Annotated in this window: 47 protein-coding genes and 1 riboswitch (1 of these 48 running past the window's edge); of the genes, 18 read left to right on the top strand and 29 right to left on the bottom strand. The window is 69.5% G+C overall.

The window, feature by feature from the left end:
• On the bottom strand, positions 1-349 hold a 349-nt coding region (locus VIM26_RS04210), incomplete at its 3' end, for a copper resistance CopC family protein (RefSeq protein WP_331949096.1).
• Between the two features lie 246 nt (positions 350-595).
• Positions 596-1,270: a hypothetical protein gene (locus tag VIM26_RS04215; RefSeq protein WP_331949097.1), complete on the bottom strand. Its 675-nt coding sequence runs from the start codon at positions 1,268-1,270 to the stop codon at positions 596-598.
• Between the two features lie 82 nt (positions 1,271-1,352).
• Here VIM26_RS04215 and VIM26_RS04220 point away from each other — a divergent pair, with 82 nt between their 5' ends.
• Together VIM26_RS04220 and VIM26_RS04225 are read left to right on the top strand one after the other, a co-directional pair.
• Positions 1,353-1,535 (top strand): hypothetical protein, encoded by a 183-nt coding sequence (locus VIM26_RS04220; protein WP_331949098.1) that lies wholly within the window; start codon positions 1,353-1,355, stop codon positions 1,533-1,535.
• A gap of 36 nt (positions 1,536-1,571) precedes the next feature.
• Positions 1,572-1,721, top strand: coding sequence for a hypothetical protein (locus VIM26_RS04225; RefSeq protein ID WP_331949099.1), 150 nt, complete (start codon positions 1,572-1,574; stop codon positions 1,719-1,721).
• 6 nt (positions 1,722-1,727) lie between these two features.
• On the opposite strand, the gene VIM26_RS04230 is transcribed toward VIM26_RS04225, so the two are convergent.
• From VIM26_RS04230 to VIM26_RS04245, 4 genes are all read right to left on the bottom strand, one after another.
• Positions 1,728-2,831: an ABC transporter ATP-binding protein gene (locus tag VIM26_RS04230; protein WP_331949100.1), complete on the bottom strand. Its 1,104-nt coding sequence runs from the start codon at positions 2,829-2,831 to the stop codon at positions 1,728-1,730.
• Positions 2,828-4,384: an iron ABC transporter permease gene (locus tag VIM26_RS04235; protein WP_331949101.1), complete on the bottom strand. Its 1,557-nt coding sequence runs from the start codon at positions 4,382-4,384 to the stop codon at positions 2,828-2,830. Before VIM26_RS04235 ends, VIM26_RS04230 begins: the two co-directional genes overlap by 4 nt.
• On the bottom strand, positions 4,385-5,377 hold the full coding sequence (locus tag VIM26_RS04240) for an iron ABC transporter substrate-binding protein (protein WP_331949150.1): 993 nt from the start codon (positions 5,375-5,377) through the stop codon (positions 4,385-4,387).
• Positions 5,378-5,522: 145 nt separating this feature from the next.
• Positions 5,523-6,686 carry an ROK family transcriptional regulator gene (locus VIM26_RS04245; RefSeq protein ID WP_331949102.1) on the bottom strand — a complete coding sequence of 388 codons (1,164 nt, stop codon included), beginning with the start codon at positions 6,684-6,686 and terminating at the stop codon, positions 5,523-5,525.
• A gap of 205 nt (positions 6,687-6,891) precedes the next feature.
• Here VIM26_RS04245 and VIM26_RS04250 point away from each other — a divergent pair, with 205 nt between their 5' ends.
• The 5 genes from VIM26_RS04250 to VIM26_RS04270 all read left to right on the top strand — a co-directional run bounded on the left by VIM26_RS04250 (position 6,892) and on the right by VIM26_RS04270 (position 13,453).
• Complete coding sequence (locus VIM26_RS04250) at positions 6,892-9,057, top strand: alpha-galactosidase (RefSeq protein WP_331949103.1); 2,166 nt, start codon at positions 6,892-6,894, stop codon at positions 9,055-9,057.
• A 51-nt stretch (positions 9,058-9,108) separates the two neighbouring features.
• Positions 9,109-10,062: a sugar ABC transporter permease gene (locus VIM26_RS04255; protein WP_331949104.1), complete on the top strand. Its 954-nt coding sequence runs from the start codon at positions 9,109-9,111 to the stop codon at positions 10,060-10,062.
• Between the two features lie 11 nt (positions 10,063-10,073).
• A complete protein-coding gene (locus VIM26_RS04260) occupies positions 10,074-11,009 on the top strand; it encodes a carbohydrate ABC transporter permease (protein ID WP_331949105.1) in 936 nt (311 codons plus the stop codon).
• Positions 11,010-11,095: 86 nt separating this feature from the next.
• Entirely contained in the window at positions 11,096-12,475 is a 1,380-nt protein-coding gene (locus VIM26_RS04265; protein WP_331949106.1) for a sugar ABC transporter substrate-binding protein, read from the top strand.
• Between the two features lie 429 nt (positions 12,476-12,904).
• Positions 12,905-13,453, top strand: a complete 549-nt coding sequence (locus VIM26_RS04270) for a VanZ family protein (RefSeq protein ID WP_331949107.1) — start codon at positions 12,905-12,907, stop codon at positions 13,451-13,453.
• Positions 13,454-13,607: 154 nt separating this feature from the next.
• Here VIM26_RS04270 and gtfA read toward each other — a convergent pair whose 3' ends face one another.
• The 10 genes from gtfA to VIM26_RS04320 all read right to left on the bottom strand — a co-directional run bounded on the left by gtfA (position 13,608) and on the right by VIM26_RS04320 (position 24,706).
• Positions 13,608-15,107: a sucrose phosphorylase gene (gtfA, locus tag VIM26_RS04275; protein ID WP_331949108.1), complete on the bottom strand. Its 1,500-nt coding sequence runs from the start codon at positions 15,105-15,107 to the stop codon at positions 13,608-13,610.
• Positions 15,108-15,189: 82 nt separating this feature from the next.
• A complete protein-coding gene (locus tag VIM26_RS04280) occupies positions 15,190-15,579 on the bottom strand; it encodes a universal stress protein (protein WP_331949109.1) in 390 nt (129 codons plus the stop codon).
• Between the two features lie 81 nt (positions 15,580-15,660).
• Positions 15,661-16,572 carry a Cgl0159 family (beta/alpha)8-fold protein gene (locus VIM26_RS04285; protein ID WP_331949110.1) on the bottom strand — a complete coding sequence of 304 codons (912 nt, stop codon included), beginning with the start codon at positions 16,570-16,572 and terminating at the stop codon, positions 15,661-15,663.
• A 30-nt stretch (positions 16,573-16,602) separates the two neighbouring features.
• Positions 16,603-17,418: an ATP-binding cassette domain-containing protein gene (locus VIM26_RS04290; RefSeq protein WP_331949111.1), complete on the bottom strand. Its 816-nt coding sequence runs from the start codon at positions 17,416-17,418 to the stop codon at positions 16,603-16,605.
• A 10-nt stretch (positions 17,419-17,428) separates the two neighbouring features.
• A complete protein-coding gene (locus VIM26_RS04295) occupies positions 17,429-18,490 on the bottom strand; it encodes an ABC transporter permease (RefSeq protein ID WP_331949112.1) in 1,062 nt (353 codons plus the stop codon).
• A gap of 76 nt (positions 18,491-18,566) precedes the next feature.
• A complete protein-coding gene (locus tag VIM26_RS04300; protein ID WP_331949113.1) occupies positions 18,567-19,586 on the bottom strand; it encodes a sugar ABC transporter substrate-binding protein in 1,020 nt (339 codons plus the stop codon).
• Positions 19,587-19,608: 22 nt separating this feature from the next.
• A complete protein-coding gene (locus tag VIM26_RS04305; RefSeq protein ID WP_331949114.1) occupies positions 19,609-21,105 on the bottom strand; it encodes a CoA-acylating methylmalonate-semialdehyde dehydrogenase in 1,497 nt (498 codons plus the stop codon).
• A 226-nt stretch (positions 21,106-21,331) separates the two neighbouring features.
• A complete protein-coding gene (locus VIM26_RS04310; protein ID WP_331949115.1) occupies positions 21,332-22,060 on the bottom strand; it encodes an HAD family hydrolase in 729 nt (242 codons plus the stop codon).
• A gap of 497 nt (positions 22,061-22,557) precedes the next feature.
• Complete coding sequence (locus VIM26_RS04315) at positions 22,558-23,370, bottom strand: GntR family transcriptional regulator (RefSeq protein ID WP_331949116.1); 813 nt, start codon at positions 23,368-23,370, stop codon at positions 22,558-22,560.
• Entirely contained in the window at positions 23,363-24,706 is a 1,344-nt protein-coding gene (locus tag VIM26_RS04320; RefSeq protein WP_331949117.1) for an aspartate aminotransferase family protein, read from the bottom strand. Before VIM26_RS04320 ends, VIM26_RS04315 begins: the two co-directional genes overlap by 8 nt.
• A gap of 255 nt (positions 24,707-24,961) precedes the next feature.
• Here VIM26_RS04320 and VIM26_RS04325 point away from each other — a divergent pair, with 255 nt between their 5' ends.
• Positions 24,962-26,020: a phosphotransferase enzyme family protein gene (locus VIM26_RS04325; protein ID WP_331949118.1), complete on the top strand. Its 1,059-nt coding sequence runs from the start codon at positions 24,962-24,964 to the stop codon at positions 26,018-26,020.
• Positions 26,017-27,453, top strand: coding sequence for an ethanolamine permease (eat, locus tag VIM26_RS04330; protein WP_414696441.1), 1,437 nt, complete (start codon positions 26,017-26,019; stop codon positions 27,451-27,453). Before VIM26_RS04325 ends, eat begins: the two co-directional genes overlap by 4 nt.
• Before the next feature lie 49 nt (positions 27,454-27,502).
• On the opposite strand, the gene VIM26_RS04335 is transcribed toward eat, so the two are convergent.
• The gene (locus VIM26_RS04335; protein WP_331949119.1) at positions 27,503-28,051 is read right to left on the bottom strand and encodes a DinB family protein; all 549 of its coding nucleotides are present in this window, start codon (positions 28,049-28,051) and stop codon (positions 27,503-27,505) included.
• 66 nt (positions 28,052-28,117) lie between these two features.
• Here VIM26_RS04335 and VIM26_RS04340 point away from each other — a divergent pair, with 66 nt between their 5' ends.
• Both VIM26_RS04340 and VIM26_RS04345 read left to right on the top strand, forming a co-directional pair.
• Entirely contained in the window at positions 28,118-28,747 is a 630-nt protein-coding gene (locus VIM26_RS04340) for a uridine kinase (protein WP_331949120.1), read from the top strand.
• A 12-nt stretch (positions 28,748-28,759) separates the two neighbouring features.
• Positions 28,760-29,371, top strand: a complete 612-nt coding sequence (locus VIM26_RS04345; protein WP_331949121.1) for a hypothetical protein — start codon at positions 28,760-28,762, stop codon at positions 29,369-29,371.
• 78 nt (positions 29,372-29,449) lie between these two features.
• Here the strand turns inward: VIM26_RS04345 and VIM26_RS04350 are convergent, their stop codons facing one another.
• The 8 genes from VIM26_RS04350 to VIM26_RS04385 all read right to left on the bottom strand — a co-directional run bounded on the left by VIM26_RS04350 (position 29,450) and on the right by VIM26_RS04385 (position 44,156).
• On the bottom strand, positions 29,450-33,346 hold the full coding sequence (locus tag VIM26_RS04350) for a LamG-like jellyroll fold domain-containing protein (RefSeq protein WP_331949122.1): 3,897 nt from the start codon (positions 33,344-33,346) through the stop codon (positions 29,450-29,452).
• An 87-nt stretch (positions 33,347-33,433) separates the two neighbouring features.
• Complete coding sequence (locus tag VIM26_RS04355) at positions 33,434-37,444, bottom strand: family 43 glycosylhydrolase (RefSeq protein ID WP_331949123.1); 4,011 nt, start codon at positions 37,442-37,444, stop codon at positions 33,434-33,436.
• Positions 37,445-37,580: 136 nt separating this feature from the next.
• Positions 37,581-38,639: a galactofuranose ABC transporter, permease protein YjfF gene (gene yjfF, locus VIM26_RS04360; protein WP_331949124.1), complete on the bottom strand. Its 1,059-nt coding sequence runs from the start codon at positions 38,637-38,639 to the stop codon at positions 37,581-37,583.
• Complete coding sequence (locus tag VIM26_RS04365; protein WP_331949125.1) at positions 38,639-39,673, bottom strand: ABC transporter permease; 1,035 nt, start codon at positions 39,671-39,673, stop codon at positions 38,639-38,641. Before VIM26_RS04365 ends, yjfF begins: the two co-directional genes overlap by 1 nt.
• Positions 39,673-41,172, bottom strand: a complete 1,500-nt coding sequence (locus VIM26_RS04370; RefSeq protein ID WP_331949126.1) for a sugar ABC transporter ATP-binding protein — start codon at positions 41,170-41,172, stop codon at positions 39,673-39,675. The genes VIM26_RS04365 and VIM26_RS04370 overlap by 1 nt, the downstream gene beginning before the upstream one ends.
• 145 nt (positions 41,173-41,317) lie before the next feature.
• Complete coding sequence (locus tag VIM26_RS04375; RefSeq protein ID WP_331949127.1) at positions 41,318-42,316, bottom strand: ABC transporter substrate-binding protein; 999 nt, start codon at positions 42,314-42,316, stop codon at positions 41,318-41,320.
• 632 nt (positions 42,317-42,948) lie between these two features.
• Entirely contained in the window at positions 42,949-43,203 is a 255-nt protein-coding gene (locus VIM26_RS04380; protein WP_331949128.1) for a hypothetical protein, read from the bottom strand.
• On the bottom strand, positions 43,197-44,156 hold the full coding sequence (locus tag VIM26_RS04385) for an EAL domain-containing protein (RefSeq protein WP_331949129.1): 960 nt from the start codon (positions 44,154-44,156) through the stop codon (positions 43,197-43,199). Before VIM26_RS04385 ends, VIM26_RS04380 begins: the two co-directional genes overlap by 7 nt.
• 535 nt (positions 44,157-44,691) lie before the next feature.
• A riboswitch (cyclic di-GMP riboswitch) is annotated at positions 44,692-44,766 on the top strand.
• Between the two features lie 17 nt (positions 44,767-44,783).
• Here VIM26_RS04385 and VIM26_RS04390 point away from each other — a divergent pair.
• Positions 44,784-45,176 (top strand): hypothetical protein, encoded by a 393-nt coding sequence (locus tag VIM26_RS04390; RefSeq protein ID WP_331949130.1) that lies wholly within the window; start codon positions 44,784-44,786, stop codon positions 45,174-45,176.
• A gap of 66 nt (positions 45,177-45,242) precedes the next feature.
• A complete protein-coding gene (locus VIM26_RS04395; RefSeq protein ID WP_331949131.1) occupies positions 45,243-46,847 on the top strand; it encodes a signal peptidase I in 1,605 nt (534 codons plus the stop codon).
• A 33-nt stretch (positions 46,848-46,880) separates the two neighbouring features.
• Here VIM26_RS04395 and VIM26_RS04400 read toward each other — a convergent pair whose 3' ends face one another.
• On the bottom strand, positions 46,881-47,612 hold the full coding sequence (locus tag VIM26_RS04400) for an RDD family protein (protein ID WP_331949132.1): 732 nt from the start codon (positions 47,610-47,612) through the stop codon (positions 46,881-46,883).
• A gap of 356 nt (positions 47,613-47,968) precedes the next feature.
• Between VIM26_RS04400 and VIM26_RS04405 the strand changes: the two genes are divergently transcribed.
• From VIM26_RS04405 to VIM26_RS04425, 5 genes are all read left to right on the top strand, one after another.
• Complete coding sequence (locus VIM26_RS04405) at positions 47,969-49,486, top strand: putative bifunctional diguanylate cyclase/phosphodiesterase (protein WP_331949133.1); 1,518 nt, start codon at positions 47,969-47,971, stop codon at positions 49,484-49,486.
• A 324-nt stretch (positions 49,487-49,810) separates the two neighbouring features.
• Entirely contained in the window at positions 49,811-52,096 is a 2,286-nt protein-coding gene (locus VIM26_RS04410; RefSeq protein WP_331949134.1) for a nitric-oxide reductase large subunit, read from the top strand.
• On the top strand, positions 52,093-52,686 hold the full coding sequence (locus VIM26_RS04415; RefSeq protein ID WP_331949135.1) for a hypothetical protein: 594 nt from the start codon (positions 52,093-52,095) through the stop codon (positions 52,684-52,686). Before VIM26_RS04410 ends, VIM26_RS04415 begins: the two co-directional genes overlap by 4 nt.
• Positions 52,686-53,573: a slipin family protein gene (locus tag VIM26_RS04420; RefSeq protein WP_331949136.1), complete on the top strand. Its 888-nt coding sequence runs from the start codon at positions 52,686-52,688 to the stop codon at positions 53,571-53,573. The genes VIM26_RS04415 and VIM26_RS04420 overlap by 1 nt, the downstream gene beginning before the upstream one ends.
• 76 nt (positions 53,574-53,649) lie before the next feature.
• On the top strand, positions 53,650-54,156 hold the full coding sequence (locus VIM26_RS04425) for a DUF488 domain-containing protein (protein WP_331949137.1): 507 nt from the start codon (positions 53,650-53,652) through the stop codon (positions 54,154-54,156).
• 723 nt (positions 54,157-54,879) lie between these two features.
• On the opposite strand, the gene VIM26_RS04430 is transcribed toward VIM26_RS04425, so the two are convergent.
• The 3 genes from VIM26_RS04430 to VIM26_RS04440 all read right to left on the bottom strand — a co-directional run.
• Entirely contained in the window at positions 54,880-56,415 is a 1,536-nt protein-coding gene (locus tag VIM26_RS04430; protein ID WP_331949138.1) for a molybdopterin-dependent oxidoreductase, read from the bottom strand.
• Positions 56,416-56,505: 90 nt separating this feature from the next.
• Complete coding sequence (locus tag VIM26_RS04435) at positions 56,506-57,075, bottom strand: flavodoxin domain-containing protein (protein WP_331949139.1); 570 nt, start codon at positions 57,073-57,075, stop codon at positions 56,506-56,508.
• Between the two features lie 16 nt (positions 57,076-57,091).
• Positions 57,092-57,671 carry the 3' portion of a methyltransferase domain-containing protein gene (locus VIM26_RS04440; protein WP_331949140.1) on the bottom strand. 497 nt of this gene lie beyond the right edge of the window, so only the last 580 of its 1,077 coding nucleotides appear in the window; the start codon falls outside the window, past its right edge; the stop codon is at positions 57,092-57,094.

Consider the following 57,671-nt stretch of genomic DNA (forward strand, 5'->3'; position numbering starts at 1 on the left):
TGGCATGGCCGTCGGCCGAGGTCACCCGCCACTCGACCGTGTACGCGCCGGCCGGGCGGACCGCGGTGAGCGGCTGGCTGACGGTGGCGTTCACCAGGACCGGCGCGCCCTTGCTCACGCTCTTGCCGTCCGGCCCCAGGACCTGGATCTCCGTGCCGAGCGCCATCGCGGGCTCGTCGAACACCAGGTCGACCGACCCGGGGACGACCGCGACCGTCGATCCGTCGGCCGGCGTGACCGACACCAGCGTGTCGTGCGCGGACGCCGGCCCGGCAAGACCCACGAGGAGAACGCCCGCGGCAACCAGTGCGAGAACCGGTGTGCGGCCCCGCATGCGGACCCCGCTCACGACCGGGTCCGAGCGGCGGCGCGGCGCGTCAATGCGACGTCGTCCCACGCGACGACCTCCCCGTCGGAGTAGGTACGGACGGAACTGGTTCGGGTCGGCAGAGCAGTCATGGGGAGGTCCTTCGGTCGGGGCGCGTTCGCGCCCTCCAGCGGAGTCGACTGCGGCAGGCCCCCGCACCGTCGACGCTCCGCGGGCGACCGCGCGCGACCGACCGGTGGGTCGGGCACGTCGCGGGGGTCCATGACGTCAGGCGAAGGCTGCCGCGGGGGCAGGGGTGCGGGGTGGACCACGACGCGGGGACGTGCGCAGGTAGACCGCGCGCCGCGCGCGCACCACGGCGGGCAGCCGAACCAGCCCCCGCCGGACGACGACCCGCACCTCCGGCCGCGCGGGCGCCTGGACCAGCGGCCGCAGCCAGGTCAGCAACCACCACAGGGTCCGCTCCCCCGAGGCGATCACCAGCACGGTCGCCAACGTCGCCAGGACGTGCGCGAGCAGCATCGCGGGCGAGCCGGCGGCGTGCGCCTGCAGGACCTCGCTCGACTGCGGCACCGCCGGACCGCGTTGCATCCCGCCGCACGTCAGCATGGTTCCGGCGGCGTGCCCGAGGTGCGCGAGAGCTGGCGGTGCGGGACCTGCCGCGGCGACCGGTGCGCACCCCATCGGCGCCAGAGCGTCGAAGATCCAGTGCAGCGCGAACTGCCCGCCGCCGAGCACGAGCGCGAGCACCACCGTGGTGAGCCGCCGGCCCGCGAGCGCCGTCGTCAGCGCGAGGAGGACCGCGCCGAGCGCGAGGATCGCGAGGGGCCCCGGGAGCGAGCCGCCGCCCATCCGGTGCGCCCCCGCCGCGAGGCCGAGGACGGCGCCGGCGACGATGCCCGCGCGCGCGAGGCGCAGCGGGCCAGCCGTCGTCGGGGTCACACCCGTGAGCCTAACGTCCTACGTTTGACGTCCCGTGGGACCTCGACGTAGGACCTCGACGTAGGACGTTCAGCCGGGGAAGGTGGCTGCGAGTCTCAACCTCAACCGGGAGAAGGTGGAGGCTAGCGGGGAGAGGATCGTCGTCGCCATCAGTAGCGGCGTGTCCGTCCCGTTCACCGACTGGACGCAGTCCCTGTTGAAGATCGCCGACGAGAATCCGGCGAGCGCCAGCGGGAGCGTCTTCCAGCGGTCGCTGTTGATGTAGATCGCCGGCCCGAGGAACGACGTCGGCTACGCGTCGATGCTCGACGTTCCGCTGACCACCGTGCGCATTCCGCTCGCGGCGATCGCGAAAGCGGTGTTCGGGCGTGCGATGCGAGAGCTGTCGCACGGCGATGATGAGCCGGGAACCCTGGTCCCCGCGCCCGTCATCGCTCGCGACAGCGCCTGACAGGCGTCAGCTCGGCACGCCGGCGAACGAACGTTCCGGCGCACGCGACCCGTAGTGCAGTCCCTCGCCGACCAGCTCGAGCCGAACGGTCCCGCCGAGGGGCGGCGCGCCGTCGCCCAGGATCCTTGCGGAGATGGGCTCGCCGGTGGCGAGCACGGTCAGCCAGACCATCGAGTCGTGCCCGTAGTACTCGATCCGCTCGACGCGCGCGAGCCCGCCGAGCCCGCCGAGCCCGCCGAGATCGCCGAGATCGCCGTCCTGCGGAGCGCAGATGCGAATCTGCTCGGGCCTGACCAGCACCCGCAGCGGCCCGTCCGAGGTGGCGTTCTTCAGCTGGACCTGCCCGACGCTGGTCTCCGCGAGACCGTCCCGCACGTGCGCCGCCAGCACGACGGCGTCCCCGACACACCTCGCGGTCTCGGCATCGACCGGCTGCTCGTACACCGCGGCGGGCGAGCCGGCCTGGATGATCCGGCCCTCGCGCATGATGGCGATCCGGTCCGCCATCGACATCGCCTCACCCTGGTCGTGCGTCACCAGCAGGGCCGAGGCGCCCGAGGCCCGCAGCGCGACCACGACTGCCTCGCGGGTCTCCGCACGCAGGGACGCGTCGAGGGAGGAGAACGGCTCGTCGAGCAGCAGCAGGGACGGGCGCGGTGCGAGCGCGCGGGCCAGGGCCACCCGCTGCTGCTGCCCGCCGGAGAGCTCGCGCGGCGGGCGGTGCCGGACCCGCGGATCGAGCCCGACGAGCTCGAGCAGCTCCTCGACGCGATCCTGCTTGCGCCGCGCCGTCCGAGGCAGGCCGAAGACGATGTTCGCCGACACGTCGAGGTGCGGGAACAGCGCGCCCTCCTGCGGCACGTACCCCACGCGGCGCCGCTGCGGGGAGACGAACACCTCGTCGCCGCACACGGTCCCCTCCCCCAGCGCGATCGTGCCGGAATCGGGGCGATCGAAGCCGGCGACGAGGCGCAGCAGGGTGGTCTTGCCGCAGCCCGAGGCGCCGAGCACGGCCGTCAGCTGGCCGTCCTCGACGCTCAGGTCGACGCCGTCGAGCACCGTCTCGGCTCCGAAGGACTTGCGCAGGTCGCGCACGCTGAGGGCTGTCATCTGCTGGTCTGCTCCCGTGCTGGTCGGGTGAGGAGGTAGGTCGCGGGAAGGGACAACAGCACCATCAGGCACGCGTACGGCGCGGCGGCACCGTAGGACAGGCTGCTGCTGTAGCTCCAGAACTTGGTGGCGAGCGTCTCGGTGCCGATCGGTGCGAGGAGCAGCGTCGAGGTCAGCTCGGTGATCACGGCGAGGAAGACGAGCGCCGCGCCCGCACCGACGCCCGGCGCGATGAGCGGCAGGATGACCCGCGTCACGCGGGACACCGGGCCGGCGCCGAGCGACCCGGCGACCTCGTCCAGAACGGGTGGGACCTGCCGGATCGCCGCCTGGCAGCTGACCATGGCCCGCGGCATGAACAGGATCACGTAGGCCGCCAGCAGGACCGCGGTCGTCTGGTAGAGCGGCTGCGCGAAGCGGATCGTCAGGGTCACCAGCGCCAGCGCGACGACGATTCCCGGCAGCGCGCTGCTGACATAGGTGCTGCGCTCGAGCAGCACGGCGAACCTGCCGCCGTGCCGGACGCTGAACCAGGCCACCGGCAGCGCGAGCGCCGTGGTGAGGACGGCCGCGGCGAGGCCGAGCGCGAACGACTGCCCCAGGGTCGCCGCCAGGATGCCCATCGGGAACGCCGTCGAGGTGCCGACCCACAGCCAGTGGAACAGGCTGACCACCGGCACGCCCACCGCGAGCGCCGCCACGACGGCGACGAAGGACAGGCTGGGCGCGGACCAGCCCCCGAGCGGCACGCGCACCGACGCCCTGGCCGTTCCGTGGCCGATCCTCGCCAGGCGCCCGTGGCCCCGCAGCCGCAGCTCGGCGAGCAGCAGGAACAGGCAGGCCACCACCAGGACGCTCGCGAGGGAGTTCGCGGCCGGGCCGGCGAACGACGAGCGGTACTGGTCGTAGATCGCCGTCGTGAAGGTGGGGAACTGGAGCATCTGCAGCGCGCCGAACTCCGCGAGCAGGTGCAGACCTACCAGCAGGCAGCCGCCGAGCAGGGCGGGCCGCAGCTGCGGCAGGACCACGCGTGCGAACGTCCGCGCGGCGCCGAACCCCAGCGATCGGGAGACCTCTTCCAGCCCTGGGTCCAGCCCGCGCAGGGTCGCGGACACGGGCAGGTAGACGAGCGGGAAGTAGGACGTCGTGACGATGAGCAGCGCCGCGCCGAAGCCGTGCAGGGCAGGAGCCAGCGAGATCCACGCGAAGCTGTTCACGAACGCGGGGATCGCGAGCGGCGCGACCATCAGCACGTGCCAGGCGCGTCGACCACGCAGTGCCGTCCGCTCGATCAGCCACGCCGCGCCGACCCCGAGCAGCGCGCAGGTCGCGATCGCGGCGAGCGTGAGGCGCAGGGTGTTCCAGGCCAGCTCACCGACCCGCGCCCGGAACACCAGGTGCGAGACCTGCGTCCAGCCGGCGTCGACGGTGTACCAGGCCACGTAGAGCAGGGGCAGGACGGCTAGCACCGCGACCACCAGGCAGGCGCCGCGAAGCACCCACAGGCCCGTCGAGGGCCGGTGGGTGCTGCAGGTGCGCACGAGGTCAGACACTCAGAGCAGACCCGCCTGCTGCATGAGCTTGATGACGTGGGGTCCGTTGAGCGAGGTCGGGTCGACCGTCGGGGGCTGCAGGTCCGTCATCGGGGTCAGCACCGGGTTGGCCGGGACGCCGCTCGCGATGGTGTACTCCAGCGCCTTGCTCTTGGCGATGGCCTGCTGGCCGGCCGCGCTGGTGAGGAACTCGACGAACTGCTGTGCCTGCTTGGGGTGCTTGCTCGATTTGAGCACGCCCGCACCGGAGACGCTCAGGAACGCGCCCGGGTCTTGGTTCTTGAAGAAGTTCAGGGCCACGTTCGCGCTGTTGGCGCCGCCCTCGGCCTGATCCTCGTACCAGTAGTAGTGGTAGATGACCCCGCCGTCGATCTCCCCGTCGTTGACGGCCTTCATCACCGTGGCGTTGCCGTCATAGATCTTGGCGTTCGTCTTGAGGCCCGCGAGCCAGTGCGCGGCCACCTTCTCGCCCTTGAGCTGCACGACGGCGCTCACGATGGCCTGGAAGTCGGCGCCGGCGGGCGAGATCCCGATGCGCCCCTTCCACTTCGGATCGGCGAGGTCCATCAGCGAGGCGGGCGCCGCCGAGGCGGGCATCGCCTTCTTGTTGTACGCGAAGACGGTCGACCGGGCCGCGAACCCGACCCACGACTTGTCCGTGGACTCGTACTGCTTCGGGGTCTGCGCGAGGGTCTTCGCGGGGAGGTCGGCGAACAGCCCGGCCTTGGCGACCAGGCTCATGCCCGGGGAGTTCTCGGTCACGAACAGGTCCGCGGGCGAGGCGTCGCCCTCCTGGACCAGCAGGTTCGACAGCTCCGAGTCGTCGCCGCTGCGCATCTTGACCTGGACGCCGGTCTTGGCCTCGAAGGCCGCGACGACGGGCTTCATCATCTCTTCGTGCTGGGCGTTGTACAGCGTGAGGGTGGGCTTCGCGGCGTCGTCGCCGGCGGCGGATCCACCGCATGCCGCGACAGTGAGCACGGCGGCAACCATGGCCACGACGGCCGGTCCTTTGAGCGAGCGCATGAGAGGCAAGCCGTTCTGTTCGCGGTAAGGGCAGGCTCACCTTAGGGCGCGAACGAGGCCAGAACCAACTAACGTGACGAACGGCACGGCCACAGCGCGGGGCGCCAGCGCGTCAGCCGGCGCCCAGCACGTACGTCTGGATGGCGATGACCGCCGCGCCACGGGCCCACTGCGTGAAGCTGCCGGGCAGCACCACGATCGGCATCCGGGAGGCCTGCGGGTCGCGGTCCTCGGCGAGCGCCTCGTCGATCTCGGCCCGGGCGACATCGACCAGGCGCACGCCCTCACCGCCGATGACGACGCGCTCCGGCATCGTGAAGTTCGCAGCCAGCGCGATGAGCCGGCCGAGCGCGCGACCCGAATCGGCCACGATCCGCGTCGCCGCGGGGTCACCGGCGACCGCCAGGTCCAGCACCTCGTCGTAGCCGACCCGCCGTCGCAGCGCGACGGATGCCGCCGCCGCGATGCTCGGCATCGTGAGCATCGCGGTCGAGCAGCCTCGGTGGCCGGCGAAGCACGTCGGCCCGGCCGGGTCGAGCGGGACGTGCCCGATGAGACCCAGCCCGGCGTCGGGGCTCGCGATCTGATGGCCCCGGACCACGAGCCCGTAGCCGACCCCCGCGCCAACCGTGAGCACCGCGAACCGGTCCAGACCGCGCCCCGCGCCGAACCAGTGCTCGGCCTCGGTCAGTGCGATGAGGTCGTTCTCGACGACGGTGGGCAGCCCGGTGAGCTCCTCGACCATCCTTCCGAACGGCACGTCGGCCCACTGGAGAAACGGTGCCGCGGTCACGATCGAGTGGTCGGCAGCAAGCCCGCCGAGGCTGATGCTCACCGCGGTGACGGCCGGCCCGTGCCGGCGCAGGTGCGTGACGAGGTCGGCCACGACCTGCACGACGGCGCGCGGGTCACGATCGGTCAACGGGAGGTGCTCGGAGGCGACCTCTTCGGCGCGCAGCGTCGTCAGGACGCCGTAGGCGGTGTCGGCGGTCAGCTTGATGCCGATGAAGTGGTGCGAGGTCGGCACGACGTCGAGCAGCCGCTCCGGGCGGCCGATGCGGGTGTCGCCGTTGCCGGAACCACCGTTGCGGGGACCGACCTCGACCAGCAGCCCGGCCTCGACGAGTGGACCGGCGAGGCGGGTGAGGCTCGCGGCCGACAGCTCGAGACGGCGGGCGAGCTCCGCGCGCGAGAGGGGTCCGTTGATCAGCACATCGAGCGCAACCGCGTGACTGGCACCGCTCAGCGGGGTCCAGCTCGGTGCCAGCGATGTCACGAGGATCCTCCGATTGCGGTTGCCTGCGATTGTGCCAGCCCCAGACTTTAGTTCTCCAACAGAACTATTGGCAGTGGGACAAATCGTGACCAGAGCGTGATCTTTCGTCACTCGTTCGTGTCTTGACAGCGCCATAGTTCCGTGGCGACACTAAGTCATCACTCGGGACGGCGTCGCCTCTGGTGAAGACAAAGGAGTCAGCTCCATGAAGCAGCCCGACACGATCTTGGGTGGTGTGGTCCACCTGCGAGCAGGCGGCGCAAGCCTCGTGCTCGACACCGCCGGGGTCCGACTTCCGCGGGTCCTGCACTGGGGTGCCGACCTGGGCGAGCTGTCCGACGCCGCGCTGAACTCGCTCCGCACGGCCTCGGTCCCGCAGATCGTGACGAACGCCGTGGACCACGTCGTCCCGCTGAGCCTGCTCCCCGAGCAGTCGGCCGGCTGGCTCGGCACCCCCGGCGTGTCCGGGCACCGCGCGGGCCACGACTTCTCCCCCGCGTTCTTCGTGGAGGACCTCACGCTGGACTCCCCGAAGAACAACATCGCGCACCGGCTCACCGTGAAGGCCACCGACCACGACGCCGGGCTGCGCGTCGACCTCGAGGTGGAGCTGACGGCGTCGGGCCTGGTCCGCACGCGCGCCACGGTGACCAACACCTCCCGGGCCGCCGACTACACGCTCGACGCCGTGCTGCTCGCCCTGCCGATCCCCACCCGCGCGCTGGAGGTCCTCGACTTCACCGGGCGGCACCTGCGCGAGCGCTCGCCGCAGCGCCACGCGCTGACCCTCGGTACCCACCTGCGCGAGAACCGGCGCGGCCGCACCGGGGCGGATGCCACGCTGCTGCTCATCGCCGGCGAGCCCGGGTTCTCCTTCGAGAGCGGCGAGGTCTGGGGCATGCACGTCGCGTGGAGCGGCAACCACCGCACCCTCGCCGAGCGCACCGCGGCCGGCTACGGGTTCCTCGGCGGCGGCGAGCTGCTGCTGCCGGGCGAGGGCACCCTCGCTCCCGGCGAGGCGCACGCCTCCCCGTGGATCTACGCCTCGTGGGGCCGGGGACTGGACGAGATGTCCGCGCGGTTCCACGAGTTCATGCGCGGGCGCAGGCAGCACCCGAGCACGGCCCGTCCGGTCGTGCTCAACACCTGGGAAGCCGTCTACTTCAACCAGGACCTCGCGACCCTCAGTGCCCTGGCCGACTCGGCGGCGCAGGTCGGCGTCGAGCGCTTCGTGGTCGACGACGGCTGGTTCCGCGGCCGCCGCGACGACCACGCCGGGCTCGGCGACTGGTACGTCGACGAGAACGTGTGGCCCGACGGCCTCGGCCCGCTCGTCGAGCACGTCCGCGCCGCCGGGATGCAGTTCGGCCTGTGGGTCGAGCCGGAGATGATCAACGTCAACTCCGACCTCGCGCGCAAACACCCCGACTGGATCCTGTCCACCGGCAACCGGCTGCCGCCCGAGGCACGCCACCAGCAGGTGCTGGACCTCGCCAACCCCGCCGCGTTCGAGTACATCCTCGAACGGCTCGACACCCTGGTCCGCGAGTACGCCATCGACTACCTCAAGTGGGATCACAACCGTGACCTGGTCGAGGCGGGGAGCACGTCCCACGGCCGGGCGGGCGTCCGCGACCAGACGCTGGCCGTCTACCGGCTGATCGACGCGCTGAAGTACCGGCACCCGCGCCTCGAGATCGAGTCGTGCTCCTCGGGCGGCGCGCGCGCCGACCTCGGCATCCTGGAACGCACCGACCGGATCTGGGCCAGCGACTGCATCGACGCCCTCGAGCGCCAGCAGATCCAGCGCTGGACCGGGCTACTCCTGCCGCCCGAGCTCGTCGGAGCGCACATCGGCTCACCGGAGTCGCACTCGACGGGGCGCAGGCACACGCTGGGCTTCCGGGCGGGCACGGCCCTGTTCGGTCACCTCGGCGTCGAGTGGGACCTGCGCACGGCCGACGACGCCGAGCGCGCCGAGCTCGCCCGCTGGATCGAGCTCTACAAGGAGAAGCGCAACCTGCTGCACACCGGGCGGTCTGTGCACGGCGACCACCCCGACGCGGCCCTGCTCGTGCACGGCGTCGTCGCGGCCGACGGCTCGGAGGCCGTGTTCGCCCTGGTCACGATCGCCACCTCGGTCTGGTCACCGCCCGGGCGGGTCCGCCTGCCCGGCCTCGACCCCGACGCCGACTACCGGCTCGCCCCGCTCGAGCCGGCCACCGCTGCCCCCTCCCTCGGCGGGCACGCTCCGCCGCCGTGGTGGGCGGACGGGATCGTCCTGCCGGGACGGGTCCTGTCCGATGTGGGGGTGCAGGCCCCGGACCTGCTCCCTGAACGACTTGTCCTGCTGGCAGCCACGCGGCTCTGAGTCGCACCACCGACGTTTGATCCCCACCGCAACGAGGCGCGAAGAGGAACCATGACAACCACACCAACAACACCGCTCGATGTGCGGGGTCCGACCCGCGCGGCGCCGGAACGCGGACGTCGTCCGAAGCGCCGGCGTGAGCGCAACGACCTGAAGGTCGCGCTGCTGTTCGTCGGTCCGGCGACGCTCGGCTTCCTGATCTTCTATGTCTGGCCCGCGCTCCGCGGGGTGTACTACAGCTTCACCGACTTCAGCGTGCTGTCGCCGCCGACGTGGGTGGGCACGGCGAACTACCAGAAGCTGATCGGCGACAACCTGGTCTGGAACGCGTTCAAGGTGACGCTGGAGTACGTGGTGCTGAACATCGGCGCCCAGACGATCCTCGCGCTGACCATCGCGGTCCTGATGCACCGCTTCACGAAGTCCATGGCGGTGCGCGGGGCGCTGCTCATGCCGTACCTCATCGCGAACGTGGTCGTCGCGCTGAGCTGGTACTGGATGCTCGACTACCAGGTCGGCATCGTGAACCAGATCATGGAGTGGGTCGGCATCGACAAGGTCGCGTTCTTCGGCGACTCCTTCTGGGCGATCCCCACCATCGCGTTCGTCAACGTCTGGCGGCACGTCGGGTACACCGCGCTGCTCATCTTCGCCGGGCTGCAGACCATCCCGACCGGCCTGTACGAGGCGGCCGCCCTGGACGGCTCGAGCGAGGTGCGCACGTTCTTCAAGATCACCATCCCGCTGCTGCGCCCCGTGCTCGCGATGGTCCTGGTGATCACCGTGACCGGCTCGTTCCAGCTCTTCGACACCGTCGCGGTGACCACCCAGGGCGGACCGGTCAACGCGACCCGGGTCATCTACTACTACATCTACGACCTCGCGTTCACCCGATTCGACTTCGGGTACGCCTCGGCCATCTCGGTGGTCCTCTTCGTCATCCTCGCCTCCGTAGCCTTCGCGCAGATCAAGCTGCTGCGCGCCGGCGAGTCGGACCTGTCATGAAGGACAACGACATGCCCGTCTCCACCGCCACCCGGGCCGTCCTGGACCGGCCCCCGCTGAACACCAAGAAGCGCAAGCTCCCGATCGGGCGCGCCCTCGCCTGGGTCTTCATGGGCCTGTCGGTCCTGCTCACGCTGTTCCCGTTCTACTGGATGCTGCGCACCGCGTTCTCCAACACCCGCTCGCTGGCCGCGAACTCCTCCTCGTTGCTGCCGGCGGACTTCACCCTCGGCGCGTTCCAGCGGGTGCTGGGCCTGTCGACCCAGGCCGAGGCCATCGCCCAGGGCGGCTCCGGAGCCAGCGTCAACTTCTGGCTCTACCTCAAGAACTCCCTCATCGTGGCGACCTCCACCACGATCGGGCAGGTCTTCTTCTGCGCGCTCGCCGCGTACGCCTTCGCCCGGCTCGAATGGCCGGGGCGGGACAAGCTGTTCTTCGCCTTCATCACGGCGCTGATGGTCCCGCCGATCTTCACCATGCTGCCGAACTTCATCCTCATCAAGGACCTCGGGCTGCTCGACACCTACCTCGGGATCGTGCTCCCCGGCCTGCTGATGACACCGTTCGCCGTCTTCTTCCTGCGGCAGTTCTTCCTCGGCATCCCCAAGGAGATCGAGGAGGCCGCCATGATCGACGGCGCCGGGAAGTTCCGGGTGTTCTTCACCATCATCGTCCCGATGTCCTCCGCACCCATCGCGACCCTGTCCCTGCTGACCTACATCGCGTCCTGGAACGACTACTTCTGGCCGCTCCTCGTCGGCAAGGCCGAGTCCGTCCGCGTGCTCACCGTCGCACTCGGCGTCTTCAAGTCCCAGACCCCCCAGGGCAGTCCCGACTGGGCGGGCCTCATGGCAGCGACCCTCATCGCGGCCCTGCCCATCCTTGTCCTCTACGCCCTCATCGGAAAACGGATCATCAACTCGATCGGTTTCACCGGCATCAAGTAGCACGACGCCGGCTCGTCACCCCGGCGGCCGGAACACAGCCCCACCCCTCGAAAAATCCCTTGCCGTACCTATGAAAGGAACTCCCCATGCGTCGCAACGTCCGGGCGCTCGCCGCGCTCGCCGTCGTCCCAATCCTGCTCGTAGCCGGTTGTAGCTCCGGCTCTGGCTCCAGCTCCACCAACGCCGGCGCCGGCTCCGGCACTCCCAAGTCGGGCACCCAGATCAACTATTGGCTCTGGGACACCAACCAGCTCGGCGCGTATCAGAAGTGCGCCGACGGGTTCGAGAAGGACTCCGGCGTCAAGGTCAAGATCTCGCAGTTCGGCTGGGACGACTACTGGGGCTCGCTGACGAACGACTTCGTCGCCGGCACCGCGCCCGACGTCTTCACCGACCACCTCTCGCAGTACCCGACGTTCGCCGATCAGAAGCAGATCATGGACATCGCCCCCCTGGTCAAGAAGGACAAGCTCGACCTGGGCATCTACCAGGACGGCCTGGCCGACCTGTGGGTCACCGAGGACGGCAAGCGCTACGGCCTCCCCAAGGACTGGGACACCGTCGGCCTGTTCTACAACACCGCCATGGTCAAGGCCGCCGGCCTGACGGCCGACGACATGAAGAACCTCGCGTGGAACACCAAGGACGGTGGCACCTACGAGAAGGCGATCGCCGCCCTCACCGTCGACAAGAACGGCGTGCACGGCAACCAGCCCGGCTTCGACAAGACCAAGGTCAAGACCTACGGCCTCGGCCTGGCGGGCTCGGGCGAGGCGTTCGGACAGACCGAGTGGTCGGAGTACGCCATGGGCAACGGGTTCGAGTACGCGAACAAGAACCCGTGGGGCACGAAGTGGAACTACAACTCCAAGGAGTTCAAGGACACCATGACCTGGTGGCGCAGCCTGATCGCGAAGGGCTACATGCCGTCGCTCAAGATCGCCCAGTCCGGGGTCAGCACTCAGCAGGCCTACGGTTCCGGCGCGAGCGCCATGGTCACCGAGGGTGACTGGAACACGAACGCCTACATGACCCTCAAGGGCATCAAGACCGCGATCGCACCGACCCCGGTCGGCCCGACCGGCAAGCGCGCGAGCGTCTTCAACGGCCTCGCCGACTCGATCTACGTCGGCACCAAGCACCCCAACGAGTCCTGGGCCTGGGTCAAGTACCTCGCCTCGCCCGCCTGCCAGGACGTCATCGCCAGCCAGGCCGTCGTCTTCCCCGCGATCAAGACGTCCCTCGACAAGGCCAAGGCCGCGTTCACGGCCAAGGGCTACGACACCTCGGCCTTCACGGTCCAGGTCGATGACAAGACGACCCACCTCGCGCCGATCGCCAAGCACTGGACCGAGGTGAGCGCCATCATGAAGGCTGCCGGCGAGACGTTCCTCGGCGGCACGGGCAGCACCGACGTCTACGACAAGGCAAACGACCAGATCAACGCGCTCTTCACGAACGGCTGAGCACACTCGGCCGTAACGACGTCGGACGTGAAAACGTCAGACGTGAGTACGTCGGACACGTGACCACCTCGAGCGCCTGAGGAAGTCGGGCACCCGAACCACGTGCCCGCCTGCGAGTCACAACCTGCGGGGCGGTACCGGATCAACCGGTACCGCCCTGCAGCCACGCCCCCACCACGTGTCAGCCGTTGCGCGCGCCAGGGACCGCGCTCGGGCTGACACAACGGGGGCCCTCGGATGTGTCAGCCCCTGCGCGTACCAGGGGCCGCGTAGCGGCTGACGACTCGGGTGATTCCGTGCCGCGAAGCCTTGGCTACGACCGCGCGATCATGACGTTCCGCGCACGACTACGCGCGTTCGATCGACGAACTCGAAGCAGAATGGCGAACTCACCAGTGCGTGAACCAAGCGGCGGGCACACTCACCCAGATGGACTTCCTGCGATACGTACCCCTCGGCCTGCTGGTGCTGATCCTGGCCGGGGCATTCGCCGCAGCGGGGATCACCGCCGTCCCCGCGCTGCGCGTCCGCGACTACGGCCGCGCGGCGCGCGGCGCCCTGCGCACGCTGCTCGTCGGGGCGGTGATCTCCGTCCTCGCGGTCACACTCGTGCCGACGAACCTCTACTCCGGCGTCAACGTCATCCCGTTCCGGGGCATCGCCCGCCAGCTCGCGAACGTCAACGGCCCCGTCGGCGCTTTGAACATCGTCGGGAATGCTGTGATGTTCCTGCCGGTCGGCCTGCTCGCCGCGCTCGCATTGGGTTGGCGAGTCCGGACGGCGACCGCGGCCCTCTTCGCCCTCTCGCTGTCGATCGAGGTGGCCCAGTTGATGCTGGGCCGCGCGGCCGACGTCGACGACGTCATCCTCAACACCGCCGGAGCCGCGGCCGGGGCCGCGCTCGGACGGGCGGTGCTGGTGCGTGTCGCCGCAGGCCGAGTCGCGCCGGCGACCCGCCGAGCGAGGACTTCTCTCTAGTTCTATCCGCCTCTATCGCAATTCTCCAATAATCACTCAACGACGAAGCCGGCGGCGCGACGTCCGGTACGGACACCCCGGTCCAGCGCCGCCGGGGCGCTCGTCGGGCACGAGGCGGACCACGCGAAGCGGCTCACAACGGCCCGACGAGTCGTCAGTACATGAGCTCCCCGCTGAGCAGGTCGCCCACGGTGTGCAGGTCGCCGTCGGCCGCGGTCCAGCGCAGGGTCGCGGTGGCGTTCGCGAGGTCCGCCTCGAGCGACGCGGTGTGATCGCCGGCGCGCCAGGTCATGGTGAGCAGCGACCCGGTCCCGCCGACCTCGAACTCGCCGTCGAAGGCCGGGTGGGCATTGCGGAACCGGATCAGCCGGACGAGTGCCGCAACGACCGGGCGGGCGAGGTCTTGCTCGATCTCGCCGACCGTATAACTGTGGCGGTTGATGTCCCGGCCGACCCCCGTCCGGGCCAGCAGGTCCATGTCGTTCTCGCCCGCGAGCAGCCCGACGTAGTACACCTGCGGGATCCCCGGGGTAAAGAACTGCACAGCCCGCGCGAGCAGGTACGCGCCGTCGTCCCGGCCGAGGGCGTCGTAGTACGTGCAGTTGACCTGGTACACGTCGAGGTTCGAGGCGGCCCAGCCGGTCGCCTCGCGCGACTGCCCGCCCGAGCGCTCGTGGATGGACTCGACGAGGTCGTGCACCTGGTCGGGCGTGAGCAGCCCCGGGTGCCCCTCCGCCATCTGGTCGGGGCCGACGTCGATCACCCCGATCCCGTCGTGGGTGTCCAGCACGGTGACCGCGTTGACCGGGCGCGCTCCGAGCCAGCGGCGCAGCGGGTCGGCGTCGCCCGTGTAGAGCGAGTGCAGCAGCAACGGCGGCAGCGCGAAGTCGTAGACCCTGTCCACGGCGGAGCCGATGGCGATCTGCCGCTCGAAGTGGGCGTGGATCTCCACGAGCACCTGCACCCCGAGCGCACGCGCCTGGGCGGTCAGCTCGTCGATGAACTCCAGCGTCTGCGGCGTCATGAACGACGACGTGCCTGCAGTCTTGATCGCGTACCCGACCGCGTCCAGGCGGAGCATCCGGACGCCACCGGCGGCGAGCGTGCTCAGCACCTTGTCCAGGTGGGCCCGGCCCGTCGGGTGGGCCAGGTTGAGGTCGATCTGCTGGCTGGTGAACGTCGTCCACACCAGCCGGCGGACGCCGCCGAGGGTCACCGGAGTGAACGGCAGCCCCGGACGAGGGCGGTAGATCCCGACCAGCTCGGCCTCGGTCGCGCCGTTCGGGTACACGTCGTCCATGGTCAGGAACATCCGGGCGTGCGGCGACGCGTCACCGCGCGCGACGACGTCCTGGAACTCGGCCGAATCGGCCGAGACGTGGTTGACGATCAGGTCGACCATCAGGTCGTACTCCCCGGCCAGCGCCCGCACGTCCGCCCACGTGCCGAGCCGCGGGTCGACGGCGGCGTGGTCGGCGGGGTCGAAGCCGGCGTCCGCGCCGTCGAACGGGGTGAAGAACGGCAGGATGTGCACCCCCGTGAACACCCCGGCGAGCGGTCCGTCCAGGATCTTCCGCAACCCCGGCAGGCTGCCCCCGAACCGGTCCGCGTACGCGATCAGCTGGACGTTCTCCCGCGCGCCACTCCTGGCCATGCAACGACCTTTCCCTGCTCAACTGTTATTCCCGGCTCGTTCCGGGCTCACTGCCGCACAAAGAATGGCACAGGTGAACGCTTCAGGTCCGCACCCCGAGGACCGAGCAGTGCGCCTTGAGGATGACGGTCTGCGCGGTGCTGCCGAGCATGAGCTTGCCGACGGCGGTGCGCTTCCGGAGACCGATGACGATCAGGCTCGCGCCGACGTCCTCGGCGGCGTCGAGGATCTCGTCCGCCGGGCCGCCGGACGTCTCCTTGTGGCGGACCTCGACCTCGACCCCCTGCGCGCCCAGCTCGGTGACCAGCCGCATGAGGGTCGGGGTCTGCGGGTAGGACGGGTCCACGTTGGACTCCCCCCGCGTCGAGCTGACGACGACGAGCCGCTCGCCGTGCAGCCGGGCCTCCTCGCCGGCCCGCGCGAGCGCTGCCTCGCCCACAGGGGTGGGGACGTAACCGATAACGATCGTCATGCGAACCTCACAGTGGGTGTGAATCGGGTTGTGAATCGGGGCAGGAGGATCTCGGACACCCGGTGGTCGGGCGGCGGGGTGTCAGGTGGCACGCGACGCCCGCGCCAGCAGGGCGGCAGCCGCGTCCACGGCGCGCGCGACGTCGCCGTCGGGCGGGTAGAGCAGGGTGCGCCCGACGACGAGCCCGCGCACCGAGTCCTGGCACAGCGTCCGGCCCCACGAGGCGAGGTCGGCCTCGGGATCCGGGCCCGGGACCCCGCCGAGGACCACGCACGGCAGGGAGGTCGCGCCGTACACGACCTCGGGCTCGTCGCACGAGGGCATCTTCAGCCAGGTGTACGCGCTCGTGGTCCCGAGCGCCGAGGCCACGGTCACCGCGCGGGCCAAGGACGCGGTGTCCTTGCGCAGCACGAGGAACCCGGAGGTGTCCCGGTGGTACGGCAACGGCTCGATCATCGCCATCAGCTTGTGCTGGGCGAGCTCGGTGACCGCGCGGGCGCACGCGTGGATGGTGGGCGCGGTGCCGGCATCCTCGTCGTCGATACGCAGCAGCATCTTGCCGCCCTCGAGCCGGCAGGCCTTGATGCTCGCGGCGTCGTAGCCGGTGAACCGGTCGTCCATGGTCCACGCGGCCCCGTCGAGCCCGCCCCGGTTCATCGATCCCACGACGACCCTGCCCTCGAGCGCGCCGAGCAGCAGCAGCTCCTCGACGATGTCGGGCGAGCCGAGGACGCCGTCGACCCCGGGACGGGACAGGGCCGTCATCAGGCGTTCGAGCAGGCCACGCCGGTTGGCCATCGCCATGGCATCGGTGCCGGACGCGAGCGACCCGCGGGCCGGGTGGTCGGCCGCGACCAGGAAGATCGTGCCGTCGTCGGACAGCAGCCCGGCCGGACGGCGGCGCTGTGCGTACGCCTCCGCCACGGCCTCCGGCCGGGTGGCACGGGTCTGGAGCAGCCGGCGCCACTCGTCGTCGCTGATCTGCTGCGGCATCGCGGGCTCCCCTGTGCTTCCCAGCCCCCGCTATCGCTTGAGCTCGTGGGACAGCTCGGCGAGCTCCTGGCCACCGGCCATCTCGGTGGTCAGCTCGTCGAGGGTGACCTCGGAGCGCCGCTTGTCCAGCACCCGGCGACCGAGCTTGAGGATGATGAAGTGGTCGCCGACCAGGTAGGCGTGGTGCGGGTTGTGGGTGATGAACACGACGCCGAGCCCGGCCTCGCGTGCGGCCGCGGTGTACTTCAGGACCACACCGGACTGCTTGACGCCCAGGGCCGCCGTCGGCTCGTCGAGGATCAGCACGCGGGCCCCGAAGTAGACCGCGCGCGCGATCGCGACACACTGCCGCTGGCCGCCGGAGAGCGTGCCGATCGGCTGGTTGATGTCCTTGATGTGGATCCCCATCTTGCGGAGCTCCTCGTCGGCGGTCTTGCGCATCTTGGCGATGTCCATCGGCGCGAGCGGCAACCGGCTCTTCTTGAGCTCGGAGCCGAGGAAGAAGTTGCGCCACACCTCCATCAGGCCGACGACGGCGAGGTCCTGGTAGACGGTCGCGATGCCGCGGTCCAGGGCCTCGCGCGGTGAGGAGAAGTGCGTCTCCTGCTGGTCGATCGTGAGCGTGCCCTCGGTGTGCGGGTGCAGCCCGGACATGATCTTGATCAGCGTGGACTTCCCGGCGCCGTTGTCGCCGAGCACGCAGGTCACCTCGCCGGCGTTGACCCGCAGGTTGATGCCTTCCAGGGCCCGGATGGCCCCGTACGACTTGCCGATGCCGTCCATCTCGATCAGGGTCTTGCCGGCGCTCACCGGTGAGGTGGGCGCGTCCAACGTCGTGTCCGTCATGGCCACTACCTCATTTCCGTGTGCTGGAGAGCTTCTTGACGTACAGGTTCACCATCACCGCGAGCAGCAGCATCACGCCGAGGAACGCCTTGAACCAGTTCGGGTCCCAGCCGGCGTACACGATGCCCTGGGTGGTCATCCCGAAGATGAACGCGCCGATGGCGGACCCGACCGCGGACCCGTAGCCGCCCGTGAGCAGCGTGCCGCCGACGACGGCCGCGATGATGTAGAGGAACTCGTTGCCGACGCCCTCCCCCGACTGCACGGTGTTGAACGCGTACAGCCGGTGCATCCCGTAGAACCAGGCGAGGAACGAGACGCCCATGAACAGGCCGATCTTGACCCGGGCGACGGGCACGCCGACGGCCCGCGCGCTGTCCGGGTTGCCGCCGACGGCGAAGATCCAGTTGCCGATCTTGGTGCGCAGCATGATCCAGGTGGCCAGCGCCACGAACAGCAGCCACCAGATCACCGTGATGCGGATCGTGATCCCGCCGACGTGGAACGCGGCGTTGAACACGGCCTGGAGCTGGCTGTACCCGTCCATCTCGGAGATGCTGGCGGTCGCGACGGTGCCGGTGAGCAGCTTGGTGACGCCGAGGTTCAAGCCTTGCAGGATGAAGAACGTGCTCAGGGTCACCAGGAAGCTGGGGATGTGCGTCTTGACCACCAGGTAGCCGTTGACGAACCCGATCAGCAGCGCCAGGGCCAGGGCGACCATCGCACCCACCCACAGGTTGAGCCCGAGCTGGTAGCTGAACATCGAGGCCGTCAGGGCCGAGGTCACGGCCGAGACGCCGGCCGACAGGTCGAACTCGCCGCCGATCATCAGCAGCGCAACGCCGGCGGCCACGATGCCGAGGGTCGAGCTCTGGTACAGCACGTTCGACAGCGACGCGAGGTGCCGGAACGGTGGCGCCACGGCGAAGAAGAACGCATAGATCCCGGCGGCGGCGATCAGGGCTCCGAACTCGGGCCGGGCCAGTAGGGCGTGCAGCAGGGACGGGCGCGCGGGCCGAGGGGTCTCGTTGCGGGTAGCGGGCGTCGGTGCCTGTGTAGTGACAGAACTCATGGGGCGCTCCGGGAGTCGATCGGGTGGTCGCTGAACTGAGCCGGGAGCGGACGGGCCGCTCCCGACTCAGGCGGGCTCAACGGGTGTTCTTGGCCGCGTACTTCGCGATGGCCGCGATGTTGTCCTTGTCGACGAAGGACGGTCCGGTGAGCACGGGCAGCCCACCACCGATGTCGTTGCGGTTGGTCACGTACAGCCACAGCGAGTCCACGGCCTCGTAGCCCTGGAGGTACGGCTGCTGGTCGATCGAGAATTCCATCGTCCCGGCCGCGATGGCCTTCGCGACGTCGGCGTTGAGGTCGAACGTCACGACCTTGGCCTTGCTGTCAGCCTGCTTGGCCGCGTCGAGGGTTGCCAGGGCGATCGGCGCCCCGAGAGTGACCACGTAGTCGATCGACGGGTCCGCCTGGAGCTTCGCCGCGATCGTGGACGTCACCGAGGCGAGGTCCGTGCCGTTGACGTTGATGTTCTCGGTACCCGGCGCGCTCTTCTTGACGCCGGCGCAGCGGGCCTCGAGGGCGACCGAGCCCTGCTCCTGAATCACGCAGAGCGGGTGCTTGCCGCCGCCGTCGGCGATCCGCTTTCCCGCGGCGGTACCCGCCACGGTCTCGTCGGAGCCGAAGTACATCAGCGCGCCGACGTCTTTCCACTGGTCGATGCCGGAGTTGAAAGCGACCACCGGAATGCCGGCCGAGACGGCCGCCTGAACCGCCGGCTTGAGCGGCTCCGGGTGCGAGAGCGTGACGGCGATCCCGTCCACCTTGCTGTCGACCGCGTTCTGGACGAGCCCGGCCTGCTTGCCGCCGTCGGGGTCCTGGGAGTACTTCAGGTCGACGTTGTCCTTGGCCGCCGCCGCCTCCGCGCCCGCCCGGATCTTGTCCCAGAACGAGTCACCCGGGGACTCGTGCGTGACGACGGCGATGGTCAGTCGAGGCGTCGAGGCCACCTTGCCGCCGCTGCCGGCGTCGGCGGTCGTACTCGCCTTACCGCCGCCGCTGCTGCAAGCGGCGAGGCCGAGGGCGAGCACGGCGGCCGTCGCGACGAGCGTCGTCCGTCGGCGGAGCGTGGCTCGCCGGCGCGAGAGATCTGGATTCATGATGCCTGCCTTCTTGTAGTGGTCAGCTGGAGGTGGGGAAGTGGAAACTGGCGTCTGCGGGGTGCTCGACGTGCGGCCAGCGGGCCGTGACGACCTTGGCCCGGGTGTAGAACGACACGCCCTCGCCGCCGTGGACATGCTTGTCGCCGAACAGCGAGTCCTTCCAGCCCCCGAAGGAGTAGTAGGACATCGGTACGGGCACCGGGACGTTGATCCCGATCATCCCGACGTGCACCCCGCGCTGGAAGCGGCGGGCCGCCTCGCCGCTCGAGGTGAAGATCGCGGTGCCGTTGCCGTAGGGGTTGGCGTTGACCAGCGCGATCGCGTCGTCCACCGTGTCGACCCGGAGCACCGAGAGCACGGGCCCGAAGATCTCCTGCCGGTAGACGTCCATCTCGGTCCGCACGTGGTCGATCACGGTCGGTCCGACGAAGAAGCCGCCCTCGTGCCCCGGGACGACCAGGCCGCGGCCGTCGGTCATCAGCACGCCGCCCTGCTGCTCGCCGGTACCGATGAGGTCGACGATGCGGGTCCGGGAGGCCGGGGTGATGACGGGCCCCATCTCGCTGCCCGGCGCGCGTCCGGCGCCGACCTTCACCGCGTTCGCCCGCGCGGTGACGGCCGCGACGATCGGGTCGGCGGCCGCTCCGACGGCGACGGCCACCGAGATGGCCATGCAGCGCTCGCCGGCCGAACCGAACGCGGCTGCGGCGAGGTGCTCGGAGGAGTAGTCGACGTCGGCGTCGGGCAGCACGATGGCGTGGTTCTTCGCGCCGCCGAGGGCCTGGACCCGCTTGCCGCTCGCGCTGCCGCGCTGGTGGATGTAGCGCGCGATCGGCGTCGAGCCGACGAAGGACACCGCGGCGATGTCGGGGTGGTCGAGCAGCGCATCGACGGCCTCCTTGTCGCCCTGCACGACGTTGAAAACGCCGTCGGGCAGGCCGGCACGCTGCCAGAGGTCGGCGACGAGGAGGGACGGCGAGGGGTCGCGCTCGCTCGGCTTGAGCACGAAGGTGTTGCCGCACGCGATGGCGATCGGGTACATCCACATCGGGACCATCGCCGGGAAGTTGAACGGCGTGATGCCGGCGACGACGCCGAGCGGCTCGCGGAAGGAGAACGTGTCGATGTTGGTCGAGACCTGGTCCGAGTAGTCGCCCTTGAGCAGGTGCGGGATGCCGCACGCGAACTCGATGACCTCCAGCCCGCGCTGCACCTCGCCGCGCGCGTCGGACAGCACCTTGCCGTGCTCGTCGGTGATCAGCCCGGCGAGCTCCTCGGCGTTGGCGTTGACGAGCTCGCGGAAGGCGAACAGCACCGTGGAGCGCCGGCTGAGGGAGACTTGCGACCACTCGTCGAAGGCCTCGAGGCCGCTGCGCACGGCACTGTCGACGTCGGCGGGGGCGGCCAGGAGGACCTGGGCGCGCTGTTCACCGGTCGCCGGGTTCCAGATCGGTGCGGTCCGGGTCGAGGTGCCGGCGGTGGAGGTGCCGCCGATCCAGTGCTCGATGGTTCTCACGAGTCGCGTCCTTGCGTTCGGGCCTCGCCGACGGTGGCGGGGCGTGACAACGACGGCGGAGCCGCGTCGTCGGTGAGGCGGTCGGGATGTGTCGCTGATCGAGCGAGTCTCGCGTCGGCCTGCGCTCGTGCGCGCCGGCCGGGCTTGTGAGGTGCGTCACTGGAAGTTAGCGTCCGCGGATGACACCTGTCAAGAGATTGTCGTGACATTCTTACAACCGAGGCCATTACGTGATGTTGGCGAGCCGCCCAGCCAGGTGCCCGAGAGACGCCAGGCGCCGGGGCGCGGGAACGGTCGCGGTGCTGGTCGGATCGATCAGGAACGACGCGATCCCGACGCTCTCGGGCCCCGTGTAGTCGGGCCCCAGGGAGTCCCCGACGAAGAGCGCCTCGCCAGGCCGGATCCCGAGGCGCTCGAGCGCCGCCGCGTAGATCGCCGGATGCGGCTTGCGCCGGCCGACGTCGATCGAGGTGACGACGGTCGCGAACAGCTCGCTCACGCCCATGGCGCTCAGGTGGGACTGCACCAGGTTCGCGTCGTGCGTGTTCGAAACGATCGCGAGGGTGTGGGTCGCGCTCAGGTCGCGCAGGACGTCGAGCATGCCCGCCGGGTAGACGATCCCCTGGCCCCAGTCGGTCAGGTAGGCCTCGACGGCCGGTTGGATCTCGTCGGCGGCCGCCGGGCGACCAAGGATCGCGTCGAGCGCCGCGTGCGCGACCTGGTGCATGGAGAACTCTTCGAGGGTGGCGGCGGTGCTCGCCTCGAAACCCTCAAAGGCGGTCGACCAGGCCTCGGTTGATTCGTCATAGCCGAGCGCGGACCCCATGGTGGTCGTGAGCTCGTAGGTGCCCTGGTATCGCTGCGTGGTCCGGGACGGCGAGTACTCGACCACCGTGCCGAAGAAGTCCAGCAACAGATGCGAAGGAGGCGCGGCAGACGAGGGAGGCGAGGCCATCGCGAAAGCCTCCCACTCAGAAATCCTCTCCCGGACGGGGCCCTGTGGCCCTGGTGGCTCATAGGCGCAGCAGGAGGATTCTTCGGGGTTGGGGCGCCGAGCGCTTCCGTCGGTGCGGAGCGCGGTACGCATGGGGCCGTCAAAACCCGGGAACACGCATTCCGCGTCAACTTCAGCAACACCCGTCACATGCTCCGCACCGACGGTCGCCGCACCAGACGCCGGGCGAGCGATCCACGCGGACGCGGGCTGCGCCGAGCCCGACAGCTCTTCGGCGAGCAAGCTGGCCGGTCGCCCCCCGCGGGTTCGCGGTGTAGACAGCCGCGCGAGTGAACGATGAGCCCCAGTGGGGCAGATGTGATGTCACACCGTTCCCTTGAGTCACTCCAGTCCCACGCGCGGCTCTCCACACCGCGACCGCCGGCGAAAACGTCCAGCCCTCGGACACTGCCGTGTCCGAGTAGGGGGTAGACCTCCGAGTTCGCGGGCTTCTCTCCTTATGGGGAGAGGGGGGCGGTTCTCGGGAGGGCGGCGAAGCCGTATTTCCTCGCGTGGGTTCTGGTGCGGTCGGCGCGGAAGTGGTCCCGCGCGAACTCGATCGGGACACCGTCCGCGGAGCGGGTCACCCGGCACATCGCGAGCAGCGGAGCGCCCGCGGGCACGCCGAGCTCGTCGGCCTGCGCCCGCGTCGCGGCGACGACGTCGATCGACTCGTCGCTCTGCCACGGCGGCCGGTCGTACACCCGCTGGAAGATCTCGTACAGGGAGCCCTCGAGCTGCTCGGTGAGCAGGCCCGGAAAGCGGGCGGCGGGGAGGATCGCGACCTCGTGGGACCACGGGACGCCGTCCGCAAGGCGGACCCGCACCACCCGGTAGACGTTCGCGCCCGGTTCGATCTCGAGTGCGCGGGACTCGCCGCGCGAGGCGAGCACGATGCCCGCCTCAAGCAGCCGGGTGGCCGACGCGATCCCCTGCTGGCGCAGCAGGTCCGGGATGCCCTGGATGGTGTTGAGGGTCCGCTCGATCTTGCCGTCGGCCGCGAACACGCCGCCCGACCGGCCGATCTTGCGACCGATCCGACCCTCCGCCTCGAGCCGGGCGAGGGCCTGCCGCAGCAGGGTGCGCGGCACGCCGCACGCCTCGGCGAGCTCGCGCTCCCCGCCGACGCGCTCGGTGGGCCGGAACTCGCCGTCGGCGAGGTGGCGCCGCAGCCAGCGGACCACCCCATCGACATCAGGTGACCCTGCCGGCTTGGGTGGATCCGGCGCGGTTCCCTCCGGCGCGATCTCGGGCACGACGGCGCTACGCACCCAGCTCGGTCAGGACGGCGTCGAGCGCGCCGACCAGCCAGTCGATGTCGCCCTCCGCGAACGCGAGCGGCGGGCGCAGCTTGAGCACGTTGCCGCCCGCGCCGGCCACCGACGTGAGCACGTGCTTCGCCCGCAACGCGTCGACAACGGCGAGTGCGAGCGCCTTGTCGGGCGTCTTCGTCGTGCGGTCCTGCACCAGCTCGAGGCCGATGAACAGCCCGGCACCGCGCACGTCCCCGATCGACTCGTGGCGCGCCGCGAGCGCATCGAGCTCGGCCAGCACGCGAGCGCCCACAACCCGGCTGTGCTCCATGAGGTTCTCGGAGCGCAGCACGTCGAGCGTCGCCTGCGCGGCCGCGATCGAGACCGGGTTGCCCCCGAAGGTGTTGAAGTAGGGGATGTTCTCGGCGAACGGCGCGAGCACCTCGGCCTTCGCCGCGAGCGCCGAGATCGGCATCCCGTTGCCCATCGGCTTGCCCATCGTGACGATGTCCGCCACGACGCCGTGCCGCTCGAAGCCCCAGAACTTCTCCCCGGTCCGGCCGAACCCCGGCTGAACCTCGTCGGAGATGAACACCCCGCCGTTGCGGTGCACGACGTCAACCGCCGCCGCCAGGTAGCCACGCGGGCCGGGCAGCACGCCGTCGGAGGAGAAGATCGAGTCGGCAAGGAAACCGGCGAAGCCCTGACCGGACGCGACGAGCGAGTCGATCTGCGCCTGGATCCGGCCGGCGAACCACGCCACGACCTCGTGCGTCGGGGCCCGGTACGCGTCCGGCGCCTCGACGAGGCGCACGTAGTCGCCGAGGACCTGACCGCCGCCCAGCGCAGGGGACGCCGCCGACGTCAGGTCGCTCGTGCCGTGGTACGCCTCGGCGGACACGATGATGCCGTTTCCCCCGGTCGCCGCCCGCGCCACTCGGATGGCGAGGTCGTTCGCCTCGGAACCGGTGCACATGAACATCACCTGGTCGATCGGTGCGGGCAGGGTGCCGAGCAGGTCCTCGGCGTAGTCGAGGATCCCGTCGTGCAGGTAACGGGTGTGGGTGTTGAGCGTCGCCGCCTGGCGACCGATCGCCTCGACGACCACCGGGTGGCAGTGCCCCACGCTCACCACGTTGTTGTAGACATCGAGGTACTTCTCGCCGTCGGAGTCCCAGACGTAGGCGCCCTCGCCGCGGACCAGGTGGACCGGGTTGGAGTAGAAGAGCCGGTAGGACGGGCCCAGCAGGCCCGACCGGCGCCGGGTCATCGCGAGGGTCTCCTCGCTGACTCCCGCGGCGGCGTCGTCCGCCCGGAACGAGTTGGTGTCCATGATCGTCGAACGGGTTACCACAGCAGGCTCCTCTTCCTTCGTTGCGCGTGAATCCGTTGCGCGGGGGTGCTCCGTGGGCGCCCAACCCCGGATGAATGAATGCCCCCATCCTTTTCGATGTCGCTCTGCGGCGGGGACGTCCTACGTAAGCGGGGTGTTACGACCGACGGGCGGGTGTGAACGGTTTGTTAACGGACGCGGACTATTTGGTCACGAACCCCGCCGTGCCCTATCGTCCGTGCTGGCGCCCAACCCCTCGCATCTGTGAGGGCGGCCATGACTTCCATCGACACGTTCCGGCTCGGGTCCGAGACCGCGGACATCCACGCGTTCGACAGTCTGTCGAAGGGCGACCCAGCTCCGCTCTGGTTGCGGGACGGCATCGTGCGCACCTGGGGACTGACCGACGCCGAGTGCGAGATCACGCTCCTGTCGGTATCCGAGAACGCGAGCTTCCTCGTCCGCATCGACGGGCGGCCGAGCGGCGTCACGCGAGTGAGCCGGCCCGGTTACATCGCGGACGCGTCGTTCCTCGAGGGCGAGATCGCCTGGGTCGCGGCCATCGGGTCCGACACCGACCTGACCGTGACCAGCCATGTGCCGACCGCCGGCGCCCCACGTCACGCGGCGATCGTCGACACCAACGGGGCGTCGTGGATGTGCGTCACGACCGCGTACGTCGAGGGCCGGATCCTGGAGGACCTGGCGGACCAGGCCTCGTACTACGCCGAGATCGGCCGGTCCACCGCCGTGCTGCACGAGCACGCGAGGTCCTGGCGGACGCCCGACGGATTCGCGCGGCACGCCTGGGAGGTGACCGACATGGTCGGCCCTGCGTCCCGCTGGGGCCGGTGGGAGGCCGCCAACCTGGACGACGGCGATCGCCTGCTGTTCGCCCGCGCCGAGACCAAGGCGCTCGCGCTCCTCGCTCCGATCGAGAAAACTCCGGCGACCTGGGGACTCATCCACGCGGACCTGCGCCCGTCGAACATCATGATCAACGGCGGCGAGCTCACGATCATCGACTTCGACGACTGCGGGTACGGCTGGTTCATGTACGACTTCGCCTCGGCCCTGTCGTTCATGGAGCACTCGGACGAGGCCCCCGCGATGGCCCGGAACTGGGTCGCGGGCTACCGCGAAGTCATCCCGCTGACCGCAGACGACCTACGCGCGGGCTGCGCACTGTCGATGGTCCGCCGGCTCCAGATGCTCGGCTGGACGACCACCCACCGCTCCGACGCGCTCCCGCCCGAGCTGTGGGACGAGAGCGTCGCGGGCACCCGCGACGTGGCGACCCGCTACCTCGACAACGACGGCTGGTTGTTCTCTTGACTCTCACCGACAAGAACGTGACCGCTGCCTCGGAGGGCAGCTCGACCTACTTCGCCGAGCGCTCCCTCAAGCGCGGCGCCGCCGGCTGGGTCCTGCTCGCGGGCCTCGGCGTCTCCTACGTCATCTCCGGCGACTTCTCCGGCTGGAACTTCGGCCTCGCCAAGGGCGGGTGGGGCGGCCTCGCCATCGCGTTCGTACTGATGGGCGTCATGTACGCGTGCATGGTGTTCGGCCTCGCGGAGATGTCCGCCACCCTGCCGACGGCCGGCGGCGGGTACGCCTTCGCGCGGCGCGCCATGGGAAAGCTCGGCGGATTCGCGACCGGCATGGCGATCCTGATCGAGTACACCCTCGCCCCGGCCGCCATCGCGATCTTCATCGGTGGCTACGTCGAATCCCTCGGACTCTTCGGGATCACGAATTCCTGGCCCGTGTACCTCGTGTGCTTCGCGCTGTTCATCGGAATCCATCTGATCGGCGTCGGCGAGGCATTGAAGGTGATGTTCGCGATCACGGCTGTCGCCCTGGTGGCGCTGGTGGTGTTCGCCGTCGGGATGGCACCGCACTTCCAGGCCGCGAACCTGTTCGACATCACGGCGAACGGCTCGGCGGGCTCAGCTGAGTTCCTGCCGTTCGGCTTCTCCGGCGTGCTCGCCGCGCTGCCGTTCGGGATGTGGTTCTTCCTCGCGATCGAGGGCGTCCCGCTCGCCGCCGAGGAGGCCGCCGACCCGCGACGGGACATGCCGCGCGGCATCATCGCCGGGATGGCCGTGCTCGTCGTGGCGGGTCTCGCGGTGCTGATCCTGGCCGCCGGCGGCGCCGGGTCCGAGCTGATGGGCGCCTCCGCGAGCCCCCTGCCGGACGCGCTGAACGCCGTCGGCCGGGGTGGTCTCGCAACGTTCGTCAACTACGCGGGCCTGGCCGGGCTGGTCGCGAGCTTCTTCTCGATCGTCTACGCCTACTCGCGCCAGCTGTTCGCGCTCTCGCGAGCGGGCTACCTGCCGCAATGGATGTCCCGCACCAGCTCGCGCCAGACGCCCACCCTCGCGCTGGTCATCCCGGGCGCGATCGGGTTCGTGCTGGCCGCCGTGGTGGCCGACGGCGACAAGCTCATCAACATCGCGGTGTTCGGCGCGGCGGTCTCCTACGTGCTGCTCAACCTCTCGCACATCCTGCTGCGCGTGCGGGAGCCCGGGCTCGAGCGCGGCTACCGGACGCCGGGCGGCGTCGTGACGACCGGGATCGCCCTCGTGCTCGCGGTGGTGGCCCTGGTCGCGACGTTCTTCGTGGACGTCCAGGCCGCCGCGATCACCGCCGCGATCTTCGCGCTGGCCCTGGCGTACTTCTGGTTCCACAGCCGCCACCACCTGGTGGCCAACGCCCCCGAGGAGGAATTCGCCCTCCTAGCCGACGCAGAAACCTCCTTGCGCTGAGTCGCCGAGAGTGGACTAGCCGCCCCAGGAAAGCCCTTTCCGCGGGCGGTTAGTCCACTCTCGGCGGTTGTTCGCCGGTGGTGGCGTCGGCGTTTTCGCGGAGGAGGTCCAGGTGGCCTAGGTGGCGGGCTGTTTCCTCTATGAGGTGCAGGAGGATCCAGCGCAGGCAGACGCTGCGGGTCGCCGAGACCTCGTCGAGGGACGGTACGGCTGCGATCACGGCGTCGCACGCGGCGGACTCGGCGGCGTAGTCCGCGAGCAGCTGGGCCATCGTCACGTCGGCGGGGACGTGCAGCTCGCCGTCCGGGTCGTCGTCGGTCCACGCATAGACCAGGTCCCGCTGGCCGGCGAACACGTCGCGGATCCAGGAGCGTTCGACGTGCTCGAGGTGCCGCACGAGCCCGTGCAGCGTGAGGCCGGTCGGAGTCGAGACCGAGCGCAGCACGTCGTCGTCGGCGCCGCCGACCTTCCAGGCGACGAGGTCGCGCTGGCGCTGCAGGAAGCCGAGCAACGCGTTCCGCTCGTCGCCGAGGTGCGTGGGCTCGGCGATCCCGTCGCGCACGCCGTTCGTCATACCGCTGCCGTCATCGTCGTCCATGAGCAACTCCTGTGTCGTCGTGCCATCCAGCGAGAATGAGAGCGAGGGTGCCACAGACTGGGCCGCGTGGTCGTCCTGCCCCTCACCCCCGCAGCGCTCGTGGACCGGCTCGCCGCGCGCGTGACGTCGCTGGACGCCGACCGGCGGTGGCGGGTCGCGGTCGACGGCGCGCCGCCGACCCGGCCGGGCGAGCTCGCGGACGCGCTGGTCGGGCCGCTGCGAGCGGCCGGCCGGCCCGTGGTGCGGATCAGCGCGCACGACTTCCAGCGCCCGGCGTCGGTGCGGCTCGAGTACGGCCGCGAGGACCCCGACACGCTGCTCGACGGCTGGCTCGACGTCGCCACGCTCACCCGCGAGGTCCTGGGTCCCCTCGCCCCCGGCGGAACCGGGCTGTACCTGCCCTCGCACTGGGACCCGGTGCGGGACCGATCCACCCGCGCGGACCGCGTGCAGGCTCTCCCCGGCGCCATCCTGGTGCTCGACGGCGCCCTGCTGCTGGGCCTCGGCCTACCGCTGGACCTGGCCATCCACCTCGCGGTCCGCCCCGCGACCCTCGCGCGCCGCACGCCCGACGGCGACCGCTGGACCCTCCCGGCGTTCGCCCGGTATGCGAGCGAGGTCGAACCCGAGCGCACGGCCGACATCGTCGTCCGGGTCGATGATCCGAAACGCCCCGCGCTGCTCGACGGCGAGTGACACGCTGGAGCGATGCGACGCTCGACGGGCCTGGGGCTGGTGACCATCGCGCTCGCGGGCGCCTGCTACGTCAAGGTCGGACGCCCCTGGCAGCTGACCTGGGGCGCGACGCCCGAGGAGGTCGCCCGTCCGTTCGCCGGCGACGAGCTGATCCCGGCGCCGACGTTCAACGCCACGCGCGCGATCACCATCTCGGCACCGCCCGAGCGCATCTGGCCCTGGCTGGTCCAGGTCGGGACCACGCGGGCCGGCTGGTACGGCTACGACCTGCTCGACAACCTCGGGCACGCCAGCGCGCGACACCTCCTCCCCGAACACCAGCACCTCGCGGTCGGCGACGTCGTGCCGATGAGTCCGGACGGGCTCCAGGGCATGAGCGTGCACTCCTTCGAGGCGCCGCACTCGCTGATCTGGTCCACGCCCGGCGACACGTCCTGGGCCTGGCGGCTCGACGCGCAGACCGACGGAACGACCCGCGTCACGACGCGCATCCGCTCCCGCATCCGCTGGTCGCCGATGTCGATCGCCTACTACGCGCTGGTCGAGATCGCCGACGTCTGGATGATCCGCAAGATGCTGCTCAACCTGAAAGCCCGCGCCGAGACCGTCGCCCCGGCCTGCTGACCCCAGCCGAGACGTCGATTTCCGCCCATAAATCCCTGTTCGGATGGGCGGAAATCGACTTCTCGGAGAACGGTTTGGTCAGTGGCCGATCACCTTCAGGATGGTCACCGACTTACCCGGCAGCGAGAGGCGGTGGGCGAGGCCGACCATGGGGATCGTGCTGGTGACCGGCACGATCTTCTCCGGTGACTCCAACGTGTTCCGGGCGTCGGCGTCCGGTCCGGTCAGCACGGTCAGCTTGGCCGTCGGGTCGAGGCTTGTGACCCCGTCGAGGGTGACCTTCGCCGACTGCTGCTGGGCGGAGAAGTTGACGATCTTGACGTAGAACGTGGTCCCCTTCTTCGTCGTGGTCGCCGTGACCACCTGCCGCAGGCCGCTTCCGGTGCTCAGCCTGCTGCCCACGACGTGGGCACCCCGGTTGGTGCTGAACAGCTGCTGGACCCAGTACGACGGCGAGCCGTAGCTCCCGGCCGCGTCGATCCCCAGCATGTTCGTGCGCCAGTTCGACGCGCTCTCGTTCACGATGATCGGCGCGTACATGGTGCCGATGACGAGGTCGCTGTTTCGCTCGGCGCCGGTGAGGAACGCCGCCTCACCGATCGCCGCGTTCAACGAGCCGGTCGGCGAGCCCTCGAGCGCTCCGTACTCCCCGACGAGCACCCGCGGCCCGCTGCGGTCGTACGTGTCGTACCGCGTGGCGTTGTCGTTGAACCACGAGGCCGACGGGTAGAAGTGCTCGTCTAGCACGTCCGGGGTGCGGCTCGTGACGGGCGTCGTCGCCACGATCTGCAGCTCCGGGTACGCGGCCCTGATGGCGTCGAACATCCGGGCGAAGCGCCATTCGTAGCTGCCCGAGCGATCGAACCAGTCCTCGTTGCCGATCTCCACGTACCGCAGGTCGAACGCAGCGGGGTGACCGTCGGCCGCCCGCTTGGCACCCCAGGTCGTGCTCGTGGCGCCGATGGCGTACTCGATCTCGTCGAGCGCATCGTCGATGTACGGCTGGTAGTCCGCCTCCGACACGTGCTGACCGTTGAGCGTGTACCCCGCGAAGACGGCGAGCAGCGGCTGAGCGTCGACGTCCTGCGCCATCTGCAGGTGCTCGAGGATGCCCATCCCGTCGGTGGACCAGTAGCCCCACGCGGTGTTCTGGTGACCGGGTCGGGTCTCGACCGATCCGATGGTCTTCTTCCAGTCGAACCGGGTGTCGAGGGTGTTGCCCTCGAGGAAGTTGCCGCCCGGCACCCGGAACAGGCCCAGATCCATGTCGGTGAACTTGGTCATGAGGTCGGTGCGCAGCCCGTTCGGCCGGTCCTTGAACGTGGGCGGAAACACCGAGACGTTCGACAGCCAGATGTCACCGGCGGTCGTGCCGCAGCCAGCCGTCGCGCAGCCCAGGAGGCTGACCACCACCCTGTTGTCTGTCCCGGAGACGACGCCCTTCGGCGTGTGCAGCGTGAAGCTCCGCTTCGCCCAGCTCCCCGGCGTCCCGCCGAGAACAGTCTTGGCCAACACCGTCCCGTCTGCCTTCTGCAGACTCACCTGCAGCGTGCCGGCGAAACCGGCCGAGCCCTTGACCCAGAGCGACCCCGTGTAGGTCGTCGATGGAGCTACCTTGATCCCGTAGTAGCCCACGTTCGCGACCGACACCGTCGATCGTCGAGGCAGGTCGGTCACGCTGACCTTGAGCGAGCGGTCGACCGCAGTGTTGAGCGGGGTCGTGGTGTCGATGGCGAAGGTCGACGCCGCACCGCCCGAGCCGGCGAGCGACCAGTACGGGACGGGGTCCCCTGACCCGGCACCCGAGCCCTGGAAGGCCTCCTTGAACGTCCGGTTCCGTACGAGCTCGGCGTAGAGCCCACCGTCGATCGAGTGCGAGATGTCCTCGAGGATCTCCCCGTAGGCCGTCTGACGGGTCGCTGTGCGGACGTCGGCGGCGTGGATCGCCAGCGAGTTGTAGCCCGCGAGCTTGGCGATATCCGCAGCGGTCAGCGCGAACTGGGACACCGACACCTCATCGAGGCTGCCGACGAATCCGGCGCTGCCGTCGGAGGCCGCGCCGACGACGAACGGCTGGTCGCTGGTCCCGGCCGGCGGCGTGGTCCCCAGCGGTTTGCTGGTGACCGCCTCGCCGTCGAGCCACAAGGTTGCCTTGACGGCCGACGAGTCGAGGGTGACCGCCAGGTGATGCCAGGCTCCGTCGGCGTACGCCGCGCCTGGGCTGGTCAGGGTGAGTGCCGCCGAGCCGCCGCCGAGGGTGGCCGTGACCTTTCCTGCGGCGATCGCCACGGCGTAGCCGCCGTCGGCCGCCCCCTTGGCGAGGACCGTCTGAGCACCCGCGGAACTGGTGCGGAACCACGCGGCGAGCGTGCCGTTCGCGTTCAGGTTCAGCCCCGGCGCGGCGCCCATGACCACGTCGGAGTCGCCGTCCAGGACGACGGCGGCGTTGGCTGCCCCCGTACCCCAGGTGGCACCGGCGGACAGCGTGCCGTCGAGGCCCGACGCCGACCCGTCGTGCGCGACGGTGCCCGAGCCCTCGTCGAAGTTCCAGCGACCCGACGTGCTGAGCTGGCCGACGCCGGCAGCGTCGAGGACGAAGGGGTAGGTGTGGACGTCGTCGATCGCGCCGTCCCAGAAGTCGGCGGGCGCGCCGTTCCACTTGCCGCGGCCGATCGCGAACGCGCCGCTCGCCGCCCAGGGGGTGCTGAACGCCGTCGTCGACTGCGCGACGCCGTTGACATAGAGGGTGATCGTCTTGCCCGCGGCGTCGTAGACGCCGACGAGGTGGGTCCACTGGCCACTCGTCGCCGCTGACGTCGAGCCCGCAGAGACCTCCGCGGCCGACGTCGAGTCGGCGCCGCGCCGGGTGAAGGCCCACTTCCCGTCGAAACGTTTGCTCAGGAAGAAGCCCGAGATGTTCGTGCCGTCCACGCTGAGCGCCGTCTGGCTGCCCGTGAGGGAGTTGAGCCTGACCCACGCGGCGACGGAGAAGCCCTGCGCGGTGTTCACGACCGGCCCGGTCGTCGTCGCGGCCCCGGCGGACCCGTCGAAGGCGAGCGCATGGTCACCGACGATCCCGGTGGTCCAGCTCGCGCCGGAGGTCAGGGCGGCGTCGTTCTGGCTCAGCGAACCGTCGGCCGCCGTCGTGCCGGTGCCTTCGTCCAGGCGCCAGCTGCCGTTGGTGGACAGCTGCTCGATCGCCGCGGCGGGCAGCGCGGACTGATACACCCGCGTGTCGTCGATCGCGCCGTTGACCCAGTCCACCGCCCCGCCGCCGAACTTGCCGCGGCCGATCACCAGGTGCCCGCTGGTCGACCAGGCGGCAGGGGCCGGCGTCGTCTGCTGGAGCCGGCCGTTGACGTACAACGACAGGGTCGCTGCGCTGGCGTCGTAGACGCCGGTCAGCTGGTACCACTGGCCGGCGACGGGGTCGGCGGTGCCCGACGGGAAGGCTGGCGCACCGGTGCCGGCGTCGCCGGGCAGGCGGACGAACGCGAAGCGTTTGGTGTCGTCCCGCAGCCCGAGGAAGAAGTTGCTGACCTGGTCGCCGTCGATGCTGACCACCGTCTGGTAGCCGCTGATGGCGTTGAGCCTGACCCACGAGTTGACGGTGAAGCTGCTGGTCGGGTCGAGAACCGTGGCCCCGGTGTCGGCGTAGGCGTTGGAGCCGTTGACCGTCATCGACGACGCGCCCTGGATCCCCGCGGCCCAGCCGGCACCGCCCGCGAGGGTGGCATCGTGGCTGCCCGCCGAGTCACCGGCGACGGCTCCGGTGCCCTCGTCGAGCTGCCACCGCCCGATGGGCTCGGCGGTCGCCGCGGCGACCCCCTCGGCGGCGTTGGCCTCCGGCATCCGACCGGCCGAGGTGGTCAGCGCGGCCGCCAGAGCGAGGATCCCCACGGCGACTGCCGCAACAGCCCGCAGTGCGGGTCGGGGACTGCTGAGCCGTTGTTCGGGCGCGTGCCATCGGTACATTCCGTGCTCCATTGCTCGGTATGTCGCGTCCGCCGGTGGACCGGCGGGCGCGTTCGAACTCCGTGCGGGGCGAGGTGCGCTGACCACCTACGCAAGCGGGCGCGCTGGGACCGAGCTGAGGGTCGGGACGACCTTGCGGATCGAGCCGTCCGGCTCGAAGAAGAGCCGGTCGATCGTCACCTCGCGGTGCGTGCCGTCGCCGTCGGGGATGGCGAATCGGTGGTAGGCGATGTACCACTCGTCGGCCCCCGGGATCTGGATGATCGAGTGATGACCGGTGCCCTTGATGCCCAGCGAGGTGTCCTTGGTCAGGATCTCGCCGCGGTTGGTGAACGGACCGAACGGGCTCGAGCCGGTCGCGTAGCCGACCCGGTAGTTCTCGCTCCCTGTGTCGTCGATCGACCAGCTGAGGTAGTAGGTGCCCGCTCGCTTGTTCATGAACAAGCCCTCCCGGAATCCAGCCAGCCCCGTGAGGGTGCGGACCTTGGCCGGATCGAAGGACACCAGGTCGGCGTTGAGCGGGACGACGTACGCGGACCCGTTACCCCAGTACAGGTAGGTGGTCCCGTCCGTATCCGTGAACACCGCCGGGTCGATCATCTGACCCGGCCTGGAGCCCGCGACGACGAGCGGCGCGCCGCTGTCGACGAACGGCCCCGTCGGGGAGTCGCTCACGGCCACCCCGATGAACGCGTCCGCGCAGTAGTAGAAGTAGTACTTCCCGTCCTTCTCGGTGATCGTCGGCGCCCAGGCTCGTCCGTCCGCCCAGCTCACGTCGGGCCCGAGGTCGAGGATCACACCCTTGTTGGTCCAGGTCACCAGGTCCTTGCTCGACCAGGCGGAGAAGGTCGTGCTCCCCCAGCCGTCGATTCCGTCCGTCGTCGCGTAGATGTAGTACGTGTCGCCGAAGACCGTGATGTTGGGGTCGGCGTTGAACCCGGGCAGCACCGGAGAGCCCATCTCGACCGCCTTGACGGTCCACCGGCGGGTCGCGCCGTCGCGGCCGGTGACGGTATAGGTGACGGGCGCGCTGAGGTCGGCCGTCCGGCCGCTCCGCGGTGAGATCCTCGCGCCGGGCGCGAGCACGAAGACCGGCGCGAGACGGGTCAGGTCGGTGCCCGGAACGACCGGCAGGGTGATCGCACTGGCCGTCGAGTCGATGATCGCCTTGGTCTTGAGCTGCGGCACCGAGACGGAGTGCACGGCGGTCGAGTTTCCGGGCAGCGCGGCGACCTCGCCGGACGCAAGCGCGCGGTTGTAGATCCGCACGTCGCGCATTTTCCCGGTGAAGTACTTGTCGGCCGCGTACAACGAGCGCCCGAGGTAGTTCGCCGTCGTGTGGCCCTCGCCGATCGCGCCCGGGGTGATCGTGACGTCGGCCTTGCGGGCGACCTCGACGCCGTCGGAGTAGAGCACCGCTGTGCCGCCGCCGAGGGTGTACGTCAGGGTTCGCCACCCGCCGCGACCTACCGCCGGGCCGGCGACCGATTGCTCACCGTGCCAGTCGGTCGCACTGATCGTGCTGCGGTACCCGTCCCCCGTCGTGAACAGGTAACCATCCCCCGCACCCGCGGTGGTGTTCCCGAACCCCCAGATCCAGTAGGGCGCCGGTTGGGCCGGGTCGATCCAGACCCGCGCCGACACGGTGATCGCCTTCATGCCGGCCATCAGGTTGTTCGGCAGCAAGACGTGCCCGTTGGTCCCGCCGAAGGTGGCCTGACCGCCCGCGAGAGTGACGTCGCCGATCAGCCTCCCGTCGTAGCCGTGCCCGCTGGAGTCGACCGCCGTCGTGCCGCCCTCCTGGTCCAGCGCGTAGCGCGCGACCAGGCCGTCGTTGTTCGCTTCCTTGGCGGCCGGCGGCGCCTTGAGCCGGTCGAGCTCGGCCTGGGTGACCGGCAGCACGGTGCCGTGCCGCGGGTGGGCCGGCAGCTGGTAGTCGGTCGACATGGTCCATTTGCCGCCGGCGAGATCGGTCGTCTCGAAGGGCACGTAGCCGCGGCCGCCGAACTCGTCGATGAACAGGTACCACTTCTCCTGGGTGTTCGACTTGAAGATCGTCGGCCCCTCCCCCTGGGAGATTCCCGGTTCGGTCGCGGTGGCCTTGCCGATGCAGTCCGAGACGAAGTCCCAGTTCAGGTTGCGCAGCGTGGTGGACTTCTCGGCGGTGATGAATTTGCTGCACGGCGTGGACGACGTGTTGTCCCGCTCGTCCTTGGTGAACCGGTAGAACGTGCCGTCATGCTCGGTGACGGTCGAGTCGATGACCGAGTGGCCGGGGTCCGACCACACCTTCGCCGGGGTGAAGGTGCGGAAGTCGCGCGTCGTGGCGTACATCATCCGGTTGTACGAGTCGCCGGTGTGCGCGGGGTTCGCCTCGTCGTAGAGCTTGGAGGCCCAGAACACGACGTAGGCGCCGATCGACTTGTCGTAGAAGGCCTCCGGCGCCCAGGTGTTCCCGGCGGTGTCCGGGGAGACCTGCACCATGCGCTGGTCCGACCAGGTCACCAGGTCGGTGGACTCCCACACCATGAGTGACTTGCTGCCGGTCCGCTGCGAGGCGTCCCAGCCGTTGCCGCCGTAGATCTTCAGGTCCGTGGCGATCAGGTAGAACTTGTCGCCTTCGGGCGACCGGATGATGAACGGGTCGCGGACACCCTTCTCGCCCAGGCTCGAGGTGAGCACCGGCTTGCCGCCGTTGACCTCGTCCCAGTTCAGCGGGTCGTTGCCGCGGCTGGCCGCGAAGGAGATCTGCTCGCCGTCGGCGGTCCCCTCGCCGGTGAAGTAGGCGAAGGAGTAGCCCCGGAGCGGCTCGACCTTGGGCAGCGGGAGGACGACCGGGTGGAAGAGCCGACTGGCGCGCGCGGAGCCGAGCGTGACCCGGGCCAGCAGGTCCACCCGCTGCGGCTGCTGGCCGAACGCGGGGCGGGTCACCTCGCCCGTCGCGGTGATCACCGACGGCGTGCTCGAGTGCCAGGCGATCGTCGCGCCGTACAGCCCCGTCAGCGGCAGGGTGAGGTTGCCGCGGACGCCGGACTCATCGGCGAGCGCAAGCGCCTTGGCCGCCTGCGCGACCTTGACCTTGTCCGTCAGGTCCTGCAGCACGACCACGGCGAACTCGCGGGTCGCGCTCTCGGTCCCCCGCGCGACGGTCGCGGTCAGCGTGAGGGCCGCGTCGCCGGACCCGGGTGCCGGGCGAGTGACCTGGCCGGTCGCCGAGACCACGGCCGGCGCCGACGTCGACCAGGTGACGGTCGTGCCGTTGCCGCCCGTGACCGGCAGCTTCAGGTCCGCCGTGACGGCCGAGGTGTCCCCGAGGTCGAGGGCGGCGGCGTCGGTCTGCACTCGCTCGAGGTCCGTGACGTACCCAAGAACGCGCACCTCGTCGGCCGTCAGGGCGTGGTCGTAGATCCGGAAGTCACGCATCGAGCCCTTGAAGTAGTTGTCCCCGCTGTACTGCGAGCGCCCGAGGTAGTTGGCCGTCGTCGTCCCGGCGCCGATGGCGCCCGGCGTGATGGTGACGCCCGTGTTGCGGGCGACCTCGACGCCGTCGGAATAGAGCACTGCGGTGCCGCCCGCGAGGGTGTAGGTCAGGTGCCGCCACACCCCCCGGTCGAGGTTGCCGGGTCCGCTGACGGTCTGCTCGGTCGACCAGTTCCCGGTCGCGATCGAGGTGCGGTAGCCGTTGCCGGTCGTGAACAGGTACCCGTCGCCCACGCCGGAAGCGGAGTTGCCCAGTCCGTACAGGAAGTAGGGGGTCTTCTGGTCGACGTCGATCCGCACGTCCAGCGCGATCGTGACCTGGTCCAGCCCGCGCAGCACGTTGTCGGGGAGCGCCGCGTAGCCGTCCGTACCGCCGAACGCCAGTCCCTCGCCCGCCACGAACGCCGCGCCGCCGCGCAGGGTCGCGTCCCGCCCGTTGCCGGAGGAGTCGGTCACGGTCGACCCGGACGCCTGGTCCATCGCGTAGTGCACGACGAGCCCGTCCGCGGCGGCGTCGGCCGCGGCCGCCGCGGCGCCCGAGAGTGGCACGGAGAGGATCGCGGGGGTGAACGCGATCAGCGCGGCGACCGTCGCCGCCGTCCTCCTGGCTGGGGACACTCTAGCAATGCGGGTCACAAGACTCCTTCGGCTGGTGAACACACGGTGCGACGCCCTGGACGACCAGTGGGGCGACAACGTGTCAGACCGAGCGCGCGGTATAGACCGCGCAGCGTCTGACAGGTGAAATAGGGGGTTACTTTGCCGGGCGGCCGCGGATCAGCAGGACGCGCTGCAGGACGACGAAGACCAGCAACAGGGCGCCGATCACGATCTTGGTCCACCACGAGCTGAGGGTGCCCTCGAAGCTGATGATGGTCTGGATCGTGCCGAGCACCAGCACCCCGAGCAGCGAACCGAGCACGAAGCCGGACCCGCCGGTCAGCAGCGTGCCACCGATCACCACCGCCGAGATCGCGTCCAGCTCCATACCGAGCGCGGTGAGCGAGTACCCCGAGAGGCTGTAGAACGCGAACAGCAGCCCGCCGATCGCCGAGCAGAACCCGCTGACCACATACGCGAGCACCTTGGTGCGCGTGACGGGCAGGCCCATCAAGGTCGCCGACTGCTCGTTGCCACCGATCGCGTAGATCGTGCGGCCGAACCGCGTGTAGTGCAGCACGAAGAACCCGATCGCGACGACGACGAGCGCGATCACCACGCCCGGGGAGATGAACGCGTACACCGGCGTCACCCCGTTGAACGACGTACCCGTCCGGTAGATGCGGATGCGCATCTGGCTCATCGTGGTGAAGAACGGGTCGGTGATCGCGATCGCGCTGAGGCTCACCACGTAGCAGAGCCCGCGCGCGAGGAACATCGCCGCGAGCGTCGCGATGAACGGTTGCACCTCGAAGTAATGGATGAACAGCCCGACCAGGAGCCCGAACGTCGCGCCGATCACCAGCACCGCGGCGATCGCGACCGGTGCGGGGAACCCGCTCTTGAGCAGCCGGGCCGCCACGATCGCGGACAGCGCGACGACCGACCCGACCGACAGGTCGATCCCGCCCGTCAGGATGACGAAGGTCATCCCGACGGCGAGGACGATCAGGAACGAGTTGTCGATGAACAGGTTGAAGATCGTCTGACCGGCGAGGAAGCCCGTGTACCGGGTCGATCCGACGACGAACACCACGACCAGCAGCCCGAGCGTCGCGAGCACGGGCGTGTACCGGGGGTCCGGCACGAAGCTCCGGCGCGGGCGGACGCGCGGCGCCGACGTCGGCCGCGAGGTCACCTCCTGCGTGGCCATCAGGCAGCCACCCCCGACGGACTCGGGAGAGCGGCGGGTCGCCGTCGTCGGCGGTGCGGCGCGCGCTGGGAGACCGGCGACTGCAGCAGGCAGACGATGATCACCACGATCGCCTTGAAGACGAGCGAGATCTCCGGCGCGATCCCGACCGAGATCACCGTCGTCGTGAGCGTCTGGATCACGAACGCGCCGACGAGCGTGCCCGCGAGAGAGAACTTGCCCCCCATCAGCGACGTCCCGCCGATGACGACGGCGAGGATCGCGTCGAGCTCGATCCACAGCCCGTTGTTGTTCGCGTCGGCCGCGGTCACGTTCGAGCTGATCATCAGGCCGGCGACGGCGGCGCACAGCGCGCTGAACACGTACACGGTCCAGATGATGCTGCGCGAGCGCACGCCCGCGAGCCGGCTCGCCTCCGGGTTGATGCCGACAGACTCGACCAGCGTGCCGAGCGCCGTGCGCCGGGTGAGGGCAGCCGTGGCGGCGAACATGACCCCGGCGATCAGGATCGCGACCGGCAGCGTGAGCCAGTACCCGGCGCCGATCAGCTTGTACGGCGCGCTGGTGATCGTGATGATCTGCCCACTGGTGATGAGCATCGCGATCCCGCGGCCCGCGGTCATCAGGATGAGGGTCGCGATGATCGGTTGGATGCCGACCACCGAGACGAGGAACCCGTTCCACAGGCCGAACACCAGGCAGACGGCGATCGCGAGGACGACGGCGATCAGCACCGTCGATACGCTGCCCGGGTCCGGCGCCTCGGAGATGAACGTGCACGCGACGGCGCCGGCGATCGCCACGACCGCACCGACCGACAGGTCGATGCCGCGGGTCGCGATCACGAGCGTCATGCCGAGCGCGACGAGCAGGGTCGGCGCGCCATTGCGCAGGATGTCGATCAAGGACCCGTACAGGTGGTCGTCCTGCATCCGGATGGACACGAAGCTCGGCCGCACGATCACATTCACGACGAGCAGCGCGAGCAGGGTCATGACCGGCCAGAACAGCTTGCTGCGGGTGAGCGCGCCCATCAGTCCTGCCCTCCGCTCGCAATGAGTTGCACGATGTCGTCCAGCTGGACGTCGTCGGTGTTGACTACCTCGGCGACCAGGCGCCGGTCCCGAAGGATCGCGATCCGATGGCTCAGGCGGAGCACCTCCTCCAGCTCGGCCGAGATGAACACGACCGACATTCCCCCGGCCGCGAGCTCGGCGACCAGGCGCTGGATCTCGGCCTTGGCGCCCACGTCGATGCCGCGGGTCGGCTCGTCGAGGATGAGCAGCCGCGGCGCGGTGGCGAGCCACCTGGCGAGCAGCACCTTCTGCTGGTTACCGCCGGAGAGGTTTCGCACGAGCGCCTCGGGGTTCGCGGGCCGGATCCCGAGGGCCGTGACGTACCGCGAGACGATCTCGTCCTGCTTGCGCCGCGGCACGCGGCGGACCCATCCGCGCGCCGCCTGGACGCCGAGCACGATGTTCTCACGGACCGTCAGGTCTCCCACCAGGCCCTCGGCCTTGCGGTCCTCGGACGAGAACGCGATCTTGTGCCCGACGGCGGCCCGCGGCGCCCGCAGCCGGGTGGCCGCGCCGTTGATCCGGAGCTGGCCGGAGTCCGCGTGGTCGGCGCCGAACAGCAGCCGCGCCAGCTCGGTGCGTCCCGATCCCAGCAGCCCCGCGAGGCCGACGATCTCGCCGGCGTACACGTCGAGGTCGAACGGCTCGATCGACCCGCGCCGGCCGAGCCCGATCGCGCTCACGAACGGCCGCGTCTCGGCGCGCTCGGCGACCTGCCGCTTGGGTGCCTCCTCGAGCTGTTCGAGGACCTCGAGCGAGGATCCGATCATCTGCGAGACGAGCTCGAGGCGGGGCAGCTGCGCCGTGGGTCGTTCCCCGACGAGCCGGCCGTTGCGCAGCACCGTGATGCGGTCGGAGATCTCGTAGACCTGGTCCAGGAAGTGCGAGACGAACAGGATCGCCGTGCCGTCGTCGCGCAGGGCGCGCATCACGGCGAACAGCTCGCCGACCTCGCGGACGTCCAGGCTCGACGTCGGCTCGTCGAGGATCAGCACGCGGGCGTCGACCTGCACCGCACGCGCGATCGCCACGAGCTGCTGTACGGCGATCGAATGGCTCGCGAGGGTCGACGCCGGGTCGAGGTCGAGGTGGACGCGGGTGAGCACGTCGGACGCCGCCCGGCGCATCGCGCGCCACCCGATCCCGGGTCCACGTCTGGGCTCGCGGCCGAGCATGATGTTCTCCGCGACCGAGAGGTTCGCGCAGAGGTTGACCTCCTGGTAGACCGTGCTGATCCCGGCCGCCTGCGCCTGCGCGGGGCCGGCGAACTGCACCGGTATCCCGTCGACCCTGATCTCGCCCGAGTCGACGGAGTACACCCCCGTGAGTGCCTTGATCAGGGTCGACTTCCCGGCCCCGTTCTCGCCCATGACGGCATGCACCTCACCGGGAAACAGGCGGAAGTCGACGCTCTCGAGCGCTTTGACCCCCGGGAACTCGATAGAGATGCCCGTCATCTCGACGAGTGGATCCGGTGTTGCCATGGAGTTGCGTGTCCTTCATCAATTCGCGCCGGGTCGCCGGCCGAGCCGTCGAGGGGGGTCCGACGGATCGGCCGGCCGCTGGGGTGACCGGTCCTGCGGCGCTAGGCGCCGGCCGCGATCAGTACTTCCGGTCCGGCAGCGCGGCCTTGGCCTGCTCCTGCGTGAACGTCGTCTCCACGGTGACGATCCGGGGTTCGACCTTCTTGCCGGCGAGCACCTTCTTGGCAACATCCATCAGCTGGTCCCCGAGCAGCGGGCTGCACTCGACGATGTAGTTGATCTTGCCCTCCGACAGTGCCGTCATGCCATCCTTGACCGCGTCGATCGTGACGATCTTGATGTCCTTGCCCGGCACCTTGCCGGCCGCCTCGATCGCTTCGATCGCGCCGAGACCCATGTCGTCGTTGTGCGCGAAGACGAGGTCGATCTTCGGGTTGGACTTGAGGAACGCCTCCATGACCTGCTTGCCGCCGGCGCGCGTGAAGTCGCCGGTCTGGGACGCGATGATCTTGATGTTCGGCTTCGCGGCGATCTGCTGGGCGAAACCCGCCTTGCGGTCGATCGCCGGCGCCGCGCCCGTGGTGCCCTGAATCTCCACGACGTTGGTCGGCTTGTCACCGAACTCCTTGACCGCCCAGTCGCCGGCCTTCTGGCCCTCCTTGACGAAGTCCGAGCCGAGGAACGTCACGTACAGCGACGTGTCCTTCGAGTCGACCGCGCGGTCGGTCAGGACGACCGGGATGCCGGCGTCCTTTGCCTCCTTCAGGACGGTGTCCCACCCGGTCTCGACGACCGGCGAGAAGGCGATGACGTCGACCTTCTGCTGGATGTAGGAGCGGATCGCCTTGATCTGGTTCTCCTGCTTCTGCTGCGCATCGGAGAACTTGAGCGTGACGCCGGCCTTTTTGGCAGCAGCCTGGATCGACTTGGTGTTCGCAGTGCGCCAGCCGCTCTCGGCGCCCACCTGCGCGAAGCCCATGACGATCTTGCTGTCGCCTCCGCCGGTCGACCCACCGCCGCCGGTCCCAGATCCCGCACTGCACGCGGCGAGGGCCAGCGCGAGGGCGCCGACGATCCCCGCCGTGAGAGCTTGAGTGACGAAATTCCTGCGAGCCATGCTTCTCCTCCTTGAGATGCATCCCCTTCGAGCGCCAGCCAGGGCGACTCGAGTCCCGATCGCGGCGGTGCCAGGATCGACCAGCGGATCAGCGCACGTGAGCGTGAACCCGTTGGTCGTGATGTTAGCGCTCACATGTGAGGCAATCGCACCAGTTCCCGGTCACGAGTTGATAACGGGTCGGCCGGTCCCGATGAGCCCGCGGGCCGTCGATACCCTGGTCCTCTCGAACGAGCCGTCGCTGCCCGAGCGAGGAGGCACGTATGACCGGCACCGGCGGAGCGACCTCCGCGGAGAACCTCGCGCCGGCCTGCAGGCGCGACCATCTACTCAAGACCCACGCGGGCTGGCAGTACGACCGCCCCGACAACGGCACCTGGACGACCCCGACCGGGCACCGGAGCCCGAACAGGACGGCGAACCCAAACCGACCTCAAAGCCGGACCGGAAACCGGAAGCGGACAACCCTCCGCCGTTCTGAACCTGGACCGTGACCGCACGCTGCGGGCTCATATGTCTCAAGGTCGCCGACCGCATGACCACAATCTCATTCGTGCCGGAGCCGCAACGAGCTGACAACGACCGCGCCGAGGCCGTCTCGCCGGCCTGCGGACGCAGGAAAGTCTGAGCGATCATTGCCGTGCCAACCGGCCGCGCCAGCTCCGGTGCTTCTGCTCGACCACATCGTCGCCGGCCCCGATCACCGGCCGCGGTTCGAATTTGTGCGCCGACAGTGCGAGGTTGTCGGCTCCCGCTCGTGGCACCCGCCGGATCAGGTGATGGGCGATCGCGTGCACCACGGCCGCGTCCTGCGTGATGGCGACGTCGTAGAGCCCGTCGGGCAGCCCGCGAGCGAAGACGGCAACAGGCGCCTGGTCACTCAGCACGATGAGGAGCCGCTCGTTGTTGAGCGGGTCCTCCGGACGGATGCGGACCCCCGCACGCCGGGCGCGGGCTCGTCGGGCATCCGGGCACCGAAGATCGCGCAGAGCAGATGGGTGTGCGTGACGCCGAGATTCTTGGACATGCCGTCACTGAGCTGACCACCACGGCCCGCGCTGGCGATGATCACCGGCCACGCGTCGGCCGAGCGGGGAGCGCTGGCGATCAAGCTGATCAGCTCGTCCATCAGCTTCTCGTCCATCCGCGGCAACGGCTGGTCCTCGAACAGCTGGAAGGGGGAGTCTATGTGCAGGCTCGTTTCGGCCATTCGGATCTGGCGCACAAGCGTTCGCGGTGCGTGATAGCTCTCCAGCGGCCCCGGCGCACCCAGGTGGTAACCCTGGCCGTAGACGGCTCCGAGCGCGCGTGCCCACCGGGCATCCTCTTCACTCTCGATACCCTCGACCAGCAGTGCGGCACCCGTCGTCTCGACGTGCCGCAGCACGCTCGTGATGACCGCCGCGGCACGCTCCGTGCTCGCCTCCTTCAAGGCCCGCCGGTCGAGCTTCACGACGTCGGCGTCGATGAGCGGGAGCATGGCGAGGGGCGCGCGGCCGGTCCCGATGTCGTCGATGGCCACGCCCCAGCCCATCTCCCGCGCCCGGACCACCGCGGCCAGGACACCCGCCGGGTCATCCGCGAGCGCCCGGTCGTTGACGTCCACGAACACCCTCAGGAGGGACTCGGCCTTCGCGACAAGGTGCGCGAGGTCGGGTGGGCACTCCTCCGCCAGGGCCTCTGGCTCGATGTTGATGAAGAGAGTCATCGAGGGCGGGACCCGGCCGTCGAGAAAGGCCTTGAAGGCTGCCGTGCGACACACCCAGTCGAGCTCACCCACCCGCCCGGCCCGGCGAGCGACATCGAACAGCACGAGCGGCGAGGCAAACGGTGACGACACAGGCCCCCCGCGCGAGCGCTTCGAGTGCCACGATCTCCCCGGAATTCAGGTCGACCACCGGTTGGCAGAGCGCTCTGACCTCACGCCGGTCGAGCAGGGCCCCGAACTCGCGGAGCAGGGCCGCCTCGTCGGCGGGTTCCGAATCGCTGTCACGTCCGGGCGAGGAACTACCGACCGGCATCACACCGCACGTCTCTCACAGGTCTCGGCAGCTGCGTCCGTGTTCCGCAGGGAAGGGCTCCAAGAGGGAGTCGTGGCCGAGCGGGGAGCCCCTGGACGGGTCCTGAGCGCTGATCGGCCCCTCCCGGTAAATCCAGAGCAATTCGGGCAAAATTCGATCTCGCTCAGGGACGTGGCACCGGGAAGGGGCCGGCGCGCGATCGACACGTTCGGCGGCACGCTCGCGCTCGAGGTGTATCAGATGGCCCAGTCGAGCGCCCTTTGCGTTCGTCCGATCGTGGGAATCCGCCGATGACGCCTCAAATCCCTCAGTTATCGACGTACCCGCCGAAGTTCTTCATTAGCGAGCGTCCGCTCGTCGACAAGGCGACCCACCGCGAGGTGGGACCGCTAAGCCACGGAGCCACGGATGGCCAGCCGAGCTACCGAACGGGGAGAGACCAGCTCATGCGCAATTCACGGAAGATCGCCAGCATCGTTGCCATCGCCGGTCTCGTCGCCCTCGGCGGCTCGGCGGTCACCGCTGCAAGCACCATCGACGACCCCAGCCAGTTCGTCGGTGCCACCTACCAGACGATCTCCGGGATCCACGTGAGCTCCGTGGCGTACACCACCAACATGACCACCGACATCACGTCGGTGGTGACCTTCAACGTCGTCGAGGTCCTCGAGGCCACGGACGTCATCACGGCGACAATCACCGGGCTCGACACCGGCAATTCCGCGGGCACCTCTGCCGTCGCCTGCGTCCACACGACCGCCAGCAGCCTCACGTGCACCTTCCCAGGTGGCGGCGCCGCGCTCCACGACGTGACACGACTCGACATCGTCGCCAGCTGACACACCCTATGAGGTAGGCCCGGTCGGTCTTCGGACCGGCCGGGCGTACCCGGGATCGGATTATCAATGAGAGCCTCCGGCAGAGCCCGGGCAATCATCTCGGCACTGCTGGCCATAGGACTGTGGCTGGCAATCGCTCCTGCGTCCTTGGGCGGCCAGCTCTCGTACGTGATCACCCACGGCAACAGCATGGAACCGCGGTTCAGGTCCGGTGACCTCGCGATCGTGCACCCGAGCAGCACGTACGACGTCGGCGAGATCGTCGCCTATCAGAGCAACACGCTGAAGAGACTGGTCATGCACCGCATCGTCGATCGGGACGGTGCGGCATTTGTGTTCAAGGGCGACAACAACAACTTCCTCGATCCCGAGCACCCCGGCCAGGACCGGCTCCTCGGCCGACTGGTGGTCCACATCCCCCGCGGTGGCATCTGGCTGGAACGGTTGACCAGCCCGGTCGCGGTCGCCGTGATGCTGATCGTGGTGCTGGTGGGTGGCGGCAACGCGGTGCAGTCCCGCCGCCACGCACGCAGGAAACATGCCATGAGCGGCCGCAAGGCGCCCCGCATCCCACGAGCGTCACCGTTCGGCAGCGCACCGAGGCCGCTGCGAGCGGCCGGCGCGATCATCGCCAGCACCGGGCTCCTCGGCATCGGGCTGGGCGCCTTCGCCTTCGCCACGCCGACGCACCTGCAGACCGCGACCGAGGCGCCGGCGACCGGCCGTATCACCTTCTCCTACCGCACCGCCGTCGCGCTGACCGCCGCGTACGACGGCACCACCGTCACCTCGCCCGACCCGATCTTTCGCTCGGTGGCCGACACCGTGGACGTCACGGCCGACTACCGCGGGGGCTCGGGCCGCTTCAGCGTGAGCGCGGAGCTGTCCAACGGCAGCGGCTGGCACACCACCGTCCCGTTGGTGAAGACGCTCGCCTTCACCGGCGGTCGCTTCACGACGACGGTGCGCCTCAACCTGACGGATCTCGAAGCACGCGGCGAGGCTGCGGCACGAGCCACCGGGGTGCCCGCCGGACCGCTCGCGGTCGCCGTCGTGCCGGCGGTGCACGCCGCGGGCGAGGCACCGTTCGCGCCCGCCCTGAGGCTGACCCTCTCCGCGGACCAGCTCGTGCTCGACCCGGGACAGTCGTTGACGATGAAGGACTCGGCGACTGTCGAACGCACCAAGAGCCAGCCGCGGACCCTCGACTTCGCGGGACGCGAGATGGTGGTCTCGACCGCACGGGACATGTCCACGGTCCTGACGGGCGGCTCGATCTTCCTGGCGGCTCTGCTTCTGCTCGTGATTCGCGGCGTCTCCCCGACGAGCGAAGGCGTCGCGATCCAGCGCCGGTACGGTCCGCTGCTGATCGAGGTGGAGCCCATGCCGACGCCGGCGCACCGCCCGGTGGTCGACGTCACCGAGTTCGCGACCCTGGCGCGACTCGCCGAACGCTATGGGCTGCTCGTCCTGCACTGGACCCGCAGCCGCATCGAGACGTACCTGGTGCAGGACGAGGGCACGACCTACCGGTACCGCACCATCACCGCGCACCCGGTCGAGGCAGTGATCCCCTCGCCGCGCTCCCCCAGCGATCCCGCCACGACGGAGTTGATCGTGCCGTCGATCGTTCCGGCGGCGGCGTCGACCCTGCCCCCTGAGTCGGAGTAGACGCCCCGCGTCGGAGTGGACACCCCGCGGCCCTCAGTCGCGCACGACGAGGGTCGAGCAGATCTTGTCGGCGAACGTCTGGCGCTGCGTGTCCCACAGCGGCCAGAGGAAGCCGACGTACAGGACCATGTCGAGCACGTGGGCGACGTCGCGGAACAGGGCCATCCGCACACCGATCGGCTGCCCGGTCGCCGCCGAGACCAGCCGGAGCTTGGTCGCGCGCTTGCCGAGGGACTGACCCGAACCGCCCTGACGGACGCCGCGATTCCAGATCCACATCGCGAGCCACACCAGGAGGCCGAAGAACCGCACGAGGTTCCCCACGGGCGTCAGATGGAAAGCTAGGTGGCCGTTCGGATCGACGCCCCGGGTCGCGGTCACGAGGGCGATGACGACGCAGAGCAGGTAGCCACCGGCATTCGCCAGCCGGTCGATGATGAGCGCCCCGACCCGAACCCCCCAGGGTGCGAGCGCGGGCGGGAATCCGCCGTACTGGCCTCCCGGGTAGCCACCCTGGACGCTCGTCGGCGGGGGGTACCCGGGCAGGGAGTACTGCGGGGTGCTGCTCGCTGCGGAGTACGCCCCCGCCTGGAGATACGGCGGAGCCTGGCCGCGGGTCGGCACCGCGCCGTGGGTCGCAGGCTGGAACTGGGCGCCCTGCCGGTACGGATCCTCGAGGGCGAGCTCCGGCGGCAGCTCCTGCGGAGTGAACGTCTTCGGCGGACCATAGGGCTGCACAGACAGCGGCTCGGAGTCGGTGGTCATTCGTTTCCCCTACTGGGCGTTGCGCGGGAGTTTCGGCGATTGCCGTCGAGTATGCGCACGGACCACCGGACTCCCGCAGGAATCCGGCATCTCCGCCCTCACCTATCATCCGTTCAGTCGTCCGCAAACGGGGCCGAACCGGGCACCAGAATGGTCCAGGAGTCCGCGGATAATCCGGCCCACCTGCACGTATACGCCAATTGGGTGGCATTGATCCGGGTTTCTCAAATTCCGGCCGACCCTCTCGATGAGGTAACTGAAGAGAGCCTGCACGGCCCGAACAGTTGGGATGGCATGGAAAAGCTCTGCGAGGGCCCGGACATCGACACACGTGCGGTCGCGGATGGGCGCGCTCGATGAGCTCGGCCTCCGAGCTGCACACCACCCTGGCCCACCAGCTCCGCCGGATGGACCTCACGCCCGACGTCGTCCCGTCCGGCGCGGCGTGGCCCGCGCTCCTCGCGACCATCAGCTCCACGTACGCCAAGACAGAGCGCGACCGCTCCACCCTCGAACGTTCCATCGACGTGTCCTCGCGCGAGATGCGCGTGATGCACGAGGAGCTGAGCCGACAGGCGCTGCAGGATGCGCTGACCGGGCTGCCCAACCGCGCCGCGATGTTCCAGCACCTCGAGCGGTCGCTCGGGGAGTGCACCCGGGCCGGGCACGGCCTCGCCGTCCTGTTCATCGATCTGGACGGTTTCAAGCAGGTCAACGACAGCCTTGGGCACGCCGCCGGCGACGAGCTCCTGGTCCGCGCCAGCGAGCGCATCCGCGCCTGCATCCGCCCCGACGACGTCGTCGCGCGGCTGGGTGGCGACGAGTTCGTCGTGGTGTGCACCCGGGTGCTGGACCGGACCACCGCTCCGGTGATCGCGTCCCGGATCGGCCGGCAGCTCGAGACGGCCTTTCGGATCGGGGAGCAGGACGCCGTCGTCAGCGCGAGCATCGGCATCGCCGTGACGACCGACGGCATGACGAGCGGGGACACCCTGCTGCGGCACGCCGACCTCGCCATGTACGCGGCGAAGATAGCCGGCAAGTCCCGCTCGATGATCTTCGACGAGTCGATGCAGCACGAGGTGAACACCAAGCTCTCCGTGCGCAGCGCCCTGGGGCAGGCCGTCGCACGCCGCGAGCTGCACCTGCACTATCAGCCGATCACCTCGCTGGTCGACGAGCAGATGATCGGCGTCGAGGCGCTGGTCCGCTGGGAACGGCCCGGCCACGGGGTGCTGCTGCCGGACGAGTTCATCCCGATCGCCGAGGAGAACTCGCTCGTCTCCGCCGTGGACTGCTGGGTGCTGACCGAAGCATGCCGACAGGGCGCCGACTGGTGCGCGCTGGGGTACTCGCTCGCGGTCAACCTGTCCGCGCGCACGCTCGAGACCGACCAGGTGGTGCACACGCTGAGCCAGGCGCTGCACCAGTCGGGGATCGCGGCGCGCCGGCTCACCCTGGAGATCACCGAGACCACGCTCCTGAGCGGGTCGGGGACCGCGAGGCGCAACCTCGACCGGATGCGCGACCTGGGCGTGCGGCTGTCGATCGACGACTTCGGCACCGGGTACTCCTCGCTCTCCCAGCTGCAGCGGACCAAGGTCGACGTGCTGAAGATCGACCGGACCTTCGTCTCGGCGATGGACGAGGACGAGTCCTCCGCGTCGATCGTCAAGGCGATCGTCGCGATGGGCCACGCGCTGGGACTCGTCGTCGTCGCCGAGGGCGTCGAGCGTGCGAGCCAGGCCACGCTCCTGCGCACGCAGGGCTGTGACGCCGCCCAGGGCTGGCTCTTCGGCCGCCCTCTCCCGGCGGCCGAGATCGACACGCTCGTACGTGTGGTGCCGACGCTTTCTGCAAGCGCTGCGGGTTAGCCTCTCTGCAGTGCTGACGGCCACAACGGCGTAGGACCGATCAGACGCCGACGTCGACCCGTCGTCGGGCATGCACACGGCTGTGAGCAGGGGTGATGGCACCTCCCTGCGCCCAGACCGCGCCGACGCCCAGAGCGAGCGGACGAGCTGCCTACAGACCGCGAATGTAGTTTTTCCTGAAAGTGTAGTAAAAACAACACACGGCTCGACACGGCCACTGCACCAGACCTGTCAGGAGACTCCGATGTTGCTCGACACCCAGCCCTCCACCTCACCCCCGAGGCGTCCGTGAACCCCTCGGTAGCGCCGACCGTCCGGCGCCCGATGATGGTTTCCCGCACGTGGGTGCAGGCGATCGCGCTGATGATGCTCTTCGGCTTCGCAATCCTCGGCTTCCTGGCCTACCGCACCTACAACTCTGAGCCCCCGGTCCCCAAGACCATCGTCGCAACGGACGGCAAGGTCCTGTTCACGGGCAAGGACGTCATCGAGGGCCAGAAGGCGTTCCTCAAGGAGGGCCTGATGGAGTACGGCTCGATCTTCGGGCACGGTGCCTACCTCGGGCCCGACTTCACGGCCGACTACCTGCACCGCTCCGCACTGATCGTGACGCGTGAGGCAGGCGGCACGTCCGACAACGTGAAGCAGCAGGTGATCGACGACTTCAAGACGAACCGGTACGACACGGCGACCAAGACGCTCACCTTCACGGCCGGGCAGGCCGTGGCGTACCAGGAGCTCCTCGGGTATTACGCGACCGACCTCGGGCCGGACTCGCACGCCAAGGGCCTGCGCCCGGACGCCATCACCGACAAGACCGAGATCCGGCAGCTCACGTCGTTCTTCGCCTGGACGTCCTGGGCGGCCTCGACGGACCGCCCGCACAAGAACTACAGCTACACGAACTCCTGGCCCGCGGAGCCGCTGGTCGGCAACGTGGCCCCGGCCAACGTCATGGTGTGGAGCGTGCTCTCCCTGATCTCCCTGCTCGCCGGCATCGGCGCGCTGTTCGCGGCCTTCGGCCGCTGGGGCGACCGACTGGGCTGGAAGGGCCGCCAGGCCGACTCGATCTCCTTCCGCGAGCCGGGAGACGTGCTGCTCACGCCCGCACAGCGGGCCTGCGCCTGGTTCTTCCTCGTCGTCGGCCTGTTGTTCCTCATCCAGGCCACGGTCGGCGCGGCGGCCGAGCACTACCGCGCGGACGCGTCGAGCTTCTTCGGCTTCGACCTCGCGCACTGGCTGCCGTACAACCTGGTGCGCACCTGGCACGTGCAGCTGTCGATCTTCTGGACAGCGACGTCGTTCCTTGCGGCCGGCATCTTCCTCGTCCCGATCATCGCCGGACGCGAACCGAAGCGGCAGCACTGGCTCGCGTACAGCCTGCTGGGCGCCCTCGCGGTCGTCGTGTTCGGCTCCATGGCCGGGGAGGCGCTGGACATCCACCACCTGCTCCCCGCGACGTTCCACCTGTTCGGGATGCAGGGCTGGGAGTACCTCGACCTCGGCCGATTCTGGCAGGTCCTGCTCACCGTGGGCCTGGCCATCTGGGTGTTCATCCTGTGGCGCGGACTGCGTTCGCGCCTGAAGACCGAGTCGCGCGGGAACATGCCGTGGATGTTCTTCTTCACCGCGCTGTCCATCCCGGCGTTCTACGCGGTCGGGCTGCTGACCAACGCAGAGTCGACCTTCACGACGGCCGACTTCTGGCGGTTCATGGTCGTGCACCTGTGGGTCGAGGACTTCCTGGAGATCTTCACCACGGTCCTCGTGGCGTACATCTTCGTGATGCTCGGCGTCGTGCGCGAGAAGGTCGCGCTGACGATGATCCTGCTGGACATCCTGCTGTACTCGGCCGGCGGAATCGTCGGCACGATGCACCACCTGTACTTCTCCGGCAGCGCGGCGGAGAGCATGGCGCTGGGTGCGGTCTTCTCGGCCCTCGAGGTGATCCCGTTGACGTTCCTGACGGTCGAGGCGTGGTCCTTCCTGCAACTTGGGGCCCGCCAGGAGTCCAAGTCCTCGACACCGTTCCCGCACCGCTGGGCGGTCATGTTCCTGGTCGCCGTCGGCTTCTGGAACTTCCTGGGCGCGGGGATCTTCGGGTTCCTGGTCAACCTGCCGATCGTGTCGTACTACGAGATCGGCACAGCGCTCACGGCCAACCACGCGCACGCCGCGATGATGGGCGTGTACGGGATGCTCGCGATGGGGCTGGCGCTGTTCTGCCTGCGGTACCTCATCCCGGCCGATCGCTGGCCGGAGAAGGTCGCGAAGTTCTCGTTCTGGTGCGTCAACCTCGGTCTCGCCTGGATGTCGTTCGCGACGCTCCTCCCGCTCGGCATCCTGCAGCTGTTCGAATCTGTCGACAAGGGCTACTTCGCCGCCCGGCAGATGGAGTTCATCACCAACCCGACCAACAACATCTTCGAGTGGATGCGGCTGCCCGGTGACGTGACCCTCCTCGCCGGGTGCGCGGCGTTCCTGTGGATCTGCTGGCTCGGGGTCCGCTACCGCGTCAAGGGCTCGGTGGAAGAGCTGCGGGACCAGACGCTGTTCACCGAGATCGTCCTCGCGAAGGTCGGCGCCGGGGCGGGTGACGACGAGTCGTGATCCTGCCTCCGGAGGTCCTCATCGTCGGGGTGTACGCCCTCGTGCTGCTCGGCGTGTCCGGCGCGCTCGACCTGGCAGCGCAGCACGCCCAGAAACGGGCCGAGACGTTCCGCACTGCGGGATTTCAGTACCACCCGCAGCACGACGCGTGGAGCTGCTCGCAGGACGAGATGCTCTGGCCCATGGAGTACGACGAGGACCTCCGGTTGGTTCGATACCGCGCCAAGGCGTCGGTGTGCAACGGCTGCCCGGTCAAGCAGAACTGCACGGACTCCGAGACCGGGCGGGAGGTCACCCGCCCGATCGCGCCGTGGCCGCACTCCGAGGCCGGGCGGTTCCACCGCGGCCTGTCGCTGTCGCTCGTCGTCATCGCGGGCGTGATGATCCTGCTCACGGTTGCCCGCAACCTGGAGCCGTGGTCGGCGGTGCTCGCGGTGCCGCTGGCGCTCGTCGTCCTGCTCGGGCTGCGCTTCAGCGCGCACTTCCGCGCGACACCATCGAACTTCCCGGCTCCGACGCCGTCGACCGGGCTGCGGGTGACGCAAACTTCGCGCACCCGCTGGGGATCTGACGCACGGAGGACGGACTGATGAAGATCGCGCTACTGCTGGTTGCCGCCCTGCTGCTGCTCGGCCTCTCCACCAACACCCGGGTGCTCCGCGAGTACCAGCGCGGAGTGCTGTTCCGGCTCGGGCGGCTGCGGCCGCTGGCCGGGCCCGGGGTGGTGTTCCTGATCCCGTTCGTCGACCGGATGGTGCGCGTCGACCAGCGGATCGTGACCCTGACCATCCCGCCGCAGGAGGTCATCACGCGCGACAACGTGCCGGCCCGGGTCAACGCCGTCGCGTACTTCCGGGTCACCGACCCGGCGCTCGCGATCACGGAGGTGGAGGCCTACGCGGTCGCCACCTCCCAGATCGCGCAGACCACGCTGCGCTCCGTGCTGGGCCGCGCCGACCTCGACGACCTGCTCAGCGAGCGCGAGCAGCTCAACGAGAGCCTGCAGCGCATCATCGACGAGCAGACCGAGCCCTGGGGCATCAAGGTCACGGTCGTGGAGATCAAGGACGTCGAGATCCCCGAGGCGATGCAGCGGGCGATGGCGCGCCAGGCCGAGGCCGAGCGCGAACGGCGCGCGAAGATCATCAACGCCGAGGGCGAGTTCCAGGCCGCGCAGAAGGTGTTCGAGGCCGCGGAGATCCTCAGCGGGAACCCCGCCGCGCTGCAGCTGCGCTATTTGCAGACCCTGCTCGAGCTCGGCGGCGAGAAGTCCACGATCGTGTTCCCGCTGCCGCTCGACCTGATCGCGCCGTTCCTGGGGGCGGGATCGAAGGCCGACGGTGCGGGGACGGCCGCCGGGACGCCCGGGACGCCCGCGGCGGCCGGGAGCGCCGCGAGCGCCGGGCTCGACCTGGCGAACGTCGGTGACGCCGTGCGCCGCGTCGTCGACGGGGCCAAGGTGAACGGACAGCGGTAGCACGGCAGTTGAGCCGCCCGACGGTGAGCCGGCAGGCCGCCGTCGGGCAGGTGTAGGACGCGAGAGCGGAGGGACCATGGCCGAGATCGTGATCAAGCGGATCTACGACGCACCCGCGCCCGACGACGGCTTCCGCGTCCTGGTCGACCGGCTGTGGCCGCGCGGCGTCTCGAAGGCCCGGGCCGCGCTCGATCGTTGGGACCAGGACGTCGCGCCGTCGACCGAGCTGAGAGTCTGGTTCGCGCATCGCAGCGACCACTTCGGGGAGTTCACCGATCGCTACACCGCCGAGCTCGACAGCTCCGGCGCAGCCGAGACCCTGCTCGCAGCCGCAGCCGACGCCGACGCCGACGCCGCAGCCGACGGGGACGGCGCAGCCGACGGGGACGGCGACGCCGATGCCGACGCCGATGCCGATGCCGATGCCGATGCCGACCGGATCACCCTCCTCTACGCCGCTCGCGACCCCGAGAACAACCACGCCCGCGTCCTGCAGGCATACCTGACCCAACAGCAGCAACAACATCAACAGGAACAGCAGCAGGAGCAGGCGCAACAAGAGCAGGAGCAGGAATCCCGTTAACGTCCGAGCGTTGACGTCCTATAGGACGTCAACGCTCGGACGTTAACGGGTTCTCGGACGCCTCGGACGCCGGCTCGTTCGGGATCGGACAGGCGTTCCCGCAGGAACGCTGGCCGGTCGACCGCCCTCGCAGGAACTCCCGCAACTCGATCGCTCTGCACCCCACCGCGGCCCCCTTGAGCGAATTGCCGTCAGAGCGGCGCCGAAACTCCGCGAGATACAAGACGTTGTCCGAGAATCCGCCCGGGAACGACAACAACTCCCATCTCGCGACAGGCCCCCGGCTCGCAGGCGCCCAGTTTCCCGCGCCGTGTCATCGGCTCGCTGAGTCGTTGCCGCTCCGCTCGAGTCCGCAGGTCCGAAGCGAGTTCTCCGGTCGAAATCGGCGAACTCGAACCCGAACCGACGAACTCGACGCAGATCACCGGCCCTCACCGGGCCGGACTTCCGCGAGATAGGAGACGTTGTCCTGAAATCCGCCTGGGAACGACAACAACTCCCATCTCGCGGCACCCCGGCTCTCGGCGACGATGCGCTCGGCGGCAACTCGGCTCCGCGGCTCGAGGGCTCCGCGGCGCCGTTCGGCGCGTAACGTCCGAGCGTTGACGTCCTATAGGACGTCAACGCTCGGACGTTAGCGGGTTTTGGGACGGCATTGCGGCGTTCCCGCGGGAACGTTGAGGCTCTGCCGGCGTCGGGTCAGATCTCTGCGTTGATGGGTTGTCAGATCCTTGCGTTGATGGATTGCAGGGAGGAGTCCTCGCGGGTGCCGCCCATGCCGTCGCCGACCGTGTGGTAGTCCTCGATCCACTCGATCTTGTGCAGGTACTTGACCATCTTGTAGCCGTGGATCGACTCGACCCGCAGGCGCAGGGGCGCGCCGAACGTCATCGGCAGCGGCTGGCCGTTCATGTCGAACGCCAGGATCGTCTCGTCCTCGTACACCAGCTCCTTGGGCAGGCACGTGTAGTACGGCTCGACCGGACGGCCGTCGTACATGTGCTGGGCCGTGCCGAACGAGGTGAGCATCAGGTACTTGGCCTTCTCGTCCGGCTCGACCAGCCCGATGACGTCCGAGAGCCGCACGCCGCCCCACTTGGCGATCCCGGTCCAGCCCTGCATGCAGGTGTGCATCGTGATCTGCTCCTGGCGGGGCATGTCTCGCAGGTCGTCCATGCACAGGCTGACGGTCTTGTTCGTCAGGCCGCCGATCTCGAGCTGGTAGCCGCGCCAGTCGTCCTTGCGCAGCGCCTCCCACTCGGGGGACTCCTCGGGCGTGGGCGGGCGGCCGTTGGACCAGTGATACGGCGAGATGTCCGACTCCTTGTAGTACCCGCGCTGCCTGGACTTCAGCCGGCCCAGGAACAGCTTCCGGATCGGCTCCTCGAGGTCGTTCAGGATGACCTGGGTGCGGCGCAGGTTCTGGTGGCTCCACCAGGACTGCCAGAGCCAGAAGGCGACCACCGCGGCGATCATCGTGAGCATGATCGCCAGGGCCGCCCCGAACTGCTTGGGACGGTATTCACCGAACACCATGTGGGTGACGTTGTGCGCAGGGTAGACGACGAACACCAACGTCACGTGGAAGAGCGCGAACCCCAGGTAGATCACCATCCCGATGAAATGCAGGCTCCGCGCGCCCTGACGGTTGCCGAAAAGCTTCGCGTACCACGGGAACCGCCCGATCACCGAGGGCGACATCGCAATCCCGGTGAGAATCATCATCGGCGCGACGACGAACACGATGAAGGCGTACATGAGCTGTTGCAGGGCGTCATACGGGTGGAACGCCGCCACCGGCGGCAGGTTGAACGTCAGGTAGGTCCGCAGCGAGTCCAGCGCGCGGGGGAAGATGTCCCAGCTCGTCGGGAGCAGCCGGCGCCACTCGCCGGTCCCGAACAGCAGCCCGACATAGATGATCCCGGTGATCATCCAGGCGAAGTTCGTCAGCCCGTGCCAGCGACGCCCGATACCGATCTTCTTCCCGCCGGGCAGCGAGAACCACTTCGGCAGCACGAGTTCGTCGTCGCGCGCCATGTACTGCCCCTCCTCGGCGGGGACGATCGACTTGGTGAGACGGAGCCATTCTGTCCCGGGACCGCAGTCCGTTCGCCAGTACAGCCGTGGATGCGACGACAGGATCTCGACGCCGCTGCGGATCAGCACCCCGACAAAGACGAAGTTGATGAAATGGGTGATCCGCAACCAGGCAGGAAAGCCGAGCTCCGGGGATGCGACGGCAGTAATCAAAGAGTCCACAAGCCTTCTCCGTTGAGTGATTGCGGTGCGTTTGTATTGCGTACGTCGATTGTTCAGGGCGAACCGGATCCGGGATTCCTGCGGGTTTCGTCAGTCGCGCGCGATCGCCCCGCGATCGCGGGTCGCTGCACCCGCGCCCAGCGCGCCACCCAGGGCGCCGCCCAGCGCGCCGGTCAGCAAGCCGCCCAGCTCGAGGTCGATCTCGCGCGCCCAGGCCTCGACCTCCGGGCGGCTGCGCCCGTCGTCGTCCGGCTTGCGCAAAGCGCCGACGATCGCGCGCTCGGCCCGGGACAGCAGCGCACGGTCGATGCGGCCGCCGAAGTGCCGGAATCCCCGCGGGCCGAGTGCATCGACCACCCGCACCGCGTCGCCGAGCGGCACGTCGTCGCCCACGGAGCGCGGGGCCATCCCGGAGTCGAACACCCACGTGGGGCGCTCGACGAGCGCCTCGCGGTAGTGCGCGAACCAGGAGTTCGCGTCGCCGAGCCAGCGCTTGGCGTACGTCGCCGAGCCGAGTACGACGGCGTCGGCGCCCTGCGGATCGGCTCCCGGGACCGGGCGCGTGAGCGCGACCTGGTGACCGCCATCGCGCAGCGTGCCGCAGATCCACTCCCCCAGCTCCGACGTCGCCCCGTGCCGCGAGGCCACCACGACGAGCACCCGCGCCATGATCGCGTCAGCCCTTCACGCGGGGGTCGAGCATGGTGAGCAGCAGGCGGGAGGGCTCGACGGCCTCCACCGCGTGCGGCAACCGGGTCCCGAAGTGCACGAGACCGCCGGGGCGCAGGTCGACGGTCCGCCCCGCGGCGGTGATCCGCAGGTGCCCGGACAGGACCTGGAGCATGGCGGGCACGGCAGCGGTGTGCTCGCTGAGGACCTGTCCGGCGTCGAAGGCGAAGAGCACAGTGCGCATGCCCTCGGCGGCCAGGATCGTGCGCGACACGGTCGCGTCGTCCTGGATCTCGACGAGGCCCGCGACGTCCGCGACGTGGGACAGCATCGGGGCAGCAGCCACCTCCGGTTCGACCTGCTCGGACGTGAGGTTCTCGGTCATCGGGCTTCTCCAGTCGTCGGGCGGTGCGCAATCAGGGAGACCGCGCCAAGGCTGTGGCGGTGCCGGTGGAATGTGCGCCACATGTCGAGCACGCGGCGGCGCGCGGCCGGCTCCCGCAGCACGTTGCCGGCGACCCGCAGCGCGCCGAGGACGCCCTCGTCGGCCAGGTTGCGGCGCACGTGCAGCAGCGCCATGGGCGCGG

Origin of the sequence: Pengzhenrongella sp., assembly GCF_036565025.1 — a bacterium.
GTDB lineage: Bacteria > Actinomycetota > Actinomycetes > Actinomycetales > Cellulomonadaceae > Pengzhenrongella.

What these genes read in the sequence shown, in the direction of transcription:
- VIM26_RS04225 (WP_331949099.1), top strand. Translation starts at nt 1,572, where the DNA reads ATGCTCGACGTTCCGCTGACCACCGTGCGCATTCCGCTCGCGGCGATC.
- VIM26_RS04230 (WP_331949100.1), bottom strand. Translation starts at nt 2,831, where the DNA reads ATGACAGCCCTCAGCGTGCGCGACCTGCGCAAGTCCTTCGGAGCCGAG.
- VIM26_RS04240 (WP_331949150.1), bottom strand. Translation starts at nt 5,377, where the DNA reads ATGGTTGCCGCCGTGCTCACTGTCGCGGCATGCGGTGGATCCGCCGCC.
- VIM26_RS04250 (WP_331949103.1), top strand. Translation starts at nt 6,892, where the DNA reads ATGAAGCAGCCCGACACGATCTTGGGTGGTGTGGTCCACCTGCGAGCA.
- VIM26_RS04255 (WP_331949104.1), top strand. Translation starts at nt 9,109, where the DNA reads ATGACAACCACACCAACAACACCGCTCGATGTGCGGGGTCCGACCCGC.
- VIM26_RS04260 (WP_331949105.1), top strand. Translation starts at nt 10,074, where the DNA reads ATGCCCGTCTCCACCGCCACCCGGGCCGTCCTGGACCGGCCCCCGCTG.
- VIM26_RS04265 (WP_331949106.1), top strand. Translation starts at nt 11,096, where the DNA reads ATGCGTCGCAACGTCCGGGCGCTCGCCGCGCTCGCCGTCGTCCCAATC.
- VIM26_RS04270 (WP_331949107.1), top strand. Translation starts at nt 12,905, where the DNA reads ATGGACTTCCTGCGATACGTACCCCTCGGCCTGCTGGTGCTGATCCTG.
- gtfA (WP_331949108.1), bottom strand. Translation starts at nt 15,107, where the DNA reads ATGGCCAGGAGTGGCGCGCGGGAGAACGTCCAGCTGATCGCGTACGCG.
- VIM26_RS04280 (WP_331949109.1), bottom strand. Translation starts at nt 15,579, where the DNA reads ATGACGATCGTTATCGGTTACGTCCCCACCCCTGTGGGCGAGGCAGCG.
- VIM26_RS04285 (WP_331949110.1), bottom strand. Translation starts at nt 16,572, where the DNA reads ATGCCGCAGCAGATCAGCGACGACGAGTGGCGCCGGCTGCTCCAGACC.
- VIM26_RS04290 (WP_331949111.1), bottom strand. Translation starts at nt 17,418, where the DNA reads ATGACGGACACGACGTTGGACGCGCCCACCTCACCGGTGAGCGCCGGC.
- VIM26_RS04295 (WP_331949112.1), bottom strand. Translation starts at nt 18,490, where the DNA reads ATGAGTTCTGTCACTACACAGGCACCGACGCCCGCTACCCGCAACGAG.
- VIM26_RS04300 (WP_331949113.1), bottom strand. Translation starts at nt 19,586, where the DNA reads ATGAATCCAGATCTCTCGCGCCGGCGAGCCACGCTCCGCCGACGGACG.
- VIM26_RS04310 (WP_331949115.1), bottom strand. Translation starts at nt 22,060, where the DNA reads ATGGCCTCGCCTCCCTCGTCTGCCGCGCCTCCTTCGCATCTGTTGCTG.
- VIM26_RS04325 (WP_331949118.1), top strand. Translation starts at nt 24,962, where the DNA reads ATGACTTCCATCGACACGTTCCGGCTCGGGTCCGAGACCGCGGACATC.
- VIM26_RS04335 (WP_331949119.1), bottom strand. Translation starts at nt 28,051, where the DNA reads ATGGACGACGATGACGGCAGCGGTATGACGAACGGCGTGCGCGACGGG.
- VIM26_RS04345 (WP_331949121.1), top strand. Translation starts at nt 28,760, where the DNA reads ATGCGACGCTCGACGGGCCTGGGGCTGGTGACCATCGCGCTCGCGGGC.
- VIM26_RS04350 (WP_331949122.1), bottom strand. Translation starts at nt 33,346, where the DNA reads ATGTACCGATGGCACGCGCCCGAACAACGGCTCAGCAGTCCCCGACCC.
- yjfF (WP_331949124.1), bottom strand. Translation starts at nt 38,639, where the DNA reads ATGGCCACGCAGGAGGTGACCTCGCGGCCGACGTCGGCGCCGCGCGTC.
- VIM26_RS04365 (WP_331949125.1), bottom strand. Translation starts at nt 39,673, where the DNA reads ATGGGCGCGCTCACCCGCAGCAAGCTGTTCTGGCCGGTCATGACCCTG.
- VIM26_RS04370 (WP_331949126.1), bottom strand. Translation starts at nt 41,172, where the DNA reads ATGACGGGCATCTCTATCGAGTTCCCGGGGGTCAAAGCGCTCGAGAGC.
- VIM26_RS04375 (WP_331949127.1), bottom strand. Translation starts at nt 42,316, where the DNA reads ATGGCTCGCAGGAATTTCGTCACTCAAGCTCTCACGGCGGGGATCGTC.
- VIM26_RS04390 (WP_331949130.1), top strand. Translation starts at nt 44,784, where the DNA reads ATGCGCAATTCACGGAAGATCGCCAGCATCGTTGCCATCGCCGGTCTC.
- VIM26_RS04395 (WP_331949131.1), top strand. Translation starts at nt 45,243, where the DNA reads ATGAGAGCCTCCGGCAGAGCCCGGGCAATCATCTCGGCACTGCTGGCC.
- VIM26_RS04400 (WP_331949132.1), bottom strand. Translation starts at nt 47,612, where the DNA reads ATGACCACCGACTCCGAGCCGCTGTCTGTGCAGCCCTATGGTCCGCCG.
- VIM26_RS04405 (WP_331949133.1), top strand. Translation starts at nt 47,969, where the DNA reads ATGAGCTCGGCCTCCGAGCTGCACACCACCCTGGCCCACCAGCTCCGC.
- VIM26_RS04410 (WP_331949134.1), top strand. Translation starts at nt 49,811, where the DNA reads ATGATGGTTTCCCGCACGTGGGTGCAGGCGATCGCGCTGATGATGCTC.
- VIM26_RS04420 (WP_331949136.1), top strand. Translation starts at nt 52,686, where the DNA reads ATGAAGATCGCGCTACTGCTGGTTGCCGCCCTGCTGCTGCTCGGCCTC.
- VIM26_RS04425 (WP_331949137.1), top strand. Translation starts at nt 53,650, where the DNA reads ATGGCCGAGATCGTGATCAAGCGGATCTACGACGCACCCGCGCCCGAC.